Source organism: Humitalea rosea (genome assembly GCF_003253705.1).
Lineage (GTDB): Bacteria > Pseudomonadota > Alphaproteobacteria > Acetobacterales > Acetobacteraceae > Humitalea > Humitalea rosea.
In genome coordinates this window covers 1-56,241 of sequence record NZ_QKYU01000030.1, presented here as the reverse complement: position 1 = coordinate 56,241, position 56,241 = coordinate 1, and the positions used below count along the sequence as shown (strand labels likewise).

General features: G+C 69.2%; 48 protein-coding genes and 2 pseudogenes. 16 read left to right on the top strand and 34 right to left on the bottom strand.

From position 1 onward, the window contains the following. Positions 1-179 precede the first annotated feature (179 nt). The 11 genes and pseudogenes from C8P66_RS20435 to C8P66_RS20385 form a co-directional block, all read right to left on the bottom strand. A complete protein-coding gene (locus C8P66_RS20435) occupies positions 180-854 on the bottom strand; it encodes a response regulator (RefSeq protein ID WP_245903705.1) in 675 nt (224 codons plus the stop codon). 11 nt (positions 855-865) lie between these two features. Further along, positions 866-3,514 carry a sensor histidine kinase gene (locus C8P66_RS20430; RefSeq protein WP_158537330.1) on the bottom strand — a complete coding sequence of 883 codons (2,649 nt, stop codon included), beginning with the start codon at positions 3,512-3,514 and terminating at the stop codon, positions 866-868. A 70-nt stretch (positions 3,515-3,584) separates the two neighbouring features. After that, complete coding sequence (gene kdpC, locus C8P66_RS20425) at positions 3,585-4,124, bottom strand: potassium-transporting ATPase subunit KdpC (RefSeq protein WP_111400138.1); 540 nt, start codon at positions 4,122-4,124, stop codon at positions 3,585-3,587. A gap of 3 nt (positions 4,125-4,127) precedes the next feature. Then, complete coding sequence (kdpB, locus tag C8P66_RS20420; RefSeq protein ID WP_111400137.1) at positions 4,128-6,155, bottom strand: potassium-transporting ATPase subunit KdpB; 2,028 nt, start codon at positions 6,153-6,155, stop codon at positions 4,128-4,130. An 11-nt stretch (positions 6,156-6,166) separates the two neighbouring features. Further along, on the bottom strand, positions 6,167-7,864 hold the full coding sequence (gene kdpA, locus C8P66_RS20415) for a potassium-transporting ATPase subunit KdpA (RefSeq protein WP_111400136.1): 1,698 nt from the start codon (positions 7,862-7,864) through the stop codon (positions 6,167-6,169). Between the two features lies 1 nt (position 7,865). Continuing rightward, positions 7,866-7,955 (bottom strand): K(+)-transporting ATPase subunit F, encoded by a 90-nt coding sequence (gene kdpF, locus C8P66_RS20410; protein WP_111400135.1) that lies wholly within the window; start codon positions 7,953-7,955, stop codon positions 7,866-7,868. A 242-nt stretch (positions 7,956-8,197) separates the two neighbouring features. Then, positions 8,198-8,509: pseudogene (locus C8P66_RS20405) on the bottom strand (transposase); the annotation flags it as partial. 126 nt (positions 8,510-8,635) lie between these two features. Then, complete coding sequence (locus tag C8P66_RS20400) at positions 8,636-9,808, bottom strand: CaiB/BaiF CoA transferase family protein (protein WP_111400134.1); 1,173 nt, start codon at positions 9,806-9,808, stop codon at positions 8,636-8,638. Continuing rightward, the gene (locus tag C8P66_RS20395; RefSeq protein WP_111400133.1) at positions 9,805-10,278 is read right to left on the bottom strand and encodes a Zn-ribbon domain-containing OB-fold protein; all 474 of its coding nucleotides are present in this window, start codon (positions 10,276-10,278) and stop codon (positions 9,805-9,807) included. The genes C8P66_RS20400 and C8P66_RS20395 overlap by 4 nt, the downstream gene beginning before the upstream one ends. Next, positions 10,275-11,492 (bottom strand): thiolase family protein, encoded by a 1,218-nt coding sequence (locus tag C8P66_RS20390; protein WP_146422991.1) that lies wholly within the window; start codon positions 11,490-11,492, stop codon positions 10,275-10,277. The genes C8P66_RS20395 and C8P66_RS20390 overlap by 4 nt, the downstream gene beginning before the upstream one ends. Positions 11,493-11,499: 7 nt before the next feature. Next, complete coding sequence (locus C8P66_RS20385; RefSeq protein ID WP_111400131.1) at positions 11,500-12,477, bottom strand: Bug family tripartite tricarboxylate transporter substrate binding protein; 978 nt, start codon at positions 12,475-12,477, stop codon at positions 11,500-11,502. Between the two features lie 74 nt (positions 12,478-12,551). On the opposite strand from C8P66_RS20385, the gene C8P66_RS20380 reads away from it, so the two are divergent. After that, positions 12,552-13,367, top strand: a complete 816-nt coding sequence (locus tag C8P66_RS20380) for an IclR family transcriptional regulator domain-containing protein (RefSeq protein ID WP_111400130.1) — start codon at positions 12,552-12,554, stop codon at positions 13,365-13,367. Here the strand turns inward: C8P66_RS20380 and C8P66_RS20375 are convergent. Continuing rightward, positions 13,344-13,583, bottom strand: a complete 240-nt coding sequence (locus C8P66_RS20375) for a hypothetical protein (protein WP_111400129.1) — start codon at positions 13,581-13,583, stop codon at positions 13,344-13,346. The genes C8P66_RS20380 and C8P66_RS20375 overlap by 24 nt on opposite strands. Before the next feature lie 137 nt (positions 13,584-13,720). Here C8P66_RS20375 and C8P66_RS20370 point away from each other — a divergent pair. Further along, positions 13,721-14,272, top strand: a pseudogene (locus tag C8P66_RS20370) (IS701 family transposase); the annotation flags it as partial. Positions 14,273-14,398: 126 nt separating this feature from the next. Here C8P66_RS20370 and C8P66_RS20365 read toward each other — a convergent pair. Beyond that, positions 14,399-15,208 carry an N-acyl homoserine lactonase family protein gene (locus C8P66_RS20365; protein ID WP_111400128.1) on the bottom strand — a complete coding sequence of 270 codons (810 nt, stop codon included), beginning with the start codon at positions 15,206-15,208 and terminating at the stop codon, positions 14,399-14,401. 253 nt (positions 15,209-15,461) lie between these two features. Here C8P66_RS20365 and C8P66_RS20360 point away from each other — a divergent pair, with 253 nt between their 5' ends. After that, positions 15,462-15,788: an NIPSNAP family protein gene (locus C8P66_RS20360; RefSeq protein ID WP_111400127.1), complete on the top strand. Its 327-nt coding sequence runs from the start codon at positions 15,462-15,464 to the stop codon at positions 15,786-15,788. 10 nt (positions 15,789-15,798) lie between these two features. Here C8P66_RS20360 and C8P66_RS20355 read toward each other — a convergent pair whose 3' ends face one another. Further along, positions 15,799-16,509: a GntR family transcriptional regulator gene (locus C8P66_RS20355; RefSeq protein ID WP_111400126.1), complete on the bottom strand. Its 711-nt coding sequence runs from the start codon at positions 16,507-16,509 to the stop codon at positions 15,799-15,801. A 139-nt stretch (positions 16,510-16,648) separates the two neighbouring features. Here C8P66_RS20355 and C8P66_RS20350 point away from each other — a divergent pair, with 139 nt between their 5' ends. The 3 genes from C8P66_RS20350 (at position 16,649) to C8P66_RS20340 (ending at position 19,006) form a co-directional block, all read left to right on the top strand. Beyond that, positions 16,649-17,059: a carboxymuconolactone decarboxylase family protein gene (locus tag C8P66_RS20350; protein WP_111400125.1), complete on the top strand. Its 411-nt coding sequence runs from the start codon at positions 16,649-16,651 to the stop codon at positions 17,057-17,059. Continuing rightward, a complete protein-coding gene (locus C8P66_RS20345) occupies positions 17,056-17,985 on the top strand; it encodes an NAD(P)-dependent oxidoreductase (RefSeq protein ID WP_111400124.1) in 930 nt (309 codons plus the stop codon). The genes C8P66_RS20350 and C8P66_RS20345 overlap by 4 nt, the downstream gene beginning before the upstream one ends. Positions 17,986-18,121: 136 nt before the next feature. Beyond that, positions 18,122-19,006 (top strand): pirin family protein, encoded by an 885-nt coding sequence (locus C8P66_RS20340; RefSeq protein WP_111400123.1) that lies wholly within the window; start codon positions 18,122-18,124, stop codon positions 19,004-19,006. A gap of 137 nt (positions 19,007-19,143) precedes the next feature. On the opposite strand, the gene C8P66_RS20335 is transcribed toward C8P66_RS20340, so the two are convergent. The 10 genes from C8P66_RS20335 to C8P66_RS20290 form a co-directional block, all read right to left on the bottom strand. Next, positions 19,144-19,518: a putative quinol monooxygenase gene (locus C8P66_RS20335; RefSeq protein WP_111400122.1), complete on the bottom strand. Its 375-nt coding sequence runs from the start codon at positions 19,516-19,518 to the stop codon at positions 19,144-19,146. A 57-nt stretch (positions 19,519-19,575) separates the two neighbouring features. Then, entirely contained in the window at positions 19,576-20,637 is a 1,062-nt protein-coding gene (locus C8P66_RS20330) for an amidohydrolase family protein (protein ID WP_111400121.1), read from the bottom strand. A 62-nt stretch (positions 20,638-20,699) separates the two neighbouring features. Beyond that, on the bottom strand, positions 20,700-22,340 hold the full coding sequence (locus C8P66_RS20325; protein WP_111400120.1) for a peptide ABC transporter substrate-binding protein: 1,641 nt from the start codon (positions 22,338-22,340) through the stop codon (positions 20,700-20,702). 16 nt (positions 22,341-22,356) lie between these two features. Further along, positions 22,357-23,232: an ABC transporter permease gene (locus C8P66_RS20320; protein ID WP_111400119.1), complete on the bottom strand. Its 876-nt coding sequence runs from the start codon at positions 23,230-23,232 to the stop codon at positions 22,357-22,359. Next, positions 23,229-24,182: an ABC transporter permease gene (locus C8P66_RS20315; protein ID WP_111400118.1), complete on the bottom strand. Its 954-nt coding sequence runs from the start codon at positions 24,180-24,182 to the stop codon at positions 23,229-23,231. Before C8P66_RS20315 ends, C8P66_RS20320 begins: the two co-directional genes overlap by 4 nt. 10 nt (positions 24,183-24,192) lie before the next feature. Beyond that, the gene (locus C8P66_RS20310; RefSeq protein ID WP_111400117.1) at positions 24,193-25,095 is read right to left on the bottom strand and encodes an ABC transporter ATP-binding protein; all 903 of its coding nucleotides are present in this window, start codon (positions 25,093-25,095) and stop codon (positions 24,193-24,195) included. After that, positions 25,088-26,113, bottom strand: a complete 1,026-nt coding sequence (locus C8P66_RS20305) for an ABC transporter ATP-binding protein (RefSeq protein ID WP_245903704.1) — start codon at positions 26,111-26,113, stop codon at positions 25,088-25,090. The genes C8P66_RS20310 and C8P66_RS20305 overlap by 8 nt, the downstream gene beginning before the upstream one ends. A 4-nt stretch (positions 26,114-26,117) precedes the next feature. Next, the gene (locus tag C8P66_RS20300) at positions 26,118-27,245 is read right to left on the bottom strand and encodes an NAD(P)/FAD-dependent oxidoreductase (protein ID WP_111400115.1); all 1,128 of its coding nucleotides are present in this window, start codon (positions 27,243-27,245) and stop codon (positions 26,118-26,120) included. Next, positions 27,242-28,444, bottom strand: coding sequence for an NAD(P)/FAD-dependent oxidoreductase (locus C8P66_RS20295; RefSeq protein WP_111400114.1), 1,203 nt, complete (start codon positions 28,442-28,444; stop codon positions 27,242-27,244). The genes C8P66_RS20300 and C8P66_RS20295 overlap by 4 nt, the downstream gene beginning before the upstream one ends. Continuing rightward, entirely contained in the window at positions 28,444-30,006 is a 1,563-nt protein-coding gene (locus tag C8P66_RS20290) for an FAD-dependent oxidoreductase (RefSeq protein ID WP_111400113.1), read from the bottom strand. Before C8P66_RS20290 ends, C8P66_RS20295 begins: the two co-directional genes overlap by 1 nt. Before the next feature lie 424 nt (positions 30,007-30,430). Between C8P66_RS20290 and C8P66_RS20285 the strand changes: the two genes are divergently transcribed. After that, entirely contained in the window at positions 30,431-32,023 is a 1,593-nt protein-coding gene (locus C8P66_RS20285; RefSeq protein ID WP_111400112.1) for an ABC transporter substrate-binding protein, read from the top strand. 22 nt (positions 32,024-32,045) lie between these two features. Then, positions 32,046-33,644: a M20/M25/M40 family metallo-hydrolase gene (locus C8P66_RS20280; RefSeq protein ID WP_111400111.1), complete on the top strand. Its 1,599-nt coding sequence runs from the start codon at positions 32,046-32,048 to the stop codon at positions 33,642-33,644. 17 nt (positions 33,645-33,661) lie between these two features. Here C8P66_RS20280 and C8P66_RS20275 read toward each other — a convergent pair whose 3' ends face one another. After that, a complete protein-coding gene (locus tag C8P66_RS20275) occupies positions 33,662-34,579 on the bottom strand; it encodes a LysR substrate-binding domain-containing protein (RefSeq protein WP_111400110.1) in 918 nt (305 codons plus the stop codon). A gap of 84 nt (positions 34,580-34,663) precedes the next feature. On the opposite strand from C8P66_RS20275, the gene C8P66_RS20270 reads away from it, so the two are divergent. Further along, entirely contained in the window at positions 34,664-38,242 is a 3,579-nt protein-coding gene (locus C8P66_RS20270; protein ID WP_245903703.1) for an ABC transporter ATP-binding protein, read from the top strand. A gap of 6 nt (positions 38,243-38,248) precedes the next feature. Here C8P66_RS20270 and C8P66_RS20265 read toward each other — a convergent pair whose 3' ends face one another. The 4 genes from C8P66_RS20265 to C8P66_RS20250 form a co-directional block, all read right to left on the bottom strand. Beyond that, positions 38,249-39,031 (bottom strand): SDR family NAD(P)-dependent oxidoreductase, encoded by a 783-nt coding sequence (locus tag C8P66_RS20265; protein WP_111400108.1) that lies wholly within the window; start codon positions 39,029-39,031, stop codon positions 38,249-38,251. Next, the gene (locus C8P66_RS20260; protein WP_111400107.1) at positions 39,028-39,702 is read right to left on the bottom strand and encodes a cyclase family protein; all 675 of its coding nucleotides are present in this window, start codon (positions 39,700-39,702) and stop codon (positions 39,028-39,030) included. The genes C8P66_RS20265 and C8P66_RS20260 overlap by 4 nt, the downstream gene beginning before the upstream one ends. 12 nt (positions 39,703-39,714) lie before the next feature. Then, entirely contained in the window at positions 39,715-40,707 is a 993-nt protein-coding gene (locus tag C8P66_RS20255; RefSeq protein WP_158537329.1) for a tripartite tricarboxylate transporter substrate binding protein, read from the bottom strand. Positions 40,708-40,849: 142 nt separating this feature from the next. Beyond that, positions 40,850-41,530, bottom strand: coding sequence for a GntR family transcriptional regulator (locus C8P66_RS20250; protein WP_111400105.1), 681 nt, complete (start codon positions 41,528-41,530; stop codon positions 40,850-40,852). Between the two features lie 144 nt (positions 41,531-41,674). Between C8P66_RS20250 and C8P66_RS20245 the strand changes: the two genes are divergently transcribed. From C8P66_RS20245 to C8P66_RS20225, 5 genes are read left to right on the top strand one after another with little or no spacing between them, the layout of a single operon-like run. Then, positions 41,675-42,790 carry an ABC transporter substrate-binding protein gene (locus C8P66_RS20245; protein ID WP_111400104.1) on the top strand — a complete coding sequence of 372 codons (1,116 nt, stop codon included), beginning with the start codon at positions 41,675-41,677 and terminating at the stop codon, positions 42,788-42,790. A 3-nt stretch (positions 42,791-42,793) separates the two neighbouring features. Next, a complete protein-coding gene (locus tag C8P66_RS20240) occupies positions 42,794-44,512 on the top strand; it encodes an ABC transporter permease (protein WP_111400103.1) in 1,719 nt (572 codons plus the stop codon). Next, positions 44,505-45,599, top strand: a complete 1,095-nt coding sequence (locus C8P66_RS20235) for an ABC transporter ATP-binding protein (RefSeq protein WP_111400102.1) — start codon at positions 44,505-44,507, stop codon at positions 45,597-45,599. Before C8P66_RS20240 ends, C8P66_RS20235 begins: the two co-directional genes overlap by 8 nt. Next, positions 45,586-46,827 carry a CaiB/BaiF CoA transferase family protein gene (locus tag C8P66_RS20230; protein ID WP_245903702.1) on the top strand — a complete coding sequence of 414 codons (1,242 nt, stop codon included), beginning with the start codon at positions 45,586-45,588 and terminating at the stop codon, positions 46,825-46,827. The genes C8P66_RS20235 and C8P66_RS20230 overlap by 14 nt, the downstream gene beginning before the upstream one ends. After that, complete coding sequence (locus C8P66_RS20225) at positions 46,824-47,711, top strand: HpcH/HpaI aldolase/citrate lyase family protein (RefSeq protein ID WP_111400100.1); 888 nt, start codon at positions 46,824-46,826, stop codon at positions 47,709-47,711. The genes C8P66_RS20230 and C8P66_RS20225 overlap by 4 nt, the downstream gene beginning before the upstream one ends. A gap of 4 nt (positions 47,712-47,715) precedes the next feature. On the opposite strand, the gene C8P66_RS20220 is transcribed toward C8P66_RS20225, so the two are convergent. After that, the gene (locus tag C8P66_RS20220) at positions 47,716-49,308 is read right to left on the bottom strand and encodes a regulator (protein ID WP_111400142.1); all 1,593 of its coding nucleotides are present in this window, start codon (positions 49,306-49,308) and stop codon (positions 47,716-47,718) included. Positions 49,309-49,313: 5 nt separating this feature from the next. After that, complete coding sequence (locus C8P66_RS20215; RefSeq protein WP_245903701.1) at positions 49,314-49,997, bottom strand: cysteine hydrolase family protein; 684 nt, start codon at positions 49,995-49,997, stop codon at positions 49,314-49,316. Positions 49,998-50,218: 221 nt separating this feature from the next. Here C8P66_RS20215 and C8P66_RS20210 point away from each other — a divergent pair, with 221 nt between their 5' ends. Next, complete coding sequence (locus tag C8P66_RS20210; RefSeq protein WP_111400098.1) at positions 50,219-51,727, top strand: DASS family sodium-coupled anion symporter; 1,509 nt, start codon at positions 50,219-50,221, stop codon at positions 51,725-51,727. On the opposite strand, the gene C8P66_RS20205 is transcribed toward C8P66_RS20210, so the two are convergent. Further along, positions 51,664-52,626: an AraC family transcriptional regulator gene (locus C8P66_RS20205; RefSeq protein WP_111400141.1), complete on the bottom strand. Its 963-nt coding sequence runs from the start codon at positions 52,624-52,626 to the stop codon at positions 51,664-51,666. The two genes, C8P66_RS20210 and C8P66_RS20205, sit on opposite strands and share 64 nt — an antisense overlap. A 67-nt stretch (positions 52,627-52,693) precedes the next feature. Between C8P66_RS20205 and C8P66_RS20200 the strand changes: the two genes are divergently transcribed. Further along, a complete protein-coding gene (locus C8P66_RS20200; RefSeq protein WP_245903700.1) occupies positions 52,694-53,458 on the top strand; it encodes an SDR family oxidoreductase in 765 nt (254 codons plus the stop codon). A 37-nt stretch (positions 53,459-53,495) separates the two neighbouring features. Here C8P66_RS20200 and C8P66_RS20195 read toward each other — a convergent pair whose 3' ends face one another. Then, positions 53,496-55,085: a DHA2 family efflux MFS transporter permease subunit gene (locus tag C8P66_RS20195; RefSeq protein WP_111400096.1), complete on the bottom strand. Its 1,590-nt coding sequence runs from the start codon at positions 55,083-55,085 to the stop codon at positions 53,496-53,498. A 22-nt stretch (positions 55,086-55,107) separates the two neighbouring features. Next, positions 55,108-56,115, bottom strand: a complete 1,008-nt coding sequence (locus C8P66_RS20190) for an HlyD family secretion protein (protein ID WP_245903699.1) — start codon at positions 56,113-56,115, stop codon at positions 55,108-55,110. Positions 56,116-56,241: the final 126 nt, after the last annotated feature.

The window sequence follows — 56,241 nt, the reverse complement described above, 5'->3', positions numbered from 1 at the left end:
AGGGATTTCTCAATCGTGTAGAGCGTGATTCAAGGCTACCTTTCGGGAAGCAGCCTTGAATCATGCTTCCATCGGTTCGGGACTCCCTAGTGTCCACACGCCTAAGGGTGAAGCAGCGGTGGGACTCGGGAATCGGCCTTCTCTGGGCGCCGGAGTGGTACGACCAGCTCCGGCGCCAATCACCTGCTCTCCTCCAGCAGCCGATACCCCACCCCGGGCTCCGTCCTCAACAATCGTGCCGCCTCACCCAGCTTCGCGCGCAACTGCCCGACGTAAACCCGCAGATACTGGCTGTCCTCGACATGGGCCGGGCCCCACACTTCGGTCAGCAAACGCCGCTGCGTCACCACTCGGCCGAGAACGCGGGCGAGTGCCGCCAGCAGTTCCCATTCACGCGGCGTGAGGGCGAGTTCCACCCCCTCCACGCGCGCCAACCGCCGCTCCAGATCAATCTCCAGGGGCCCTGACGTGATCACGGGTGAAGGTGTTTCCATGAGCAGGGCCCGCCGTGTCGCGGCACGAAGCCGCGCCAGCAATTCCGCCAGACCGAATGGCTTCTCGACGTAATCATCGGCACCCGCATCCAGCGCCGCGACCTTCTCCGCCTCCCGGTCGCGCGCGCTGATGATGATGACCGGCACGCTGCTGAAGGCGCGCAGTCGGGCCAGCGCCTCCTTGCCATCCATGTCCGGCAGGCCGAGGTCGAGCAGCACGCAGGCTGGGCCGCGCGAAGCCGCCAGGCGCAGTCCCTCGCGCGCGGTCTCGGCCCGCAGGGGCATGTAGCCCGCGGCTTCCAGCGCGGGACCAAGGAAGCGGTGGATCTGCGGCTCGTCGTCAATGACGAGGATCGACAATGGCGCTGCCGTCATTGCGGAAAGCGCAGCGTGATGCGCGTCCCTTGCCCCGCCGCAATCGGGCTTTCGGCCGCGATGCGCCCCCCCATCGCCGATACCAGGCCACGGCAGATTGACAGGCCCAGGCCCGAGCCGGCGGCAATGCTGTCCGTGCGGGCGGCGCGGAAGAAGGCGTCGAAGACGCGTGGCAGGTCGTCGGGCGGTATGCCGGGCCCGTCATCTTCCACGATCAGCAGGACGTCCGCCCCCTCGCGCCGCGTCGCCACGCGCACGATGCCGTGGGGTGCGGAATACTTCAGCGCATTGTCCATCACGTTCTCCAGCACCCGGTCGAGCAGCGCCGGATCGAGCCGCGGTCGAGGCAGGCCGGTGGGAAGGTCCCGCAGGATACGGCGGCCCGGATGCGCCTGCTGTATATGCATGGCCGCCTCCTCCAGCGCCTGGGCCACATCCACCGGCTCGCGCCGCGGCACGACCTGGCCAGTCTCCAGCCGCACGATGTCGAGGATCGCGGACATCCAGCGGGCGAGGCGCGTCGCTTCCTCCTCGATGGTGGTCAGCAGGTCGGCGCGGGTCGCTTCGGGCAGCGCGGCGCCGGCGGTGCGTAGCGTCTCGGCCGCGCCGCGGATGGCGGTAAGCGGCGTGCGAAGGTCATGGCCCAGGCTGGTCAGCAGCGCCGTCCGCAGCGCCTCCGTCTGGCTGCGGGCTCGTGCATTCGCGGCGGTGTCCGCGAGGCGTGCACGTTCCAGCGCGACCGCCGCCTGGTCCAGCAGCGCTTCGACGGCGCGATCGGCCTCAGGGTCGGGGGCCTCGTCCTTCGGGCACAAACCGAGCAGGCCGAAGGCGACCGTCTCACCGTTACGCACCGCATTCAGCGGGACGAAGCGCCAGGCGCTGGTCGGCAAGGTTGCGGTGCCGCGCCCGGCCGCACGCCCATTCGCCAGTGCCCAGCGTGCGGCCGCCATGGCGCCGTCATCCGGCACGGCATCGGCCGGGCTGGCGGCGCGCAGAACAGGCTCGGCCGGGAGCATCGCATCCCGCGTGAACTGGCCCGGCAACGTCATTGCCAGCGCTTCGTCGAGCGGCAGCAACAGGCACGACGGACCGCCGATGATGCGTGCCGCCTCCTCGACCACAGCCATCTGCAATTCGGCCACCGACGCTTCGGCATTGAGCCGCCGTGAGAGGGTCGTGAGACGGCGCAGCGCCGCCAGCCGCACCGCCGCCGCGCGCACGTTGCGCCCGAGCCGCCCCGTCGTGCCGGCCAGCAACGCCGCCACCACGCCAAAGACGACTGCGCCGAGGACGTCCTGCGCGGAGGCGACGGTCAGCGTGTAGCGTGGCGGCAGGAACAGGAAATTCCAGGCGAGAAAGGCGAGCATCGCGCCCCCCCCCGCATGCAGCGGTCCGGCGACGGCGGCGATGGCGACGACGGCCGCGAGATAGACCATCCCGAAGGCGGCATCGGGCACCATGCCATCGAGCATGACGCAGACCAGCGTGGCCGCGGCGACCAAAAGCGGCACCACGAGCCAGGCGGTCCAGCCCGGCAGATGACGCGGCGGCGCGGCGACGCGTGCCGCCGCAGGGCTCGGCACCACATGCAGGGTGAATTCCGTCGCCCGTCGGGCCAGGGCAGAGATGAGGGTCCGCCCCAGCACGCGGCGCCACCAGGGCGGGTCACCGCGTCCGAGGAAGATATGCGTCGCGCGGCGCGCGCGGGCATGGGCCAGGATCGCGGTGGTCAGGTCGGTCGCCGTGGTCACCTCGGTCTCGGCGCCCAGCTGTTGCGCCAGGGCGATGCCGGGCCCCGGGTCGGCCTGCTGGCCCGGCCGCTCGACATGCAGGGCCAGCAGCGGCGCATGCAGCGCGTCGGCGAGGCGGCGGGCCTGCTGCAACACCGGCTCGGCCGCCCCCCCTCCCGGGATCAGCGCCAGCACGCGGTCGCCCACCGGCCAGGGACCGGCCACGGCGTTACGCCGCATCCAGGAGGTGACGTCGGCATCCACTCGATCGGCGGTGCGGCGCAGGGCCAGTTCGCGCAGCGCCGCCAGCGCACCCTCCTTGAAGAAGCCGCGCAGCGCGCGCTCGGCCTGTTCGGGGGGGTAGATCTTGCCGGCGCGCATCCGGTCGAGCAATTCGGCCGGCGGGATGTCCACAAGCTCCACCGCATCGGCGCCCTTCAGCATCGCATCGGGGACGGTTTCGGCGACCCGCACGCCGGTGACGCGCGCCACCGCCTCGGCGCTGCTCTCCAGATGCTGGACGTTCATCGTGGTCCAGACCTCGATGCCGGCGTCGCGCAGCTCCTCCACATCCTGCCAGCGCTTGCTGTGTCGGCTCCCCGGCGCGTTGCTGTGCGCCAGCTCGTCCAGGAGCAGGATGGCAGGGCGGCGAACCAGGGCGGCGTCGAGGTCGAATTCGTGCAGCACCTGGCCGCGATAGGCGATGGCGCGAAGCGGCAGCGTGGAGAGGGTGCCGATTGCAGCTTCGGTCTCGGCCCTTCCATGCGTCTCGACCAGGCCGATCAGGACGTCGCTGCCGGCGGCGTGAAGGCGTCGCGCCTCGGCCAGCATCTCGACCGTCTTGCCGACGCCTGGGGCGGCGCCCAGAAACACCTTCAGGCGGCCACGCCCCTCCCGGGCCGCGAGTTCGGCCAAGGCATCAGGGTCGGGACGGGTTGGTCCGGTGGCGGGCATGCGTGTGCAGTATAGCCGCTTCGTCCCGCCCTTAGCGAAACGCCTCCAGCGCGAGGTTGATGCGCAGTACGTTCACGCGCGGCTCCCCCAGCAGGCCCAACTCGCGCGCTTCGATGTTCTGTTCGACCAGGGTGGCGAGGCGTTGAACCGGGAGGTTCCGCGCTGCCGCAATGCGCGCGATTTGGCGGCGCGCACTCTCGGGGCTGATATGCGGATCGAGGCCCGAGCCGCTGGCCGTGGCGGCATCGGCCGGCACCTCACGCGCGCCACTCACACGTTCCGTAACCGCCGCGAGCAGCGCCGCACTCGTGGGCCCAAGCTGCGACGCGGCCGAGGAGCTGGCGTCGTAGGGGGCTGCGGAGGTCGCCGAGGGCCGGCCGCGGAACCAGCGGTCGCCCTCGAAATTCTGGCCAATCAGGGCGGAGCCGATCACCTGGCCCTCGCGCCGGATCAGGCTACCGCCCGCGCGCTCCGGCATGGTGAGGCCTGCGATGGCGGTGACGCCGAGCGGCACGGCGACGCCCAGCAGCAAGGTGGAGCCGAGCAGCAGGGAGAGAAGCGGACGCAACATGGTTCAGGCCACTCCGATGAGGGTGAGCAACACGTCGATGATCTTGATACCGATGAAGGGCGCGACGAGGCCGCCCAGCCCGTAGATCAGCAGGTTCCGCCGCAGCAGCGCCGCCGCGCCGAGGGAGGCATAGGCGACGCCCCTTAGCGCCAGCGGCACCAGCGCCACGATGATCAGCGCATTGAAGATGACGGCGGACAGGATGGCGCTTTGCGGGCTGGTCAGCCCCATCACGTTGAGCGCCGCGAGACCGGGATATTGCGTGACGAAGATCGCCGGCAGGATGGCGAAATACTTGGCCACGTCATTGGCGATGGAGAAGGTCGTCAGCGCACCGCGGGTGATGAGAAGCTGTTTGCCGATCTCCACCACCTCGATCAGCTTGGTTGGGTCGCTGTCCAGATCCACCATGTTGCCGGCCTCGCGCGCCGCCTGGGTGCCGGTCTGCATGGCGAGCCCGACATCGGCCTGCGCGAGGGCGGGCGCGTCATTGGTGCCGTCGCCGGCCATGGCGACGAGGCGCCCACCGGCCTGCTGCGCGCGGATGTAATCCAGCTTCTCTTGCGGGTTTGCCTCGGCGAGGAAGTCATCCACGCCGGCCTCCGCTGCAATCGCCGCGGCCGTCAGGCGGTTGTCGCCGGTCACCATCACCGTGCGGATGCCCATGCGGCGCAGCTCCGCGAAACGTTCGCGCATGCCGGGCTTCACGATGTCCTTCAACTCGATGGCGCCGAGGATGCGGCCATCCTTCGCGACGGCAAGCGGCGTGGCGCCGGTGCGCGCGATGCGGTCGATGCCGGCCGAAAGCGCCGCCGGCACGGCCTGGTTCAGCGTCGCTGCCAAGCTGTCCACCGCACCCTTCCGGTACGAACCGCTCGGCAGGTCCATCCCCGACATGCGGGTCTGCGCGGTGAAGGGCACCGGTCGCGCCTCGGGCGTCATGGCGGGGAGCGTGATCCCATAGCGCTCGCGCGCGAAGGCCAAAATGCTGCGGCCCTCGGGCGTCTCGTCTGCCAGGCTGGCGAGCACCGCCGCCTCGGCGATCTCGGTCTCGCTCACGCCTGGTGCGGCGATGAAGGCGGCGGCCTGCCGGTTACCGAAGGTGATGGTGCCCGTCTTGTCCAGCAGCAGCACATCGACATCGCCCGCCGCCTCCACCGCGCGGCCGGAGGTGGCCAGCACGTTGAACCGCACCAGCCGGTCCATGCCCGCGATGCCGATCGCCGAGAGCAACCCGCCAATGGTGGTCGGGATCAGCGTGACCAGAAGTGCTGCCAGCACCACGACCGAGGGGGCGGCGCCGCTGTAGGAGGCGAAGCCGACCAGCGTGACCACAGCGATCAGGAAGATGATCGTCATGCCGGCGAGCAGGATGTCGAGTGCAATCTCGTTCGGCGTCTTCTGTCGTGACGCGCCCTCGACCATCGCGATCATGCGGTCGAGGAAGGTGCCGCCGGCCTCGGCGGTGATGCGCACCAGGATGCGGTCGCTGACCACCAGCGTGCCGCCGGTGACGGCACTGCGATCGCCCCCGGCCTCGCGGATCACCGGCGCGCTTTCGCCGGTCACGGCGCTTTCGTTGACGCTGGCGATGCCCTGCACGATCTCGCCATCCGAGGGGATGATCTCGCCGGCCTCGACCAGCACATGGTCGCCGCGGCGCAATTCGCCGGCGGCGCGCGGAATGGTCTGGGTGGTGTCCTCCGGCAGCGGCACGAAGCGGGCCATGGTGTCGCCGCGCGCGGCACGCAGGCTGGCGGCGCGCGCCTTGCCGCGGCCTTCGGCGACAGCCTCGGCGAAGGTCGCGAACAGCACGGTCAGCCACAGCCATGCGGCGACGCCGGCCTGGAAGCCCCAGGGGATTCCGGCTGCCGCATCGCGTGCCGCGAGCAGGGTGACGAGGATGGAGACCACCTCGGTCACGAAGATGACCGGGTTGCGGACCAGATGGCCTGGGTTGAGTTTTCGCACCGCATCGATGGCGGCCTGGCGGATGATGGCGCTGTCGAACAGCGCTGGAGCGGATTGCATGGGAGGGGCCTTCAGAAGGTTTGGCCGGCGAGCATCGCGAAATGCTCCGCGATCGGGCCGAGGGCGAGGGATGGCAGGTATTGCAGCCCGCCCAGGATGAGGATGACGCCGGCCAGCAGCCCGATGAACAGCGGCCCATGCGTCGGCAGCGTGCCCGGGCCTTCTGGTGCGCGTGGCTTGGCGGCCAGGCTGCCGGCGATGGCGAGCACGGGGATCACGAAGGCGAAGCGGCCGAGCAGCATGGACAGGCCGAGCGTCGTGTTGAGCCAGGGCGTATCGGCGGTCAGCCCACCGAAGGCCGACCCATTGTTCCCCGCCGCGGAGGAATAGGCGTAGAGCATCTCCGTCAGCCCATGCGGTCCGGCATCCTGCAATGAGGCGAGCCCCATCGGCAGCACCAGCGCCGCCGCGGTGAAGCCGAGGATGACGGCGGGCAGCACCAGCACCGCCAGCATCGCCAGCTTGACCTCCCGCGCCTGCACCTTCTTGCCGAGATATTCCGGCGTGCGCCCCACCATCAGCCCGGCGATGAAGACGGCGAGCAGGGCGAAGACCAGCATGCCGTACAGGCCGGAGCCGACACCGCCCGGCAGAACCTCACCAAGCTGGATAAGAAACAGCGGCACCAAGCCACCGAGCGGGGTGAAGCTGTCGATCATCGCATTCACCGCACCGCAGCTGGCGCCCGTGGTGGTGGCGGTGAACAGCGCGGCCAGAGCAAGGCCGAAGCGCACATCCTTGCCCTCCATATTGCCCTGGATCGGCGAGACGCCGGCGGCGATGTGCAGCGGGTTGCCGGCCGCCTCGGCGGCGTAGATCGACAGAGTCGCGACCAGCACGAAGCCGACCATCACCGCCAGCAAGGCCCGCCCCTGGCGCGCATCACCGACGATGCGGCCGAAAGCCAGGCACAGCCCGAAGGGAAGGACGACCTGCAGCACGATCTGCAGGCTGGTGGCGAGTGCCGAGGGACCCTCGAAGGGGTGCAGCGAATTCACGCCGAAGAAGCCACCGCCATTGGTGCCGAGATGCTTGATGGCGAGCTGGAAGGCGACCGGGCCGAGCGCGATGGTCTGCTCGCCGCCGGACGGGGTCGCCGCGATGACGCTTGCCGCCAGGGTCTGTGGTACGCCCATGGCGATGAAGGCGAAGGCCGCGAGCAAGGTGCCCGGCAGCAGCAGCCACAGCGTGATGCGTGTCAGATCCGCCCAGAAATTGCCAAGCTGCGTTACGCCGCCGGTGGCGAAGGCGCGCATCACCGCGAAGGCGAGCGCGATACCGGTCGCGGCCGACAGGAAATTCTGCACCGCGAGGCCCATCATCTGGCTCAGATGCGACATCGCCGCCTCGCCCGAATAGGCCTGCCAATTGGTGTTGGTGACGAAGGAGATAGCGGTGTTGAAGGCCAGGTACGGCGGGATGCTCGCAAAACCTTGCGGGTTCAGCGGTAGCACGCCCTGCAGGCGCAGGATGGCATAAAGCAGCGCGAAGCCCGCCGCGTTGAAGGCCAACATGGCGAGCAGGAAGCCCTGCCAGCTCTGGCCCCGGGATGCGTCCACACCGGCGGCGCGCAGCACCGCGGCGTCGAGGCGCGCCAGACCGCCCAGCCGGCCTTCCGCCAGGGCCGCTAACCACCGCCCGACCGGGACCGCCAGAAGCAGCGCGCAGCCGAGCACGAGCGCAATCTGCGCCCAACCTATCAGTGTCATGTCAGAGGCTTTCAGGCCGCAGCAGCGCCCAGAGGAGGTAGCCCAGCAGGCCGAGCGCCACCGCGCCGCCGAGCCAGAGTTCGAGTGCCATGGTCAGACCTGCCCGCATGCGCGCACGTAGAGAGCCAACAAGGCGAAGCCACCCAGGCCGGCAGCCAACAGAACAAGATCAAGCATCGGAACCCCCATGATGTGAGGGAATTGTGGGAGGGAGCCGCGTCATGGCGCGATGTGGAAGCGGGGCCCGCGGCGTAAGGAAATCGCAAAGGCGGGTAGGGCGAGCCGAGCCTCGGCCAGCGCATCGATGCGGACCCGTCCGTCAGTAACGGACCCCCTGGCGCGATTGCGAACAGCGTGTGCTCGGGTCAGGCTTTCGAACACCCCGCCATCGCGCAGCCGGGCGAACCAGCGATAGATGGTCCGCCACGGCGGGAAGCTGTCGGGCAGAAGGCGCCAGGCACAGCCCGCGCGCAGCACGTAGAAAATCGCGTTGATGATCTCGCGCTGCGGCCAGGCCCACCGTCGCCCCTGCCGACGGGGCCGCGGCAGCAGCGGTTCCAGCAAACGCCACTCGGCATCGGTCAGGTCACTCGCGTAGCGCAAGCCCGCGCGGCTATGCTGCCGCCGGGTGGTCGGGGTCCACATCGAAAATTCCATCACAGGTGTCGCAACCCGTTGGAATCACGATTGCCTCCGGCCATCCACCCCAATGCCAGTCATACCGAAAACGTTTCGAAACAGGCTTTGAGAATTAGGAACAAATTAAGAGCTTCATTCCTCGGGACCCCCCACCACCGCCCCGAGCCCTGCCATCACCTCCGCCGTGTGCTGCCCGAGCGTCGGCGGTGGGCGCACGGGTCCTTCCCGCGCCACATCCCGCCAAGGCATCCCCGCGGTGCGGATGTGGTTGCCGGAACCAGGCGGATATTCAAAATCCAGCAGCATGCCGCGGCCAGTCACCTGCGGGTGCTGCGCCACTTCGGCCAGGGTGTTCACCGCCTCGGCCGGGATGCCCGCGGCATCCAGCAGTGTCAGCCAATCGGCGGCGCTGCGCCGGGGGAAGATTTCCGTAAGGGCTGCGATCAACGCCTCCCGCGCGCGGTTGCGCGCGGGCTGGTCGCCGAAGCGCGGATCGTCCCGCAGTGCCGCGAAATCCGGGATCGTCACCAGGCTGGCCCATGATTTGTCGTTGGTGACGGCGATGACCAGGTCGCGGTCCGCCGCCCGGAAGCTTTCATAGGGCGCCATCAGCGGATGGGCATTGCCCCAGCGCCGCGGCGCCGCACCGCCCATCCCCCAGGCGGCGATGGATTGCCCCATCAGCGCCACCAGCCCATCCAGCATCGAGATGTCGAGGAAGCGGCCCTGGCCGGTGGTCCGCCGCTCCATCAACGCCCCCATGATCGCGATGGCGCCCGAGAGCCCGGCCATGGTGTCGGCAACGGGCGCTGCCGCCTTCATCGGCCGCCCGTCGGGCTCCCCGGTCTGGGCCATCAGCCCGCCAAAGGCCTGCACCATCAGATCGACGGCGGGCCGCTGCGCGATCGGCCCGGTCTGGCCATAGCCGGAGATCGAGCAATAGATCACATCCGGCCGCACCTTGCGGATGGCGTCGTAATCCAGCCCGAAGCGCCGCACCGTGCCGGGGCGGAAATTCTCGACGAAGATGTCGCTGTCCCGCGCCAGCGCGAGGCAGGCGGCGCGGCCTTCATCGGTACGTAGGTCCAGCGTGACCGAACGCTTGTTGCGGTTGTAGCCGATCAGGGTCGGCCCTGCGTCACCGGCGAAGGGAGGACCCCAGTAGCGCGTCTCATCGCCGACGCCCGGCACCTCGACCTTGATGACATCGGCACCAAGATCGCCTAGCACCATGGTCGCGAGCGGCCCCGCCAGCGCGCGCGTCGTGTCCAGCACACGAATGCCGGCAAGCGGACCGCCGCTCATGCCGCGGCCCCGACCAAAAAGACCGGCAGCAGCACGCCGCCTTCGAGCACCCGGAAATCCACCGTCACAGGGGCGCCGATCGCGATGGGGCCGGGGTTGGCGATCAGCCGGGTGAAGAGATGCACGCCTTCCTCCAGCGCCACGATCCCGACCGTGTAGGGCACCGATGCCGCAAAGGCCGGGCTGGGCGCGCGATGCACTTCGCTGAAGGAGTAGATGGTGCCGCGACCGCTGGCGCGCCGCCATTCCAGCGCATCCGACCCGGTCTCGGTGCAGACGATCCGCTTGGGGTGGTAGTAGCGGCCGGCGGCGGGGGAGTATTTCAGTACCAGCTCGCGCCGCGTCAATGCCTCCCAATATCCCACCGTTTCCGGGGAGGGCTGGTAGAGGCCGATGAACCAGTCACCGGCCATGAGCGGGACGCCGCGGGACCAGTCGCCCGGGAAGTCGGGGGGGGCGGGCGCGGTCATGCCACCGGCTCCTTGCTGAGGATGACGACGGAATGGCAGGCGAGTGGCCCACCGTGCATATGCACGATGCCGGCCTTGGCATCGGGGATCTGCCGCCCTTCGGCGCGGCCGTGGAGTTGGTCCACGACTTCCTGCAGGTTGTAGAGCCCCTGCGCGACCTGGCCAAAGGAGAGGTAGCCGCCGATAGTGTTGAAGGGCAGCCCGCCGTCATAGGCGATGCCGCCGCCGGCAGCGAAATTACCGCCCTCGCCCCGCGGGCAGAAGCCCAGCTCCTCCAGCATCATCAGGTTGACGTAGGAGAAGGGTGCCGAGCTTTCCGCCAAATCGATGTCGGCGGGCGTCAGCCCTGCCATCGCATAGGCCTGCTTGGCGGCGACGCCGGCGCCGGTCTGCACGAGGTCCGGCCCGTCCTCGAAGGGTGCATAACCCCAGCCGCCCATGCGTTCGCCGACCCATTCATGCGTGTTGCACTGGCCAAACCCTGCGAGCCAGGTCGTCTCGCCATGCCGTGCCCGGGCCAGATCGGCGCGCGTCAGAACCACCGCGGTCGCGATGCCACCGGGATACCAGACCGCGCAATCCAGCAGTCGCAGCGGTGTGGCGACCAGACGCGAAGTCACCACCTGTTCGATGGTGATCGGCCCCTTGTGCCGCATCACCGCATGCGGGTGGTCGAGCGCCCAGCGGCGGTTCTCCACCGCGACATGCGCCGCCATTTCCGGCGTGATCCCGTATTCATGCATGTAGCGGCAGATGGATTGCGCATAGATCGAGGGTGTCGAGGGGCCATAAGGCGCCTCGAATTGCAGATCGCCCTCCCAGGCGGCGTTGGAGCCGACCTGGTCCATCCAGATGCCGCTGGCTTCGTTGGTGACGCAGAGCGCGTAATCGATCACCCCCGCCTGCAAGGCGGTCGCCGCCAGTTGCAAGGTGCCGAGCGCGCCGCCGCCATGCGAGGTCATCTCGCTGCTGAAGGTCGGGCCGATCTTCAGCTCGTTCAGCAGCGACTGGTTGTATTGCAGCACCATGTAGGATTGCGGCGTGCGCCCGGTGAACAGCGCCCCCACCTCATGCCGCCCGATGCCGGCCGCGGCCATGGCCTGGCGTGCGGCGACGGCGCCGAGTTGCAGCGGGGTTTTTGGGTCGCCCTCGCCCTTCATCGCCATCGCCCGGCCCATGCCGACGATGGCGGTCGCACTTCCCATTGCTGACATCAGGGCGTCACTCCACTTTGGCCCCGGAATCCGCGACGACCTTGGCGTAGCGTTGAATTTCCGAGGCGATGAAGGTTTTGAATTCGGCTGGCGGCGCATAAAGCGCGTCGGTGCCGGAGACCGTGAAGGCCGCCAGGATCTCTGGATCGGCGACCGCGCGGCGGATGGCGTCTGAGACGGTTTCGACCCGCGCCGCCGCCATGCCGGCCGGACCGAAGACGCCGAACCAGGCGGTCAGCACGAAATCGGGGAAGCCCGCCTCCACCATCGTCGGTACGTTCGCGAGCCAGGCCGGGCGGGTCGCGCCGGTGCTTGCCAGCACGCGCAGCTTGCCTGCCTCCACATGCGGCCGCAGCGCCTGGTAGGGGTAAAACATCATCGAGGTCGCGCCGCTCAGCAGATCGGTGAAGAGCTGACCGCCGCCGCTGTAGGGGACATGCACGATGTCGATCCCAGCCTGCGAGCGCAGCGTCGAACCGCTGAGATGCGCCGAGGTACCGATGCCCGAGGAGGCGTAGTTGAGCTGGCCCGGCCGTGCCTTGGCCAGGGCGATCAGCTCGGCGACGGAATGCGCGGGGACATTGGGGTGCACCACCAGCACCAGCGGCTGGCTCGCGACCCGGGCGATCGGCGTGAAATCGGCGACCGGGTCATAGGGCAGGCGCTGGTAGAGGTTGATGTTGATCGCATGCGTCTGGCTGCCTGCGAACAGCATCGTATAGCCATCCGGCGGGCCATGGGCGACGAATTCCGCGCCCACGATGCCGCCGGCACCCGCCCGGTTCTCCACCACGGGCCGCTGGCCGAGCAGATCACCGACCTTGCCTGCAAGCTGCCGCGCGATGAGGTCGGTGGCGCTGCCCGCCCCGTAGGGGACGACCAGGCGCGGCGGATGGTCGGGGTAATGTTCCTGCGCCAGCACCGGCCTTGTGGCCAGGGTCAGACCGCTGGCCAGGGCAGCAAGCCCGCTTCTGCGTGTGATCATGATGCTTCCTCCATTGTCTTCCGCTATGCGGAATGTTATTCGTTATGCGGAAGATTAAGGAAGATCGATTATCCATGTCAACGGGTTCTGGGCCGCGCTATGGCGCCGTCGCACGGGACGAGGTGCAGTCGATCGCCAAGGGGCTTGCCGTCATCGAGGCCTTCGGGCCCGCCCGCCCGGCGATGACCCTGAGCGAAGTGGCCCGCCAGACCGGGATGAGCCCCGGCTCCGCCCAGCGCGTGCTGCGAACCTTGGTCAGCCTTGGCTATGTCGGCGTGGAGGGGACACGCTTCTCGCTCCGTCCACGCACGCTGCAACTCGGCTACGCCTATCTGTCCTCGCTGCCGTTGGCCGCGATCACGCAGCCTCTGCTCTCGGCGTTGATGGCTCAGACGGAGGAAACCTGCTCGCTGGCCGTGCTGGATGGCGATGCGGTGGTCTATGTCGCTCGTGCGCCGGCGCGTCGCCTGGTACGGGACTACATGTCAGTAGGCACGCGGATGCCGGCGCATGCGACCTCGGTCGGCAAGGTGCTGTTGGCAGCCCTGCCGGAGGCAGCACTGGAGGCTGTGCTGGACGGGCTCTCGCCGGACCCGCTGACGCTCAACACGCTGACGGGGCGGGAGGCAATCCGCGACGCGGTGGCGCGGGCGCGGCGTGATGGGTTCGCGGTGAACGACCAGGAAACGATCATGGGACTGCGCTCTATCGCCGTGCCGGTTGTCGCGGAGGGTAAGGTTGTCGCGGCATTGGGGCTGAGCGCGGAGGTGACGCGCGTTACCCTGGCAGCGCTGCAGGAACGGCTGTTGCCGCCGCTGCTGCAGACCGCCGGTGTGGTGGCTGCCGCGCTGCTGACGCGCGAGCAGTCAGGCTTCGCACCCTGGTCGTGATCGGAAGAGGGTCATATCGGCCGCCTCGGTCGGTGAGGGATGCCGCGCGCCGGTGTCGTCCAGCGAAATCCAGCGCGCCGTCTCCAGTCCGGCGCGCAGCACGTCACGGGCCTCATCCACGAAACCATCCTGGCTGGCGATCAGCAGCCGCATCAGCTGGCGCTTGGAGATGTCGATGCCGCGCAGCAGCGGCAGCAACTGGCCCGCCTGGTGCATCGGGCGGCGCCTTGGTGCGCTCCTCCACGCCGCTCGGCTTGATGTCGGGGCGTCCCTTGAGGCCTTTCAGCCGCGCAATCTCGGCATGGCGAGGATGGCGGTCAGCGGATGCCACGCACGGAGTTCGCGCGGCATGGCGCGCGCGAGCGGGCTCCCGCGTCGGGCGCAGCGCAGAGCACAAGCCTGTCTCCGCCAAGGAACTGGCTGCCGGGCTGCCCAAGAGCGTCTGGCGCCGGGTAACCTGGCGCCAGGGCACGAATGCACCGCTCACCTCCCGCTTTGCCGCCCTGCGCGTGCGCCCCGCCCATCGCGACTACAAGGCCGCCACGCCACGACCCGAGGAATGGTGCCTGATCGAATGGCCGCCCGGTGAAGCCGAGCCCACCAAGTTCTGGCTCTCCACGCTGCCCGCCACCACCAGCCGCTCCGCGCTGGTCCGCCATGCCATGCTGCGCTGGCGGATCGAGCGCGACTATCAGGAGCTGAAGCAGGAGATCGGCCTCGGCCACTACGAAGGCCGCGGCTGGCGAGGCTTCCACCATCACGCCACCCTCTGCATCGCAGCCTACGGCTTCCTGGTCGCCGAAAGGGCGGCGATTCCCCCCTCAGCAGAACCAAAGGCCCCACTCATCCAAGCGCCTGCGGTTCCCAACTCCTACCGACGACGCGGAGCCGCCGATCCGACCTGAACGGCATGTCGCCAACTCCACCACCAGCATGCGAATACGCATCGCGCGCGAACTCGCCCGCACTATGCCGCGATGTCCGTGCTGCCAGCGTCTCAAACAGAGCCAGCATCTTATGGCACAGTAGTATTAGTATCCGACCGGATCGGCATCCAGCCGCACGGCAATCCCCTCCAGCCCCGGTCCAGAGGACGGATAGCGCGCCAGTACCAGCGGGTCATGCCCCGGCACGATATGATGGCGCGAACTCGCGAGCCGGTGCAGCGCGGCGTAGCCCTCCAGGGTCTGGGGCACGTCGGCGACGATGGGGAAAGGCCTCCCTTGCTCGAAATTCGCATAGAAATGCGAGGCATCGGAGGCAAGGACCACCCACCCCCGCCGCGTCCGTACCCGCATCACCTGCAGCCCCAGCGAATGTCCGCCCACATGATGGAGGCTGACGCCAGGCGCGATCTCGGCTGCGCCATCATGGAAACTGGCCCGGCCCTCGAACACCCGGCCGACCATGGCCGTCACATCCGCGGCCTCGAACGGGTGGCGCAAGGCGAGGTGGCACATGCAGCGCCCGGTGCAATAGGCCATCTCCCGGTCCTGGAGATGGTAGCGGGCCGCGGGAAACATCGTGTGATTGCCGGCATGGTCGTAATGCATGTGCGACAGGACGACGTCGGCCACTGTCGCCGCATCTACCCCGACCATTTTCAACCCCTCCGCAGGCGTACGGAGGAGGGAACGCCCGCGCTTGGCGCCGACCTCGGCATCGAAGCCGGTATCGAGCACGAAGCTGCGGGTTTTCCCCACGATCGCCCAGACAAAATAATCCAGTGGCATCGACGCATTGTCGTGCGGGTCGCCATCAAGGAAGTTCTTGTAGGCCGGCCTGTCATTCTCCGCGTATTTGACCGCATGGATCTCGTAGATATCGTCGTCCTGAACCACGTCCTATCTTCCCTATCCCAGTTGCGCGGCCGTTGATGCGGCCTCGTCCCATCCTCCGCGGCGGAGGTCTTGCGCCCTTTCAGATGATCCCGTCCCGCGTCGCGGGGCAAGCCGGGGGGGGGCTCCCAGCCTCGCCCCTCGTTCCGGTGGGCGGCTAGCCGATGGCGCGGAAACCAGCCCATGATGGCCGGCAACAGCGCTGTGCTGGAAATCTCGCGATGGCCGGCGGGCCCGCGATCGGGAGCAGAAACGCATGATCCACGAACTTCGCATCTACCACTGCGTGCCGGGCCGCTTGCCGAACCTGCTGCGGCGCTTTGAGACGATCACGCTCGATATTTGGAAGAAGCATGGCATTCGCCAGGCGGGCTTCTGGACCGTCGCCATCGGCGACTCCAACCAGGATCTTCACTATCTGGTCGAATGGGAATCGCTGGCCGAGCGCGACCAGAAGTGGGGGGCCTTCCAGGCCGATCCCGAATGGATCGCCAAACGCGCCGAAACCGAGCGAGACGGACCGATTGTCGCGAGCATCACCAACATGATCCTCCAGCCGACGGCATTCTCGGCCGTGCGCTGAGGGCAGTTCGTCAGTCGAGCGCAACCTCCAGGCCCTGCGCCGCCTCGTCGCGGGCCTGCTGGTTCAGGATGCGTAGCGCGACCTGTGCTGCCTGGTGCACATGCTCACGGCATGCCGCCCAGGCAGCGCCAGGGTCGCGCCGTTCGATGGCTTCGACGATCCGCCGGATCTCGGCGATGGTCTGGGGCAGGCGCTTCGGGTCCGACAATGTGGTGGCCCGGAGCTGCGAGTTGCGGTTGAGCAGCTGGTCAAGCATCCGCGCGACATAGGCATTGCGGCAGCCACGCAGCATGACCCCGTAGAAGCGCCGCTTCAGGTTCAACAGCACCATCCGGTCGGTCCCGGGCCTGGTCGCCGCCAGTTCCTCGAAGACCTCGCGCAACTCGGCAATCTCCTCGGTCGAGGCACGCTCGGCGAAGCCCTGGCCTGCCAGCGCTTCGAGCACCGCGCGGACTTCGTAGACCTGGGTTGCCTCGGCGGCCGAAAGGAAGGCGACGAAGGGGCCGCGATTGGGCACGACCTTGATCAGCCCTTCGGCTTCCAGCAGCCGCACCGCCTCGCGGATCACGCCGCGGCTGACGCCAAACACATCGCCGAGCATCCGGTCCGACAGATGCTCGCCAGGCATGAACCGGCTGGTGATGATCGCCTCGCGCAGGCGCTCCTCGACCTGGCGCCGTACCGGTTGCGGGGTGACCCGCATCGAATGATCGTCCGGCATTCCTCTCCGCGTCCCGGTGGCACTGGTCAATGTGACGCCCAGGCATTCGAGCGTCCAGCATCGTGGCAGGCATCTCGTCATATTGACAGACAATCTGACAAATCCCTAGGGTCGCTGCATCGGTTAGGGAGGCAGGGAAATGTCTGACGACACGCTGTTCGAGAAGGGGCTCGAAACACGCCGGGCGGTGCTTGGCGCCGAATACGTCGATGGGGGTCTCGCCAAGGCGGATGACTTCATGATGGCCTTCCAGCGCATCACCACGGAGTGGTGCTGGGGCTATGCCTGGAACCGCCCGGGTCTCGATCGCCGCACGCGCAGCATGCTGAACCTCGCGATGCTGACCGCGCTCGGCAAGCCGGCCGAACTTCGGCTGCATGTGAAGGGCGCGCTCGCCAACGGCGTGACGGTCGAGGAGATCAAGGAGATCCTTCTCCATGCCACCGTCTATTGCGGCATCCCCGCGGGGCTCGATGCCTTCAAATCCGCGCATGAGGTCCTGGTCAAGGAAGGCGCGCTGACCGGCGAGCCTGTGCGGCCGGCCGAATGAGCCCCGCCGACGCCGCCGGCCCGCTGCGCCGGATCGGATTTATCGGCATCGGCAACATGGGCTGGCCGATGGCGGCCCGGCTGGTTGGCGCCGGCTTTGACGTGGTGGTGTGCGACGCCGTGCCGGATCGCGCCGATCGCTTCGTCAGCGAGGTCGGTGGCGAGGCAGCCGCCGATGCGGCGGAGGCCGCGCGCGGCGCCGATGCGGTCATCACCATCCTGCCGACCTCCAAGCATGTCGGGCAGGCGCTCGAAGCGATGGGCGATGCGCTCGCGCCCGGCGCGATGCTGATCGAGATGACGTCCGGCGTCCCGACAGCGACGCGTGGGTTCGCCGATGTGCTGGCGGCGCGTGGCGTTGCCATGATCGATGCGCCGGTCTCTGGCGGCGTGCCACGCGCCCGGACGGGTGAACTCGCGATCATGACTGGCGGTGAGGCGGAGGCGCTGCAACGCGCCGATCCGGTCTTGCGCGCCATGGGCACGACCCTCACGCATGTGGGCGGTGTCGGCGCCGGGCAGGCGATGAAGGCGCTGAACAATCTGGTCAGCGCCGGCGGCTTCCTGATCGGGATCGAAGCCTTGTTGATCGGCCAGCGCTTTGGCCTCGACCCGGCCTTGATGGTGGATGTGCTGAATGCCTCCACCGGCATGAACAACAGCACGCAGAAGAAGTTCAAGCAGTTCGTGCTGTCGCGCCGCTTCGACGCCGGCTTTGGGCTGGAACTGATGGTGAAGGATGTGTCGGTGGCGTTGGAGGTCGGGCGCGACACGGCGACCCCGACCCCCTTCGCGGCGCTCTGCCGCGAGATGTGGGCCAGTGCCCTGGGCGTGCTTGGCCCCGGCCATGACCACACCGCGGTCGCGCAACTGTCGGAGCGACTGGTCGGCGAGACGCTGGGTGGCGGCAACCGGCCCGGCGACTGAACCGGCCCCGGTTGAGCCAGCACGGAGATGGCGGCTGTCGCGGCGCATCTTGCATGCCGCGACAGCATGCAAATATGCGTGGCTGAACGCATGATACGGCCCGCTTCGACGCGTTGGCCTTCAGGAAGCCAATGCTATGAGCCCTCGCACCGTCGCGGCCCAATATCCCGCCTATCGTGATGACATCGGCGATCTGACGACCCGCCGCCCGCTTCCCGGGCCGGACGTGCCGCAGATCGACCCCTTTCTTTTCCTGAACCATCACGGCCCGCAAACCTATGCGCCCGGCAACCAGGGCCTGCCCTTCGGGCCGCATCCGCATCGCGGATTCGAGACGGTGACATTCATCCTCGACGGCAACCTGGCCCACCATGACACCGGCGGCCATGAGAGCGTGATCGAGGCCGGCGGGGTCCAGTGGATGACCGCTGGGTCGGGCCTCGTCCATGCCGAGGTCTCGCCTCCGGCGTTCAAGAAGCAGGGTGGATCGCTGGAGATCCTGCAACTTTGGGTGAACCTGCCGTCGCGGTTGAAGATGGTCCACCCACGCTATACCGGCGTGCAACGGGCAGCGATCCCGGTGGTCCCGATCGCCGATGGGCAGGGGGAACTGAGCCTGATCTCCGGCACATTCGGCGGCATGTCGGGACCGGTCGAATCCCTGACCGGTGTCTTCATGTCGACCGTCCGGCTTTCAGCCGGGGCCCGCGTGGAGCTTCCGGCGCCAAAGGGGCGCAGCGTGTTCCTCTACAGTGTCAGCGGCGACATCACCGTTTCTGAAACCCCGGTCGGGCCGTGGCAACTGGTTGGGATGAACGACGATGGCGATGCCATCTCGATTTCGGCACAGAGCGACGCGGTGCTGCTCTACGGTCACGCCGATCCGATCGGTGAACCGGTGGTGGCCCATGGCCCGTTCGTGATGAATACCGCCGAGGAGATCCAGGAGGCGATCCGGGACTATCGGGCAGGCAAATTCGATGCTGCCGGAGCCGCGATGGGCACCGACAGTGGCGCGTGATGGCGCCCTTGGCGCAAGCTGAACGCGAGCAGGTCATGGGCATGCTGCTGCGGTTGATCGATGCGAACAATGACGTCTTGCCTGCGGTCCCTGGTCCTGGCCGCATCGACCGCGCTGCGTAATCTGGGGCCTCGCCGTCAGGCTTCGGCGGCCTTGTTCAGGATGTGCTCGGGGGTGGACAGCACGACCTCCACATACCGCGGCTTGAACGCCGCCGCCCCGCCTTCGATATACTGGATGAAGGCGGGTTTCATCTCCTTGAGGACAGGGAGGATCTTCGCATGTTCCTCGATGCTGGCCCATTCCGCGATCAGGAAGAAGCGCTGCGGATCCGTGGAGTCACGGCACAGCACCCCATCCTTCCGCTGCGCCGGCGATTTATGCATGGGGTTGTCGTCGCCGTAGTCGAATGCCTCGAACAGCCGGACGAATTCATCCTCAAAGCCAGGCTTCACCCGAAAGTCGTAGATGTGGAGAAAATTGCCACGCTGGGCGAGTGGTTCCTGTGCCATGTCGGCTCCCTGGACATGAGGGCAGAAGATGCAAGGGTATGCTGAGGAGTACCCCCCCTACAACGGCCTCGCATTCTGCAGGCGATAGACGCGCGTGGCAGTGCCGTGGAACAGCGCCGCCGTCTCGGCCTCGCCGGCGCCCGCGGCCAGCCGCTTGAAGGCATTCCACAGCACGGCATAGCTGCACATGCCCTTGTCCACCGGGAAGTTGCTCTCGAACATGCAGCGGCCGGCACCAAACATCTCGATGCAGGCTTCGACATAGGGGCGCCAGGCCGCAGCCAATGCCAGGGAGTCGGGAGGCTCTGGCTGGCGGTGGAAATCGAAGCCGATCACCTCCATCGCCAGCCCGCCGAGCTTGACGACGACATTGGGGCAGGAGGCCAGGGCTGCCATGGCCAGGCGCCATGTCGCGAAGACCTCCGCCCGCCGCCCGGCAAAGGGGCCGATGCCCAGCGGGCCGCCGCAATGGTTCACCACGATCGTCAGCGCCGGCACGGCTCGGGCGAGCGCCAGGACCTGCGGCAGCTGCGGATGATAGGCCCAGACGTCAAGCGTGAGGCCAAGGGCCACAAGCCGCGCCGCGCCCTGGTGGAAGGCAGGGTTGGCGAGTGGCCCCGGGGGTGGGGATTCGAGGTTGCTGCGCACCTCCGGCGAGGGATCCCAGGCGGTGCGGTTGCGGACGCCACGGAAGCGCCCGCCGGCGATCGCCGCATGCGCCTCGAGCAGCGGGGTCACCCGATCACCCAGGGTGAGGTCCACCATGCCGATGATGCCGGCGCAGGCGCGGGTCGGGCTGGCCAGGTCAGCGGCGCTCGCCTGTGCGATGCTGGCGATGAAGCGGGTCTCGCCAAGCGAGCGGCGTTCCGGGGGGGCGTCCTGGTCGTATCGGGAATTGCACTGCACGAAGACAGTGGCGCGGATGTTATGGCCGGAGGCGGTGTCGCGCATCAGATCATCAAGCAGATAGCGCTCATCCGCGCGGTCCCACATGTGGTGGTGCGGGTCCACGATGGGCAGCGCCGGCTGGAGGATCGGCTCCTGGTGGCGCTCCAGCCAGGCTTCGCGAATGGCGATCTGGCGGGAGGCGTTCAGCAGCGGTTCAGGAGGGGCAGACATGGGGCTCCGGCGGGTGAGGGCCCGCCATCTTCACCGAAGGCCGCCCCCCTGCGAAGCCCCGGCTAGGCCCAGCCCCAGTCCTGCACGTTCCAGGTGATGTCCGTGACATAGGAGTTCGGCTTGACTCCCTGGAGCGGCTTCTTTTTCAGATGCGCCTGGCGCGTCGCGCCTTGCGGGGCAAAGGGCACCTCCTGCAACAGGATTTCCTGCACCTTGGCATAGGTCGCCTTGCGGTCGGCCGTGGCGGTCTGCGTGACACCGAGTTCCAGTAGCCGGTCAACCTCGGGGTTGGCGTATTGCGTGTAGTTGGAGCCGACGCCGGTCTGTACCGGGATCTGCTTGGAATGCGCCCGAGCCGTATAATCGGGATCGAGGCCGACGGTCGGATCCCATGCCACCAGCAGCGTGTCGAACTGGCTGCGCGTGGTGTATTCGCCCCAGACCACGCTGGCCGGCATGTTGCGAATTTCCATCTCGACGCCGATGCGCTTCCAGTTCTGTTGGAACAGCGCCTCGGTCGCCTGGCGGGATGGGTTGCCGGCGGTGGTGGACATGGTGAAGTGCAGCTTCTCGCCGTTCTTCATCCGCACATTGTCGGGCCCCATGGTCCAACCCGCCTCGTCCAGCAGGCGCGAGGCCAGCTCGGGGTTCGGCGTCTCATCGACCAGGGCGGCGTTGTAGGCCCAGTGCGCCGGCGACAGATAGGAGAGCGTCCGCTGATAGGTCCCGAAATAGACGTCGTCGATAGACTTCTGCATCTCGCAGGCGATGTAGAGCGCGCGCCGCACCTTGGGATCGGCGAACATCGGCTTGCCGCAGTTGAAGTAGATGAACTGCACATTCGGGCTGTTCAGGATCAGCATGTCGCGGTCGGCGATCTTGCCGGCCTCGTCCCAGCGGTCATTGGGCACGCCGGCCAGCGCCATGTAATCGACCTCGCCGGTCCGCGCCTGGCCATACAGCACGAGCTGGTCGGGCACGACCTTGTGGATGAACTGCCGCACCTTGGACGGGCCGCGATGGTAGTTGGGGTTGCGCTCGTAGATCGTGTGGCTGCCGGCGGTGCGGCTGCGCAGCATGAAGGGGCCGGTGCCGACGGGTCGGGTGTTGAAGGGGGCGGTGTTGATATTCGCCTCGCCGGCCAGCAGATGCTTCGGCACGATATGCATGTTCTGCCAAGCCCAGAGGAAGGGCACGAAGGCGCGGGACAGCTCGATTTCGATGTTGAGGTCATCGACGACCTTGAAGGTCTTGATCAGGTCGAAGCCGCCACGGCTGCGCACCGCGACCCCGGGGTTCATGATGGTCTGGTACGTGAATTCGACATCATGCGCGGTGAAGGCATGGCCGTCGCTCCATTTCACCCCCGGCTTCAGCGCGATCTTCCAGATCAGCCCGCCGCTGGAGATCCCGCCATTCTCCCCGCTCGGCACCGCCGCCGCGAGGTTGGGGATGAAGGTGCCGGTGTCGTCGATGTCCCAGAGCGCATCGAACATGCAGGCCTCCGGCACGTTCTCGGTGCCAGAGTTGACGTAGAGCAGCGGGTTGAACTGCACCGGCTCCTGCGTCATGCCGAGGATGATGCGGTCGGTGTTCTGCTGCGCCAGCGCGGGTGTGGCGAGCCCCGCCGGCAGGAGCAGCCCGCCGGCGCCGGCGATCACGCCGCGGCGCGACCAGCCAGGAGAATGCATCGTCTCTGTCATGGCAGGAGATCCTTCTTCATCGGTTGAGGGTGAGGCGTGGATCGAGCGCGTCCCGCAGGCCGTCGCCGAGAAAATTGAACCCCATGACGGTGAGCGTAATCAGCACGCCCGGCAGCACCGCGAGCCAGGGCACGGTGTCGAAATACCCCTGGGCATTGGTCAGCATGTTGCCCCAGCTTGCCAGCGGCGGCTGCACGCCATAGCCGAGGTAGGAGATATAGCTTTCCATCAATACCGCCGAGGCGACCTTCAAGGTCGCCGCGACCAGGATCGGGGCGGCGGCATTGGGCAGCAGTTCGCGGAACATGATCCGCCCGCTGCTGGCGCCGAGCGCCCGGGCAGCCAGGATGAAATCCTGCTCGCGCAGATGCAGCACCTCGGAGCGCACGATCCGTGACACCTCCATCCAGGAGGTCAGCCCGATGATCAGCGACATGGACAGCAGGGTCGGCGGGATGAAGGCCGCGATGACCAGCAGCAGGAACACCTGCGGGAAGCACAGCATGGTATCGACGAAGCGCATCAGCAGCGCATCGACCCAGCCGCCCAGATAGCCCGCGAGCACGCCGATGCTGGCCCCCGTCAGCACCGTCGTCAGCATCGCCACCAGCCCGACCGTCAGCGACACCCGCCCGCCGTAGAGCAGCCGGCTCAGCGTGTCGCGGCCGATCTCATCGGTGCCGAGGGGATGGGTCGCCGACTGGAATGGGGCCATGAAGCGCAGGCTGGTATCCAGCTCCACCGGATCATGTGGCGCGATCAGCGGCGCGAACAGCGCCGCGGCGCAGAGCAGCACCACCACCACCGCCCCGAACAGCGCCAGCCGATGCCCGGCGAAGCGCCGCGCGAGCCGCCGCCCCGCGCCGAAATTCACGGCGACCGTGGCTGTCATGCGAGCCGCACCCGCGGATCGATGGCCGCGATCGCGACATCGGCGAGCAGATTGCCGACAATGACGAACAGCGCGGTGAAGACGATCATGCCCATCAGGATCGGGTATTCCTTCATCGAGAGCGCATCCACGAAGAGCCGCCCCATGCCCGGCCAGCCGAAGATCGTCTCGGCCACCAGCGCGCCCGAGAAGAGGAAGGGCAGCTCCACACCCAGCAGCGCGATCAGCGGCTTGACCGCATTGGGGAAGGCATGGCGCAGCAGCCGCTGGTGGAAGCGCAGCCCCTTGGCCCGCGCCGTCCGCATGTAATCCTGTTGCAGCACCTCAAGGAAGGCGGATCGCGCATAGCGGCTCCAGCTCGCGGTGATGACGAGGCCGAGCACCGCGGTCGGCAGCACCAGATGCCGCAGCAGGTCGATGATATTGTCTTCCTCGCCCAGCTCGAACATGCCCCCGCTCGGCAGCCAGCGCAGCCGGACGGCGAAGACGTAGATCGCCATCAGCCCGAACCAGAAGGTCGGGAAGGACAGCGCGAAAAGCGCGCCGCTGGTGGCCAGGTAGTCGAAGATGGAATGCCGCTTCACCGCGCCGAGGATGCCGATGGCCAGCCCCAGCACGATGGCGACGGCCAGCGCCGAGCCCATCAGCAGCATCGTTGCCGGCACGCGTTCCAGGATGACATCGAGCACCGGGCGCCCGCCGAAGAAGGTATTGCCCCAGTCGCCGCGCAGCATGCCGGTCGCCCATTTCACGTATTGGATGTGGATGGGCTGGTCGAGGCCGAAGATGATCCGGATGCGCTCGATGTCCTGCGCATTGATGCTGGGGTTCAGCGTATAGACCGCGAGCGGCCCGCCCGGGGCCAGATGCATCAGCGCGAAGCCGATCAGGGACACGCCGATCACCAGAGGGATGGATTGCAGCAGCCGGGTGGCGATGAAGCGGAGCATGCTGCCTCCTCTATCCGGGGCTGTCGTGGTCGGCGACGAAATGGCCGGGCGCCACCTCGCGCAACAGGGCGCTCTCACCCGCCGTCCAGGCCTCGGTCGATACCGTTCGGCGTGGCGCGTCGGGAACCGGCTGCGGCACGGCGGCCAGCAGCATGCGCGTATAGGGATGGCGCGCATCGAAGAAGAGCGCCTCGCGCGGCGCCAGCTCCACCACGCGGCCGCGGTACATCACCGCGACCCGGTCGCAGATCTGGCTGATGACGCCAAGGTTGTGCGAGATGAAGACATAGGTCAGCCCCAGCTCCGCCCGAAGCCGCTGCAACAGGTTGATGATCTGCGCCTGGATCGAGACATCCAGCGCCGAGACCGGCTCATCCGCCACGATCAGCCGGGGCCGCAAGGCCAGGGCGCGGGCGATGCCGATGCGCTGGCGCTGGCCGCCCGAGAATTCATGCGGGTGGCGCTGCGCCGCCTCGGGCGGCAGCCCCACCATGCGCAGCAGCGCCGCCACGCGTTCGGCCAGTTCGGCGCCCCGGGCGATGCCATGGATCTCGAAGGGGGCGGAGAGGATGCTGCCGATCGAATGCCGCGGGTTCAACGAGCCATTGGGGTCCTGGAAGATGATCTGCATCTGCCGGCGCAGCGGCAGCATGCGCTGGCGGGACCAGCGGGTGATGTCCTCGCCCATGAAGCGGATGCTGCCGCCGGTCGGTTCGGTCAGCTTGAGGATGGTCTTGCCGGTGGTGCTCTTGCCGCAGCCGCTTTCGCCGACCAGCCCCAGCACCTCGCCGTGCTGGACGGACAGGCTGATGCCATCCACCGCCTTCACCGGCGCGCCCGCCCGGCGCAGCAGCCCGTGGCGGGTCGGGTAGTGCTTCTGCAGGTCGCGCAGTTCGAGCAGGGGCTCAGACATGCTGGTGCCGCCAGCAGGCCACGGCCTGTTCCGGGCCGATCCGTTCCAGCGCCGGGCGCTCTGCCACGCAATGCGCCGTTGCCAGTTCGCAGCGCGCGGCGAAGGCGCAGCCTTCGGGCAGCGCCAGCAGCCCGGGCACGGTGCCGGGGATTTCGGCCAGGGCAGCGGGGCGTTCGCGGGCGATGCGCGGGATGGAGCGCAACAGCCCGCGCGTATAGGGATGCCGCGGGCGGCGGAACAGCGCGCCCACCGGCGCGGTTTCCACCACGCGCCCGGCATACATCACCGCCACCCGATGCGCCGTCTCCGCGACCACGCCGAGATCATGGGTGATGAGCAGCATCGCCATGCCCATCTCGGCCTGCAGATCGCGCAGCAGGCCGAGGATCTGCGCCTGCACGGTCACATCCAGCGCCGTGGTCGGCTCGTCGGCCACCAGCACATCCGGGCGGCAGGCGATGGCGATGGCGATGGTCACGCGCTGGCGCATGCCGCCCGAGAGTTCATGCGGATGGCAGCGCGCGATGCGCGCCGCGTCGCGGATGCCGACCTGGTCGAGCAGCGCCACCGCCGCGTCGCGCGCGGCGCGGCGCCCGGTGCCGAGATGGCGGCGCAGCGGCTCCTCGATCTGCCGCCCGATGCTGATCACCGGGTTCAGCGCGGTCATCGGCTCCTGGAAGATCATCGAGATGCGGCGGCCGCGCAGATCCTCCATTGCTCGTTCCGGCAGGCCCAGCAGATCGACGCCATCGAGCGCGACCTGGCCCCGGTCGATCTCGATCGCCGAGGTTTCCACCAGGCGCATCAGCGCCAGCGCGGTCAGCGTCTTGCCGCTGCCGCTTTCCCCGACCAGCCCCAGCGTCTCGGCCCGCCGCAGGCTGAAGCCGACGTCATCCAGCGCCCGCAGCGCGTGCCGGCCGGTGCGGATACGGACGCCGAGGCCCTCGACCCGCAGCACCGGCGCCCCGGCCGCCTGGGCCGGGGCTGCCCGCGCAACGGCGTCGGCCAGCAGGCTCAAGACGTCATGCCTCGGCCGGTTCCGGCACCGTCTCCCCGGCGGCCCAGGCAGAGATGTCCTCGCCCGGGCGCTCGCCGGCGATGGCCGCGGCAACGCCATCGCCGATCAGGGAGCCGAGCTTGAAGCCATGGCCGGAACAGGCGCTGATCACCCAGCCCGCGGCCCCGGTCGGCTTGACCAGGAAGCGTTCATCCTCGGTGACGGTGTAGTAGCAGGCCTTGGGTTCCAGCACCGCGTAGCGGTCCATGCCGAGGAAAGCGTTGCGCAGCGTGGGCCAGAGCCGCGCCAGATCCTCCTCGGTCGCGGTGCGGTCGGCATCGGCGTCGCCGCGGCGGGAGAAGACGTGATCACCAACCTTCAGCCGGGTGCCGCGGCGCGGCGGCAGGATGTAGATGCCGCCGCCCGCCGCCTGGTCCAGCAGCACCGGCGCCGCGGCCCAGGCCGCCGCGAGATCGGTCGGCGGCGAAAGATACAGCACGGCCTGGCGCGAGGGCACGCTGATGCCCTTGATCGAGGGCTCCAGCCGATCCGCCCAGGCGCCGGCCGCCACCACCACCACATCGCCGGACCAGGTCTTGCCATCGGCGACCAGCGTGCCGCGATCGGGATCGACCTCCGTGACCTTGGTGCAGGCATGCAGCCCCACGCCGAGCCTTCCCAGCAGCACCACCATGTCGGTCATGATACGGATGGGAAACAGCATCCCCGCACCCGATGTCTCCACCACCCGCTCCACGCCCACCGGGTTGAGCATCGGAAACCGCGTCGAAAGATCGGACAGCGGCAGGTCGCGATAGCCGATGCCGAGTTCGTTCAGCGAGGCGACGGTCGCGTCATACCAGCCATTGTCGTGGCGCAGCACATAGACGGCCCCGGTCGGCTCGTAATGCGAGGTGCCGATATCGGCCCAGAGCCGGTCCCAGGTGCGGAACGCCTCAGGCATCAGCCGGGCATAGCCGGACATTTTGCCATAGGCGTGACGGGTGATGCGATGCTCGTCGTAGGAGGAGGCCTTGGGGTTCGGCAGCGGGCCCTGCTCGAACAGCTCCACCTCCCACCCGCGCTTGCGCAAGCCCCAGGCGCAGGAGAGCCCGGCGATGCCGCCACCAACAACCAAAGCCTTACCGGTCATGCAAACTCTCCCATGTGCTGTGCGGTCTCGCCGGCATCCGGCGGCACGGGCGGCACCCAGCCGCGCCGCTCCCGCCAATCCAGCGGCACATTCTTGAAACGGTCCAGACGCAGGCTGCTCAGATCGGCAAATTGGCAGCTGCCATGCAGCGCCAGATCGGCGATGGCGCGGCCCGAGGCCGGCGAGAGGCCGAAGCCGACGCTGGACATGGTGGCCGCGACCACATTCGGCGGGTCCTCCAGCACATCCAGCACCGGGCGCCCATCGGGCGTGTTCTCGATCACCCCCGCCCAGCTGCGGATCACCCTTGCATGGGCGGCGCGGGGGAACAGCGTCGCGACGCGATGGGCGAGGTTGCGCAGCAGCGGCGTCCCGGGCCGGTCGGGCGGCGGCTCCTCGGCCAGCCATTCATGCGGCCCGCCGCCATAGGCGAGGTTGCCGCGCAGGGTCTGCCGCCCGTAGAGCCCGTTGCCGTCCACGCCCCCGTGCCGCATCGGCGGCAGCGGCTCGGTCACGATCATCTCCGCCCGCGCCGGCGCCATCGGCAGATGCGCCCCCAATCGGCCGAGCAGCGGCCCCGTCCCCGGCCCCGCCGCGACCACCAGCGTGTCGCAGCCGAAGACGCCGCGATCGGTCTCCACCGCCGTGACCTTGCCGCCCCTGCGCTGGAACCCGGTGAGGGTGGTGTGCTGGAGGATGCGACCGCCGAGATCCTCCAGCGCCCAGGCATAGGCCTGCACCGTCCGCTGCGGATTGGCATGGCCGCCGAAGTCGAAGAAGACCCCGCCCGCCGCGGCCTCGGTGACCAGCGGTGCCGCCTCGCGCAGCGCCTTCGGGTCCAGCATGGTGGCGGAAAAGCCATCCTCGGCGGCGATCTCGGCCATGCGGCGGAAACGCTTCAGCCCCATCTCGTCCATCGCCACACCGATACGGTAGGGGCGGTGCTCGGTCGGGTAGCCGAGCAGCGCATCCATCTGCGGCCAGAGATGCTGTTCCTCGCGGAACAGCGGGCTCGCGTAATGGGTGCAGCCGCCGCCATTGCGGCCCGAGGCCTCCCAGCCGACGATGCCGCGTTCCAGCACCAGCACCGCCACACCCTGCCGCGCCAGCCACCAGGCGGCGCTGAGGCCGGTGACGCCGCCGCCGATCACGATCACGGCGGCGCCCGTGGCCTCGGTATCCTGGACCGGGGCGCGCATCACAGATGCCCCGGATCGACGGGCTCGCCGTAGCGGTCGAGGTGTTCCCGCGGCGTGCCGATGTCGCGCCAGGGCACCCATTGGCCCTGGATGCCGAACCAGACCTCCCAATGCGCCGCCATCTCGGCCAATTCTTCGGTATCGGCGAGCAGGCCGAGCGGCAGCGGCCGCACCGGGGCGCGGTAGCTGGCCAGCGGGATTGTCTCCAGCGGCGTATCGGTCGCGAGCGCCAGCAGCATCGCCACCTGCTCGCGGCAGCGGCGGCCCTGGCAGGGTCCCATGCCGGCGCGGGTCAGGCGCTTGACCTGGTCGGGATGCACCGGCCCGCCGTTGCCGAGGCTCGCGACCGGGCGTGGGGGCGGGGCGTCCAGATAGCGCGGTGGGCGCAACTCCAACAGATCGCCACGCGAGACCTCCTCGCATTGGCACACCAGCGTGCCGGCGCCGCCGGTTGCGATCAGCCCGCGCATCCAGTCCATCCGATAGGCGATGGCGTCGGCAGGGGCGGGCAGGCGAGGCGGGGCCGCCTCCGCCACAGCGAGACCCAGGCTGCGTGCCGCGGCCAGCGCGGCGCGGCGGCCGGCCGCCGCGGCGTCATCCCCGAGCCCGGCGCCATCGCCGGCGATGAAGACCATGGACAGGCTGGTGGCGCCATCGGCATCCAGCACCGGCACCCAGCCGCCGCGCAGGGCGTCGAAGGCCAAGGCGCAGCCCAGGACCTGCGCCAGTTCGACATTCGGCACGGTGCCGACCGCCAGGACTACGGTATCGGCCTCCAGCAGCGGGCCGGGGCTGCCATCCGTGGCCACGAGGCGCAGCGCGGTCACCCCATCCGGCCCACCAATGGCTTCACCCGGGAGCATGCCGCAGAGCACCGGCACGCCGCGCCCATCCAGCGCATCGGTCGGCGCCTGCGGCACGTCGCGCGCCTCGATGACGGCGGCGACCGCGATGCCCCGCTCGAGCAGCAACAGCGCCGTCTCGATCCCCAACGTGCCCGAGCCCAGCACCACCGCCCTGCGCCCGGCAAAGGCGTCGTAGCGCCCGAGCAGCGCCGCGACCGCCTGGGCGCCCACCACGCCAGGCTGGTCGGAGCCGGGAAACCCCAGCACCAAATCGCGCGCCCCGGGCGCCAGGAGCAGCCGCTGCGCGCCGCAAAGCCAGGAGCGTTCGGCATCGGCCAGCCCCAGCAGCAGCCCGGGCAGCGCCTGCCGGTTCGGGCCATTGGCGAAGGCGCCCCAGCAGGCGGTGCCGAGCCGCACATCCACACCAAGGTCGAAGGCCTCGGCGAAGCCTGGATCGCTCGCGATCACCTGCTCCAGCATGCGGGCGGGGCGCCCAGTGGCGGCGGTGGCGCGGCCGCCATAGAGCAGCGGCACGTCGAGGCCCATCTGCGCGCTCTCGACCGGGTTCTCGTCGATCAGCAGCACGCGCAGCCCGGCCTCCGCCGCGGCGATGGCGGCGGCGAGCCCGGCCGGGCCGGCGCCGACCACCGCAAGCTGGAAGGTCTCGGCGGGCGGCGGGAACTTGCCGGTGACGCTCCTGGGATCGGTCGCGGTCATGCCCGTCCCGATGCGTTCGGGCAGGTCACGGCAAGGGCTCCCGCTGGCAGCAGCCAGGACGGCGGAACATGGCACATCGCATGCGACAACAACCGGACCAGCAGGGCATCCCCACCTCATCTGTCCGCGACCAGCATTTTCTTCCCGCCGGCATGATCGGGGCAAGTGCCGGACCGGCCAAGCGAAATCTACGGCCGGCGCGGGTCAGCCCGACGCCCCGTGGCTGCCCGCCGGAGAGGCGGGGCCCGGGCGGTTGGGATGGACCTGCCTCCCCTGCGGGCAACACCGCGTCCAGGGCGGCAGCCGTGGCGCCACGCAGGGCTTGAACCCCCCGTGCTCGCGCCCGCAGTCTGGACCCGCACCCGCCGGGCGGCGCTCGCCCCCGGGGGCGAGCGGCCACATCGCGCTCAAGGAGACCCCGCCCATGCAACGTCGCAGCCTGATGAGCGCCGCCGGCGCCGGACTGGTCACCTCCCTGGCGGGGCCCGCGCCGCTGCGGGCGCAGACCGCCAGCACCCTGCGCTTCACGCCGCAGCAGGATCTGGTGACGCTCGATCCGGTCACCACCACGGCCTATATCAGCCGCAATCATGGCTACATGGTCTTCGACACGCTTTACGGGATGGATGGCGATTTCCAGGCCACGCCGCAGATGGTGGATGGGCACAGCATCGAGGATGACGGCAAGCTCTGGACCCTGACGCTGCGCGAGGGCCTGTCCTGGCACGATGGCGAAAAGGTCCTGGCGCGGGATTGCGTCGCGAGCATTCGCCGCTGGGCCCGCCGCGATCCTTTCGGCGCGACGCTGATGGACGCGACCGAGGAATTGTCCGCCCTCACCGACCGCATCATCCGGTTTCGCCTGAAATACCCCTTCCCCCTGCTGCCGATCGCCTTGGGCAAGGCCTCGGTGCCGGTCTGCGCGATGATGCCGGAACGGCTGGCGATGACCGACCCCTTCCGCCAGGTGCCGGAGATGATCGGCAGCGGCCCCTTCCGCTTCAAGGCGGATGAGCGGGTGCCCGGCTCGCTGAATGTCTATACCAAGTTCGATGGCTACGTGCCGCGCAAGGACGGGCCGCTGGCCTGGACCTCGGGGCCGAAGATCGTGCATTTCGATCGCGTCGAATGGCGCTCGATGCCCGATCCGTCCACCGCCACCTCGGCCATCGTGGCCGGTGAGGCGGATTGGATGGAATATGCCTACCACGACCAGCTGCCGCTGCTGCGCCGCGCGCGCAATGTGGAGGTGCGCGTGCTGGACCGCACCGGCTTCGTCGCCATGCTGCGGATGAACCATTTGCAGGCCCCCTTCAACAACCCCGCGATCCGCCAGGCGCTATGGGGGGCGATCGACCAGACCGCCTTCATGCAGGCGCTGGTCGGCTCGAACGAGCCGAGCCTGTACCACGTGCCGCTCGGCTTCTTCTGCCCCGGCACGCCCATGGCGACGGACGCCGGGCTGGCCCCGCTGAGCGGCCCGCGCGACTATGGCAAGGTTCGCGAGGCGCTGCATGCCGCGGGCTATCGCGGCGAGACGGTGCTGCTGATGGTGCCGTCGAACTCCGCGGTGCTTTTGGCCCAGGGCGCGGTGATGGAGGACATGCTGAAGCAATGCGGCATGGCCGTCGAAGTCTATGCCGTCGAGTTCAACGCCATGCTGCAGCGCCGCAACCGCAAGGGGCCGGTCGCCGATGGCGGCTGGAGCGCCTTCGTCACCAACTGGTCCGGCGCCGACTGGCTGAACCCCGCGGGCCACATCGCGCTGCGCGGCAATGGCGAGGCGGGCTATGCCGGCTGGGCCAGCATGCCGCGCATCGAGGAACTGCGCACCGCCTGGTTCCGCGCCCCGGACGAGGCCGCGCAGCAGGCGATCTGCCGCGACATCCAGATCGAGGCGATGCGCGAGGTGCCCTATTATCCGCTCGGCCAGTACAAGCAGCCGACGGCCTATCGCCACGACATCACCGGCGTGCTGGACGGCTTCCCCACCTTCTGGAATGTTCGCCGGACGTAGTCCGGGGGCGGAACAGGTGGGGATGCAGGACAACGACACGGCGCGCGCCACGGCGCGGGGCTGGATCGCGGAGAACCGGGAGCGGCTCTCCGCCTTCAACGCGCGGATCTGGGCCCATGCGGAGCCGGCCTGGCGCGAATACCGCTCCGCCACCGATTACGTGGAGTTGCTCCGGGCCGAGGGGTTCGCGGTCGAGGCAGGCTCCGGCGGCATGCCCACGGCCTTTGCCGCGAGCTGGGGCGAAGGCGGGCCGGTGCTCGCGAGTTTTTCCGAATACGATGCGGTGCCGGGCAATTCACAGCAGGTGGTGCCGTACCAGGCCCCGCGCGCGGGGCTGCACCCCTATGCCGCGGGGCATACCGATCCACATTCGGTGCTGGGCACCGCGGCGCTGGCCGCCGTGCTGGGGGCCAAGGCCGCGATGCAGGCGCATGGCATCCCCGGCACGCTGAAGCTCTTCGGGGAACCTGCGGAAAAGGTCTGCGGCTCCAAGCCCATCCACGCCGCCAAGGGCTACTACGACGGGCTGGATGCGGTGGTGGTCTGGCATCCCTGGCCCTCCAACACCGTGACCGGGGAGACGCAGTTCGGCGCCTATTGGAGTGCCATCATCACCTTCGAGGCGGAGGCCCCGGAGCAGTGGATCGATCCCTCGCTGATGCCGATCGAGGGCGCGCATGCCGCCGCCCGCTGCCCCGGTGCGCTGGATGCGCTGTGCCTGATGTACACGACGACGAAATACACCAAGGAGGCGATGTTTCCGCACGCCGGCTCCTGGACGCTCAATGAATTCGTGCTGGGCGATGGGGGCGCGACCTCGGATAATCTGACCCCGCGGTTCGCGCAGATCCAATATTCCTGGCGCTCCTCCGCGCTGGGCATCCAGGAACAGATTTGGCGGGTGCTGGCGAATAATGCGCGCCATGTCGCCGGCATCACCGGCTGCCGCGCCTTTGTCCGCTGGGTCACCAAGACGCGCGTCGGGCTGCCGAACACGGTGATGACCGATCTCACCTGGAAGAACCTGCAAGCGGTGGGCGCCCCCAGCTATGCCGAGGAGGCGCTGGAATTCGGCCGCGCGATGCAGCGCAGCCTCGGCCTGGAGCCGATGGCCGATCCCTTCATCGCCGATGTCAGCCGCCTGACGCCGCCTGAGGCGAATGAGGCGAAGGTGCGCGCCGGGCTGCCCTCCTGGCAGAAGCATCTGAGTGCCGACGACTATGTGGAGTTCTGCTGGCACGCGCCCACCGTGCGCCTGCTCGCGGCCCGTCCGCGTCTGCGGCCGCCGTCGCCGGGCTACGCCTATCCGATCTGGGCCTATAACGCGCTGGGCGGGCTGCCCGCGGCGGTGGACCCCGGCCTGTTCGTGGCGGCGGAGACGATGGCCCTGACCCTCGTTGACCTCGCGACGCAACCGACTGTGCTGGCGGCGGCCCAGGCCGAGTTCCGTGAGCGCACCGGTGGCGGCATCGGCGGCGCAGGCTGGGTCGGGCCTTTGCTGCCGGCCGATTTCAGCCCGCCGGTCGATCTGCGCTGGCCGGAATACGTCACCACCGCGCGGGGCGAGGAATGGTGCATCCCCACCCCGCAGGACGGCACCGGGGCCGGCGAGGCACTCTGACCACGGGCGCCTGCTCGCTACCGGGAAGGCGCGCCTCGCGCCGAATCCAGCAGGAAGCCGCGCAGCTGCGCGACATGGGGATCCCGCGCCGCCCCCGGCCGGGCCCGCAGGACGAAGACATAGGAGCCGGGCATCGCCAGCGGCGCGAACAGCCGCACGAGGCGCCCCGCCGCCAGCTCCGCATCGACCATCGGGCTGCGCCCGAGGGCGATGCCAGCCCCCGCGATGGCCGCCCCGATCGCATGGTTGAAGTTGCTGAACCGGATAATGGTGCCGCGCGCCCCCGGCAGGCCCAGCGCCGCCAGCCAGCTTTGCCAGCCCTTTTCCAGGCTGCCGGCGTGCTCCTCCTCCAACAGCCCATGCCGCAGCAGTTCGGCGGGCAGACCCTGCAGGCCGAGCGCAGGGCTGCAGACCGGAAACACCGTCTCGGCGAACAGCAGCTCGTCCGGCGGCTGGACCTGCCCCGCGCGGACCCGGCCGATGGCCAAGTCTAGCCCTTCCCGCCGCAGGTCGGGCTCCTCCTCAATCGCCCGCATGTGCCAGGCAACACTCGGGTGCCGTGCCGCGAAGGCGGCCAGGCGTGGTGCCAGCCAGAGCGAACCCAGCGAGCCATTGGCCGAGATCGTCAGCAGGGGCCGCGCCTCGGCCGCCAGGCCCCGCACCGCGGCGCAGCTCGCCCCAAGCTGGGCGAAGGCCGCCTCCACCCCCTCCAGCAGCAGCAGGCCGGCGGGGGTGGGCGCGGTGCGGGTGGCGCCGGCGCCATTGGTGGCGCGGGTCAGCAGCGGCGTGCCGAGCGCGGCCTCCACGCCGCGGATCTGATGGCTCACGGCACTGGTGCTGACGTGCAGCGCCTCGGCCGCACGGGAAAAGCTGCCGTGCCGGGCGACGGCGGCGAAGGCCCGTAGCGCGGCCAGCGGGGGGATCCGGTCGTTCATCGCCGTTTAAAGTGGCTCAACAGCAGGTGAAAAACCAGCGTTTGCGCGACTCCCTCGCAACGCCACACCTTGCCGCCACGAGACGTGGAGACTGCGATGTATTTCGACCTGACCCTGTGGCGCATGACGCAGGGGCTGCGTGGGCTGATGGGGCTCGGCGTGCTGCTCGGGCTGCTGGCCCTCGGGGTCGGGATTGCGCGCTTCGCCTTCCTCGGCCTCGCTTTGGCCGAGGTATTCCGCGGCGCGCCCTTTCCGCAGGTCGCCTGGCCGCTGGCCGCGGCGGCCGGCGCCGTGCTGCTGCGCGCGGGGCTCGACCTCGCGCGGGAGGCGATCGCGCACCGCACCGCCGCCGAGGTCCAGGGCCATCTGCGCGGCGCCTTGTTCGACCGCGTCGCCGCCCTCGGCCCGGCCTGGTTCGCCGGCGAGCGCACGGGCGGGGTGATGCTTTCCATGGTCGATGGGGTCGAGCAGTTGCAGACCTTCTTCGGCCAGTATCTGCCGCAGCTTGCGATCGCCGCCTGCGCGCCCATCGCGATCTTCGCCTTCATCGCGTGGTGGGACGTGCCGGTCGCGAGCGTCCTGCTGGCCGCCTCGCTGCTGACCCTGGTGCTGCCGGTGCTGGTGCATCGCTGGGATCGCCGCGCCTCGATCGCGCGCCAGCGGGCGTTCAAGGCCTTCGGCGCCGAGTTCCTGGATGCGGTGCAGGGGCTGCCGACCTTGCAGGCCTTCGGCCAGAGCCGCCCCTGGCGCGACCGCCTGGCCGAGCGCGCCCGCGCCCTCTACCGCAGCACCTTCTGGGTGCTGGCGCTCAGCGTCATCACCCGCGGCATCACCGATTGCGGCATGGCCCTCGGTGCCGCGCTCGCACTGCTGCTCGGCGCGCAGCGGGTCATGGCGGGCGAGATGAGCCTGGATGCGCTGCTGGTCGTGCTGATGGCCGGCACCGAGATCTTCCGCCCCCTGCGCGACCTGCGTTCGGTGCTGCACCAGGGCATGATCGGCCAGTCCGCCGCCAGCGGGATCACCGATCTGCTCGCGGCGCGGCCGGACGTCCCGGCCGGTGGCGCCGCGCTGCCGGAAGGTGGCGCGCCCGGCATCGCCTTCGAGCAGGTGCGTTTCGCCTATCCGGGCGGGCGGGCGGCGGCGCATGCGGGGCTGGAGTTCCGCATCGCCCCGGGCGAGCGCGTCGGCATCGTGGGGCCGAGCGGGGCGGGCAAATCCTCGATCCTGCGGCTGCTGCTGCGGCAATACGATCCGCAAGGAGGGCGCGTCAGCATCGGTGGGCATGATCTGCGCGGCCTCGACCCCGACAGCATCCGCGCCCAGATCGCCATCGTCGCGCAGGACAGCGTGCTGTTCCACGGCACCGTGGCGGAGAACCTGCGCCTTGGCCGGCCCGAGGCGAGCGATGCCGAGGTCGAGGCTGCGGCCCGTGCCGCCCATGCGCATGACTTCATCCAGGCCCTGCCCGGCGGCTATGGCGCGATGATCGGCGAACGCGGGGTGATGCTCTCGGGCGGGCAGCGCCAGCGCCTCGCCATCGCCCGCGCGCTGCTGCGCGACGCGCCGATCCTGGTGCTGGACGAGGCGCTTTCGGCCGTAGATGCGGAGAATGAGGCGCTGATCCAGCAGGCGCTGGACCGGCTGATGCAGGGCCGCACCACGCTGATCCTGGCGCATCGCCTCTCCAGCGTGATCGGCGCCGACCGCATCCTGGTGCTGGACCAGGGCCGGGTGGTGGAAACCGGCACGCATGGGGCGCTGATGCGCCTGGGCGGCATCTACCGCCAGCTCATGGGCGACCAGGCGGGCGGCGCCGACGCCGGCGCGACGGCGCTGGACGATGCCATCGCGCCCATGGCCGAGGCCGCGGGGGAGGCGGGGGTGGTGCCGCGCGACCTCGATGCCGAGGCCGCGGCGATCGGCTGGCGGGAGACGCTGGCGAGCCTCGCCCGCTACATCCGCCCCTGGCGGTTCCGGCTGGCCCTGACCGTGCTGCTGGGCATCGGCCAGGTCGCGGCCTTTATCGGCGTCGGCGCGCTCGGCGCGCTGCTGATCGCGGCCGTCCGCGCCGGGGAGGATATGACGGCGCTCTCCGTGGCGCTGCTGGTGGTCGCACCGCTGGCGGGGCTGCTGCACTGGCTGGAATCCTGGCTCGCGCATGACATCGCCTACCGGCTGCTGGCCGAGATGCGGATCGACCTGTTCGACCGGCTGGACACCCTTGGCCCCGCCTATCTGCTGCGGCGCCGGGCGGGCGATCTGGTCGCGCTGGCGACGCAGGATGTCGAGACCGTCGAGTATTTCTACGCCCATACCGTCGCCCCCGCCGCCGTCGCGCTGCTGGTGCCGGCGACGGTGATGGGCGTGCTGGCGGTGGTCGCCTGGCCGCTGGCGCTGGTGCTGCTGCCCTTCCTCGCGCATGCGGCGCTGTCGCCGCTATGGGGCCGGGCGCGGGTGGACCGGCTGGGCTCGGAGGCACGGGCGCGGCTGGGCCAGCTCGGGGCGCAGGTGACCGAGACCATCCAGGGCCTGGCCGATCTGCAGGCGTTCCGCGCGGTCGGGCGGCGGCGGGCGGGCTTCATGGCGCTGGTCGCCGCCTACCGGGAGCGCCGGCTGGCGCTGCTGCGCGACCTGTCGCGCGGTGCGGCGGGGCTGGAGGTCGCGACCGGGCTCGGCGGTCTCGCGGTCGCGGCGGTGGGGGCGATGATGGTCGCGGAGGGGCAGCTGGATGCGGGGCTGCTGCCGCTGCTGATCCTGCTTTCGGTCGCGGCCTTCCTGCCGGTGTCGGAGATCGCACAGGTTGGGCGGCAGCTCGCCGATACCATCGCCTCGACGCGGCGGCTGCGGCTGGTGGAGCGCGAGGTGCCGGGCGTGACCGGCGGCAGCCTGGAGCCCCACCGCCCGCCCGGCGGCTCCGCGATCGCCTTCCAGGGGGTGCGCTTCACCTATCCTGGCCGGGTCCGCCCGGCGCTGGACGGGGTGGATATCGCCGTGCCGGCGGGGGCGACGGTGGCGCTGGTCGGCCCCTCCGGCGCCGGCAAATCGACCATCGCCAACCTGCTGCTGCGCTTCTGGGACCCGGACGCGGGCAGCGTGCGCCTCGACGGCGTGGCGCTGCCGGCGCTGACCCTGGCGGGGCTGCGCCGGCATGTCGCCCTGGTCGCGCAGGACACCTATCTGTTCAACGACACGCTGGAGGCGAACATCCGCCTCGCGCGGCCGGAGGCGAGTGCCGCGGCGCTGGACCAGGCGATCGGCCGCGCGGCCCTGGCCGGCTTCGTCGCGACCCTGCCGGAGGGGCTGGCGACACGGGTCGGCGAACGCGGCGCGCAGCTTTCGGGCGGGCAGCGCCAGCGCATCGCCATCGCCCGCGCCTTCCTCAAGGACGCGCCGGTGCTGGTGCTGGACGAGGCGACCTCGCATCTCGACACCATCAGCGAGGCGCAGGTGCGTGGCGCGCTGGACGTGCTGATGCGGGACCGCACCACCCTGGTGATCGCGCACCGGCTTTCCACCGTGCGCGACGCCGATCTGATCCTGGTGATGCAGGCGGGGCGGGTGGTGGAGGCGGGCGACCACGCGGGGCTGCTCGCGCGGGGCGGCGCCTATGCGCGGCTGGTGCGGCGGCAGATGCGGGGCATGCCGGATGCGGCGGAATAGGCGCCCTCAGGCGCCCTCGGCCGGATCGTACATCACGCCGGCGGTGGCAAAGCCGCCATCCACGTTGAGGATATGGCCCGCAACGAACCCGCAGTCGTCGCCGCAGAGGAAGGCGACGGCGCCGGCGATATCGGCCGGCGTCGCGTAGCGTTTCACCGCCATGCGGTCGAGGAAGGCCATGCGCTGCCGCGGCCCATGCGCGGTGCGGGCGATCTGCGTCGGGCCCGGCGCCACGCCATTGACCAGGATGCCATAGGGCGCGAGCTCGACCGCGAGCACCTTGGTCAGCGTCTCGATCCCGCCCTTGCTCGCGCCATAGGCCGCGCGCCCGGTGCCGCCGAACTGGCCGGACACGGAGGAGATGGTGACGATCCGCCCGCCGCGCGTCTCCGCATCGCCCGCCGCCATGGCGCGCCCCGCCGCCTGCGCGGTGACGAAGCAGCCGAACAGGTTGGTCCTGACGATGCGCTCGAACTTCGCCAGCGACATCTCCAGCACCGGGCTGCGGTCGGTGATGCCGGCGTTGCAGACCGCGATCCGCAGCCGCCCGAACTGCGCCTCGGCTTCGCGCACGGCAGCGGCGGCATCGGCCTCGGAGGCCACATCCATCCGGAAGGGCAGGGCCTGCCCGCCCGCCGCGCGGATCGCCTCCGCCACGCGCGTCGCGGCTTCGAGGTTGAGGTCGGCCACCAGCACCGGCGCGCCGTCGCGGGCCAGCCGTGCGGCGATCTCCGCCCCGATGCCGGAGCCGCCGCCGGTCACCAGCGCGGCGCGCCCGGCGAGACTCACGCGCCCTCCTCCATGACGATGACGCGCGCGGGCGCGCCGTCGCTGTCGGGCAGGCGCAGCGGCAGGCCGACCACCTGGTTTCGCGCGGCTTTCAGGGCGCCCATGTTGCACAGATATTCGAACATGATCACGCCGCGGGCGAGCAGGTGGAAATGCGTGACATGCTCCGGCAGCGGCGGGCGTGGCGCGCCGGTCAGGAAGTTGCGGATGCAGTGGTCCTGCGGGAAGTCGAAGCCGACCGCCTTGATCCCGCGTTCGCGCAGCCAGATCGAGCCCTCCGCCGTCATCCATGGCGCCTCCAGCCAGAAGGCCGGCGTGTCGATGCTGGCCCGCTCATCCCAGCGGGTGCGGATCAGCGCGAAATCGCCGGGCCGAAGATGCGCCCCCGCAGCGGCGAGGCGCTCCACATCGATCGCGGTATTGGTGGCGACATCGGAGACATCCACCACCGCCCCCGGCCCGACCGTCATCTCCAGGCTGATCGCATCGGTGGTGAAGCCCTCGGGATCGACGTGGCGCGGGCTGTCCATATGGGTGAAGGCATGGACGTTCCAGCCCGCCCAGGTCGCCTGGCCCGCACCGGTGTCATGGCTCTTGGCGAGGCGGCGCTCCACCTCCCAGCGGAAATGGCCGGTCTTGATGGGGGTGGAGAGGTCGATCAGGCGCGGCATCGGTGTCGTCTCCTAAACATCCCGCCAGGGCCCGTGCTGCCAGACGTCGCGCAGCGCCTCGGCCTCACGCAGCACCAGGTCGCGGGTTTGTTCGGCGTTGAGGTAGTGCAGCGGCACGAACAGCCGCTCGGCCTCGGCGATCCACAGCGGGTCGCGCATGGTGTTGGCGATCACCTCCTCCAGCCGCCGCTGGATCTCGCGCGGGGTGCCGCCGGGTGCGACGAGGCTGCGCACGACGCGGGTGTCCAGCGGATAGCCGGCCTCGCGGAAGGTCGGCACATCCGGCGTCATCGCGAAGCGCGCGGCGCCGGCCGAGGCGAGCGGGCGCACCCGGTTCTCGCGGATCAGCGCGACGCTTTCGCCCATGTTCATCGAGGCGACCTGGATATGCTCGCCGATCAGCGCGATCACCGTCGGCGCCTGGCCGGCGAAGGGGATGTGGTTCAGCTTGATGCCGGCGGCACGCTCCAGCCCGATCATCAGCAGATGGTCGTCCGAACCCACCCCGGCGGTGCCGACGGCGATGGCGCCGGGGTTGGCCTTGGCCGCGGCGACGAGGTCCGCGACCGTGCGGATCGGGCTGTTGGGCGAGACATGGAAGCCGCTCGGATCCTCGACGATGGTGGCGAGGTAGGCGAAGTCCATCAGCGTGTAGCGCGGCGTGCGCTCGATGGTGATGGTCTGCAGGCTGGGGGTGATGATGGTCCCGATGGTGTAGCCATCCGGCGGCGCCTGGAAGGCCGCGGTATAGCCGATCTCGGCGCCCGCGCCGGGCCGGTTGATGACGACGAAGTTCGACCCCGGCAGATGTCGCTGGAAGTGGCTCGTCATGGCGCGGATGTTGACGTCGGTGCCGCCGCCGGGCGGGAAGGGGACGATGACCTGGATCGGCCGTTCGCTTGGCCAGCCGGTTTGCGCCCTTGCCACATGGGGGGCCGCGAGGATGGGGCCGCCGAGGGTGGTGCCGATGCCCGCCGCGAAGAGGCAGCGCCGTGACGTCTCCATTGGATTGATCCTCCAAGTTCGTTCTTGGGCCAAGGGGACTCGGCGGCCTTGCCGGCAGCAACACGCGGGTTGGGGGCGCGCGTGACGTTGCGCGATCGAGGCTATGCAGCGCGATCCCATCTTGCAAGGCGCGTCCTGGTGGTTACCCGCGCTGGCTTGCGGGCGCCTCGCCCTCGTCGTCCGGCGCGTCCAGCGCCGGATCATTCGCGGCCGAGCCCAGGATATGCGCCCGCACGCTGGCGGCCACCTCCGCCGGATCACGGGTGCGCAGCGCCGCCAGGATCGCGCGATGCCCCTCGGCGCTGCGCCGTTGCGCGCGCGCCGAGGGCCAGAGCCCCATCGGCCACATGCGGGCGCGGTCCCGCGTCTCGATGATCAGCTCCGCCAGCGCCCGGTTCGGCGCGAAGCCATAGAGCGTGTCGTGAAAATCGACGTTGGTGGCGCTCTGGCTGGTCATGTCGCCCTCGGCCACCGCATGGTCGAAGGCATCGGCCTTGGCGTCGAGCAGGCGCAGCGCCGCATCGTCGATGGCGGGCAGGGCGGCGAGGGCGGCCTCGACCTCCAGCAGCACGCGGATCGCCAGCATGTCGCGCAGCCGGCGCCGGTCGGGCGTGGCGACGCGGAAGCCGCGGTTGGGCACATGCTCCACCGTCTGCCGCAGGACCAGCTCCGCCAGGGCGGCACGGATGTCGAAGCGGGTGGCGGCGAAATGCTCCTCCAGATCCACCTGGCGCAGCCATTCGCCGGCGCGAAAGGCGCCGGAGCGTATGGCGACGGCGATCTCCGCGGCGAGCGGGCGCTTGGCGGCCGGGGTTCGGGCCACGCCGGGTCAGCCCTCGGTCGCGAGGAGGGGTTGCACGCGGGAAAAAGCTGAGCTTATCATAATGGCGCCAATAATTGCGCCAAATGGCGCAGCGGGTCGAGCCTCGGTTTGGAGGGACGTCCCGCCCTGGGAAGGAAGCACACCATGATCCGTCTCGGTCGTCGTACCACCCTCGCACTCCCCGCGCTGCTGCTTGCCAACAAGGCCCATGCCCAAGGCGCGCCCGCCTCCTATCCGCAAGGATACCAGGATATCGTGGCGGGCGCCGAGCGAGAGGGCGCGCTGCTGATCTACTCGATCATGTCGCCCGAGAATTGGCGCCCGGTGCTGGAGGGCTTCAACCGCCGCTACCCCAAGGTGCGGGTGGAAACCCTCGACCTGCCGAATTCCCGCGAGGTCTTCGAGCGCTACCTCGCCGAACGCGGCACCAACAGCCGCAGCGCCGATCTGCTCGCCACCGCCGATCCCGGCGGCTGGATCGAGTTCCAGGGCCGGGGCGAGGTGATGCCCTATGAGTCGCCCGAAAGCGCCGCCTGGCCCGCCTGGTCGAAGCCCTGGCCTGGCGTCTACACCATCTCCTCCGATCCGCTGGTCTTCATCTTCAACAAGATGCTGGTGCCCGAGCCGCAGCAGCCCAAGAGCTTCGCCCAGTTCGTCGCCACGGCGGTCGAGAACCAGGGCCGCTGGCGCAACAAGATCACGAGCTATGGCGCGCATAACGGCGGCTTCGGCTATTCCTCCAACTTCGGCTTCGTGCAGAAGCATGGCGAGCAGGCCTGGGACTGGTTCAAGCAACTCGCTCCGGTGCGGCCGCGCTGGGAACGCTCCGGCGGCCCGATGACGGAGAAGGTGACCTCGGGCGAATATGCCGCGGGCTGGTTCGTCTCCGCCATCACCTTCTGGCCGCGGCTGAACGACCCGGCGCGGGCGCGTGTGCTCGGCTGGAACTTCATCGCCGACGGGCAGCCGGTCATCCTGCGCGGCATGGCCGCGACCAAGGGCGCGCGCAATCCCAATGCCGCCAAGCTGATGATCGACTACATCGCCTCGGCCGAGGGCCAGACGGCGTTCGGGCGCGGCGGGCTGACTCCGGCGCGGCCGGATGTGCAGCCGGGTGAGGGCATCCGCCATACCTACAGCTCCATCGTGCAGGCGGTGGGCGGCGAGCAGAACATCGCCTTCATCGACTACAATCAGAAGATGCTGGACGACTACCAGCCCTTCATCGATCGTTGGAAGCAAGCCTACGGCGTGAGCTGACCCATGCGGACCAGCGTGGCGGAGGCCCCGCCCACTCCTTCGGCCTTCCCGCGCGAGATCCCGATCCAGTACGGCACCGCCATCCTGGTGCTTGTGCTGGTGGTGGCGCCGCTGTTGCCAGTGCTGCTGCAATCGCTGCTGGACGGGGCGCTCTACGAGGACAGCTACACCTTCACTCTTGGGAACTTCGCCAAGCTCGCGCGGACCGATGGTTTCGGGCAGGTGCTGATCAACTCGGTGGTGCTGGCGGGGCTGACGACGCTGGTGGCGCAGGGGATCGGCACGCTGGCCGCCATCCTGTTCGGCCGCACCGATCTGCCGCTGGCACGGCTGATGGGCGAGCTGTTCCTTTGGCCGTTGTATCTTTCCGCGCTGGTGCTCTCCTTCGGCTGGTATGCGGTCTATGGCCCGGCCGGCTACTTCACGCAGATCTGGGATTCGCTGCTGGGGGAGGCGCCTTGGACGCTCTATTCCCTCGGCGGCATGGCGGTGATCGCGGGCGTCTCGCAGGCGCCGCTCGCCTATATCTACTGCCTGTCCTCGGCCACGATCACCGATCCGTCGCTGGAGGAAGCGGCGCGCGTCTCCGGCTCCGGCACCTTCCGTACCCTGTGGCGCATCACCTTGCCGCTGATGAAGCCGGCCATCGCCTATAGCGCGGTGCTGAACTTCACTGTGGGGCTCGAGCTTCTTTCGATCCCGCTGATCTTCGGCGACCCGGCCGGGATCACCGTGCTGACGACCTTCCTGTTCAACAACGGCATCTCCTCGCCGCGGCCGGACCATGGGCTGGTCGCGACCGCCGCCGCGCTGATGCTGGTCGTCGTGTGCTTCCTGGTCTGGTTGCAAGGCCGCATGCTCGGCAATACGCGGCGCTTCATCACCCTTGGCGGCAAGGCCTCGCGGCCGCGGCCGTTCCGGCTCGGCGTGCTGCGCTGGCCATTGTTCATCCTGGCCGCGCTCTACATCCTCGCGGCCGTTATCGCGCCCTTGGCGGTGCTGGTGCTGCGCGCCTTCACGAGCTTCCTGTCGCCGATGATCCCCTTGGGCGAGGTGCTGACGCTGGCGAATTTCGTCACCATCTTCGACTATCCGGTCTATGCCCGCTCGGTCTGGAATTCGCTGATCGTGAGCATCGTGGGCGGCGCGCTGGCGACGGCCTTGGTCGGCCTCATCGCCGTGATCGTGCACCGGTCGGAGTTCCGCTTCAGGGGCGCGCTGAGCTACCTCGCCTTGTTCCCGCGCGCGGTGCCCGGGGTGGTGGCGGGCATCGGCTTCTTCTACGCCTTCGCGCTCGTGCCGGGGCTCGGCAGCCTGCGCAACTCGATCTGGATCCTGGTGATCGCTTTCACGATGCGCTTCATCCCCGCCGGCATCGGCGCGGTGGCGCCCATGCTGCTGCAGGTCAGTCACGATCTGGATCGCGCGGCACGGGTGCAGGGGGCCGATTGGTGGACCACCAGCCGGAGCATCATGTTGCCGCTGATGCGGCCCGCGCTGGTCGGCTGCTTCACCATCCTCTTCATTTCCTTCTTCAAGGAATACGCGACCGCCATCTTCCTCTTCGCGCCGGGCAGCGAGGTCATCGGCACCACGCTGTTGCAGCTCTGGGTGCAGGGCGAGGTCGGGCTGGTCGCCGCATTGGCGACGATCCAGGTGGCGGTGATCGCCCTGTGCATCGCTGCGGTGCGCGGCATCTTCGGGGTGAAATTGCATGGCTGAGCTGGTGATCGAGGGGCTGACCAAACGGTTCGGTGGCGTCACCGCCGTCGATGACGTCAGCCTGCATGTCGCGGATGGCGAGTTCGTCACGCTGCTCGGCCCTTCGGGCTGTGGCAAGTCCACGACACTGGCGGCCGTCGCGGGGCTGGATCGCGCCGATGGCGGCCGCATCACCGTGGGCGACCGCGTCTATTTCGACGCGGCGCGCGGCATCTATCTGCCGCCCGAGGCGCGTAGCTGCGGCCTCGTGTTCCAGAGCTATGCGCTCTGGCCGCATATGACCGTGTTCGACAATGTCGTATTCCCGTTGACCTTGCGAAAGGTCTCGGCCGCCGATCGCCGCCGCCGGGTGATGGAGGTGCTGGAACTGGTGGAGATGGCGCCCTATGCCGCACGCTATCCGCATGAACTCTCGGGCGGGCAGCAGCAGCGCGTCGCACTGGCCCGCACGCTGGTCTATCACCCGGCGATCCTGCTGCTGGACGAGCCGCTGTCCAATCTCGACGCCAAGTTGCGGGACCGCGCGCGCGCCTGGCTCGCGGAACTGCGGACGCGGCTGCATTTGACGACCATCTATGTGACGCATGATCAGATCGAGGCGCTGTCGCTGTCCGATCGCATCGTGGTGATGAACGGCGGCCGCATCGCGCAGATCGGCACGCCGCAGGACATCTACGAACGCCCTGCCGATCCCTTTGTCGCGGATTTCATCGGCACGACCAATTTTCTTCCCGCGCGAGTCGCCGGGGCCTCTGCGGGTCGTGCGCAGCTTGAGCTGGATGATGGCCAGCGGCTGGAGGTTGTGGCCGCGCGCCCCGCCGAGGTCGGCAGCCGCGTGACCATCGCCTTCCGTCCCGAGCAGATGCATGTGGCGCCGCCGGGCCCCGCGGATGCGGCCGGGTCGGTGCTGAATACCCGCGTGACCAGCCGCTCCTATGTCGGCGGCAATTGGCAGGTCGGGCTCGACCTTGCCGGGGCGGTGCTGCGGCTGGAAACACGCCAGCCGCCGCCTGAGGATGTGCTGCGCCTATGGCTGCCCCATGCGGGCGGCATCCTGTTTCGTGGAGTCGCCGATGCCGCCGCTTGAGGAGACGGGCCTGCCCCGGGCCGATTACACGCCGGGCGTGCGCGGGCCGCTGGAAGGCGTGCGCGTGCTCGACCTCTCCCGCCTCGTTGCCGGGAACACGGTGACGCAGCATTTGGCCGATTTCGGTGCCATCGTGGACAAGGTGGAGCCGCGCGACGGTGACACCTTGCGCGGCTGGCGGGTGAAGGGCGTCGAGACCGCCTGGAAGGTCCATGGCCGCGGCAAGCGCAGCCTGTGCATCGACTTCCGGCACAAGGAGGCGGTGCCCCTGATCCGCCGCCTCGTCCCCGGCGCCGCCATCCTGGTGGAAAGCTTCCGGCCTGGCACGATGGAAGCCATGGGCCTCTCGCCCGAGGTCCTGCTGGAGCTTGAGCCACGGCTGATCATCCTGCGGATTTCCGGCTGGGGGCAGGATGGGCCCTATAGCCGCCGCCCGGGCTTCGGCACCTTGATCGAGGGCTTCGCGGGGTTCGCCGACATGAACGGCTTCCCCGATCGCGAGCCGGTGCTGCCGCCGATGTATTTGGCCGACACCATCGCCGGGCTGACCGGCGCCTTCGCCGCCATGGCGGCCTTGCGCGAAGTGGAGGTGAATGGCGGGCAGGGGCAGGTGATCGACCTGCCGTTGCTGGACCCGCTGTTCACGGCACTCGGCCCGCAGGCGGCGAACTACCGGCTGACCGGCCGGGTCAAGCAGCGCACCGGCAGCCGCTCCACCGGGGCCGCGCCGCGCAATGTCTATCGCACCAGCGACGACGGCTGGGTCTGCCTCTCCGCCTCCACCCAGGGCATGGCCGAGCGCGTGATGCGCTCGATCGGTCGGGGCGATCTGGTCGATGATCCGCGCTTCCGCACCAATGAGGCGCGGGTCGCGAATGGCGAAATGCTCGATGGCATCATCGGTGCCTTCGTAGGAACCCGTACATTGGAGGAAAACGTGGCCTTCTTCGAAGCCGCCGAGGTCACCATCGGCCCGGTCAACAACATCGTCCGCTTCATGCACGACCGGCATGTGCAGGCGCGTGCCCTTGTCGCCGACTACCCCGACGCGGACATGGGCAGCTTCCCGATGCATGCGGTCTCCTCCCGCCTCTCCGGCACGCCCGGGGCGATCCGCAGCCCGGCGCCGCGCCTTGGCGAGCACAGCCGCCAGATCCTTGCCGGGCAGGGGTTCGATACCGCCGAGATCGAGGCCGCCGTCACCTCCGGCCTGGTGGCCGCGGCATGAGCGCGCATCCGGTTTGGCGCTCCGGCCTGTTCGTGCCGGTGAATGTGGAGCGCTTCCTGGCCAAGGCCAGTTCCCGCGGCGCCGATACCATCCAGCTCGACCTGGAGGACAGCATCGCCCCCGGCGACAAGCCCGATGCCCGCCGCAAGGTCGAGGCCGCCGTCGCCCGCATCCGCGCCGAGGGCCGCTCGGATGTGCTGGTCCGCATCAACCAGCCGCTGGAGGATGCGGTGCGGGACCTCGAGGTCGCGGTCATCCCCGGCGTCGATGCCATCATGGTCACCAAGGTCGAGGGGCCGGACCATCTGCGGCTGCTGGACGAGCTGGTTTCCCGCCTCGAACAGAAGCGCGAGATGCCGGCGGGCGGCATCCGCTTCCTGGCGTTGATCGAGGCGCCGGGGCCGTTGGCACAGGCCCATGCCATCGCCCGCTCCACGCCGCGCCTGCTGGGGATGTCGCTGGGGGCCGAGGATTACGCGACCGCGATCGGCGGCGAGCCGACCGAGGATGTGCTGCTGATGCCCAAGCAGCAGATCCTGCAGGCCGCGACGGCCGCGGGTTTGATGCCGATGGGCACCATCGGCACCGTCGCCGACTACTCGGATATCGCGGCCTATCTGCGCGTGGTGCGGCGTTCGGCGAGCTTCGGCTTCGTCGGTGCCTCGGCGATCCATCCGGCGCAGGTGCCGGCGCTGAACGAGGGCTTCAGCCCCAGCGCCGAGGCGGTGGCCAAGGCGGAGAAGATCGTGGCCATGGACCGCGAGGCGGCGGCGGAGGGGCGCGGCTCCTTCGCGCTGGACGGCAAGATGATCGACATCCCGATCGTCCAGCGCGCCCAGGCCTTGCTGGTGCGGGCGCGCGCCATCGCGGCGCGCGCGCGCTGAGGCCCTACTCGGCCGGTGCGGCACTTGCCGCGGGACCAGGGCCGGCCGGGCTCGCCGCCCCCACCCTTGCGGTGGCGAAAAGCGCGCCGGCCACGATCAGATAGGCCAGGGTCACGCCCGGCGTGACCCCGAGCCCATTGCCGACCCCCACCGTCGCGCCATGCATGAAGCCGAAGTAGGTCAGCACCGCGCCCGCGAGCGCGAAGGCCGAGGCCTTGATGAAATTCTTCTCGATCACGCAGACGGCGACCGCGGCCAGGATCAGCCCGGTCAGGATCGCGCCCTCGCCCAACACCTCCAGTCCCGGGTAGAGCACGCCGAGCCCGGCCATCTTGTCGAAGCCGACCGCCGCCGCATTGGTGCCGGCCGCCCCCAGCGCGCCATCGATCAGCGTCTTGGCCCAGGCCGCCAGATGCGGGGTGAAGGCGAGGACGATCGCCGGCGCGTGGCTATGCGGCGTCTCCTGGAAGGCCTGCGCCCCGATCAGCATGCCGATGTAGAGCAGGATGGGTGAGATCGCGACGATCGGGATCAGATCCAGCAGCACCGAGGTGATGCCGAGCCAGGTCAGCACCAGCACCGTGAGCCCGGTCGCGGCGGAATAGCCGATGCGTCCGCCCATCGCCTTCCAGCCCGGGTGGCCGATGTAGACCGCGTTGATGAAGGGGTTGCCCATCATGCAGCCGATGAAGCTGACGACGCCATCGGCGGTCAGCACCCGGGTGGTGGGGAAGGCGTCGCCCGCGACCTCCGCGCTCTCGACATTGTCCATGGCCTCGACGAGGTCGTAGATGCCGAAGGGAATGGCGGTGACCAGGATCACCCCGATGAACTCGAAGCCCGAGAAGACATGGTCGAAGGCCGGGATCGGCACCGAGAAGCCGAGGTTGGAAAAGGCCGCGAGGAACCGCGCCCCGGACAGCCCGCCGATGCTGGCGCCGAAGGCCGCCGAGCCCCAGGCGATCACCGAGCCGATCAGGATCGCGACCAGCCCCGCCGGCATCCCGCGCGGAAACCGCACCGCCCCGAACCAGCCGAGCAGGATCACCGCGAAGCAGGTGATGCCGATGACCGGGGTCATGTACATCTCCAGCGCCGGGCGCATCGCGATGAAGGTGACCGAGACGCCGGCCAGCGTGCCGAGCAGGGCCGCGCGCGGCGTGATCTTGCGGATCACCGGGGCGACAAAGCCGCCGATCATCAGGATGATGCTCTGCACGAAGACCCAGGCGAGCCCGGCCTCCCAGGCTTTTATGGGGTCCTGGGTGCGGCCGAGGATCGGCAGCATCACCACCAGCACTACGATGAACATATGCGGCACGCTGATGCCGGAGGGCAGCGCGCAAACATCGCTGCGCCCGGTGCGGAGTGCCAGGCGGTAGGCGAGCCAAGCGTAATACGCCGTGCTGAGGAACATCATCAGCCCCGCCGCGGGCAGGATGCGTCCGAAGACGATCGCATCCGGCATTTGCAGCACGAAGCGCAGCAGCCCGGTCAGCACGATGACATTGACCAGGATATTGGTGCCGAAGCCGAAGAAGGCGTTCCAGTCCCCCGGCACCCAAAGCACCGGCCTGTCCGTTCGCGTCGCCTGCATGGTCGTCACCTTTCGTTTGGGAGCACCTCATCGAGGGCCTGTGCCACCGCGGCCACGGTGGCGACCCAGCCGAAGATCCCGCCTTGCGCCGCGATCATCGCCAGTGCCGTCGCGTGGAAATCCGGGAAGTAGGAGGCGCAGCAGTCGCCCACGACGATGCAGCGCAGGCCCCGGTCATTGGCCTCGCGGACCGAGGTATGGACGCAGACCTCTGTGGTGACGCCGGCGACCAGCAGCGTGTCCACGCCGCGGTTGCGCAGCACGAGGTCGAGGTCGGTCTGGTAGAAGGCGCCCTTGCCGGGCTTGTCGATCACCGGCTCGCCGGGTTCGGGGGCGAGTGCGGGGATGATCTCATGCCCCGGCTCGCCCCGGATCAGGATGCGGCCCATTGGGCCGGGGTCGCCGATCCGCAGGCCGGGGGGGCCGCGCTCGACCTTGGCCGGCGGCGCGTCCGAGAGGTCGGGGCGATGCCCTTCCCGGGTATGGATGATGGTCAGCCCCGCGGCGCGGGCCGCGGCCAGCAGCATGCGGCACGGCTCCACCGCGGCGCCGAGCAGCGAGACGTCATTGCCGAGTGCGGCGCCGAAGCCTCCCGGCTCCAGGAAGTCGCGCTGCATGTCGATGACCAGCAGCGCCGTGTGGCGCGGGTCGAGTGCGATCGGGGCAGGCTGGGCATCGACCAGGACCAAGACAATGCGCTCCGGCAAGCCTGATGCCGATGAAGCAACAATTGTGCCGTCCCGTTTCTCGGAGGATGGCCCCTGCCGACAGCGGGATGGCCTGCTGGCGATGATGCGTTGGGCAGCGGCTGCCTGCCGGATATGCAGTCGCCCCGCTTGATCCGCCGCAATCCGCGGCGGCGCCCCAGGGTCTAGACACGCTCCCGCCAGAAGACAGGAAGAGCAGCGAGATGAGCGCGACCACGGCCGCCCCGCCCACGCCAGCGCCGGGGCCATCGCGGCGCCTGCTGGGCCTCGGCCTTGCCGCCACCGTGATGTTCGGCTTCTGCCTGCTGCCGCCCTTCGACGGGCTGCCGGTGGCGGGGCAGCGGGCCATCGGCATCCTGCTGTTCGCGGTGATCCTCTGGGTGACGGAGGCGGTGGACACCACGGTCAGCGCGGTGCTGATCGTCGTGGCCATCATCCTGCTGCTCGGCTTCGCGCCGGACCTGACCGATGGCACGCGGCGGCTCGGCATCGCCCGGGCGCGCGATCTTGCCATCGCAGGCTTCGCCAACAATGCGGTCGTGCTGGTCGGCGCGGCGCTGGTCTTCGCCGCGGCGGTCAGCGTCACCGGGCTCGACCGGCGCATCGCGCTGAATGTGCTGGCCCGCGTCGGGTCAGAGACCAAGGCGATCCTGGCCGGCACGCTGCTGGTCGGCATCCTGCTGGCCTTCCTGGTGCCCTCGGCGACCGCGCGCGTCTCGGCCGTGGTGCCGATCGTGCTCGGCATCATCGCCGCCTTCGGCATCAGCCGGGATTCGCGGCTGGCGGCGCTGCTGATGATCGGCTCGGCGCAGATCTGTTCGGTGATGAATATCGGCGTGCTGACGGCGGCGGCGCAGAACATCACCATGCTGGGCTTCACCCAGCGCGCGCTCGGCCAGAGCGTGACCTGGTTCGACTGGTTCCTCGCCGCTTTGCCGTTCTGGCTGATCATGACGCCGATCCTCTACCTGATCCTGTGGCGCTTCCACCGGCCGGAGGTCGACCGGATCGAGGGGGGGGCCGCCAGCATCAAGGCGCGGCTGGCCGAGCTCGGCGCCATGACGGGGGTGGAGAAGCGTACCCTGCTGACCGCGGCGGTCCTGCTGCTGCTCTGGGCGACGGAGGGGCGGCTGCATCCCTTCGACACCGCCAGCACCACCATCATGGCGATCGCCGTGCTGCTGCTGCCGGGCATCGGCGTGATGAGCTGGAAGCAGGCGCAGACCTCGGTGCCCTGGGGCACGCTGCTGCTGTTCGGCGTCGGCGTGGCGCTCGGCATGGTGCTGGTGACGACGCGCGGCGCGCCCTGGCTCGCGGGGCTGATCGTCGATGGCTTCCATCTGCGCCAGGCGACGCCCTTCCTGATCATTGCGGTGATGTCGGCCTTCCTGATCGTGGTCCACCTGGGCTTCGCCTCGGCAACCGCGCTCTCCTCGGCCTTCATCCCCATCGTGATCTCGGTGTTGCAGGAGGTGAGCCGGGCCGGCGTGCCGGTGAACATCCTCGGCATCACCATGATCCTGCAATTCGCCGTCTCCTTCGGCTTCATGCTGGTGATGAACGCGCCGCAGAACATGGTGGCCTATGGCACCGGCACCTTCACCGGGCGCGCCTTCTCCCGCTCGGGCGTGGTGATCACGCTGGTGGGCTATGCGGTGATGCTGCTGCTGGCGGCGACCTGGTGGCGCTGGCTCGGGCTGACCACGGTCTGACCGGCCGCCGCCGGCCAGTATCGCTTCGGCGCCTTGCCGCAGACGCGCTTGAAGGCATTGCCGAACGCGCTTTCTGAGGCATAGCCGATCCTGGCGGCAATGCTCGCTACCGCTTCACCCCGGCGCAGCGCATCCCGGGCGAGCTGCATGCGCCAGCGCAGCAGATATTCGAGCGGCGGAACCCCGACGCTGTTCTTGAAGCGGAGTGCGAAGGCGGAGCGGGACATGCCGACGGCGCTGGCAAGCGCCTCGACCGTCCAGCGATGGGCGACCTCGCCATGCATGAGGTTCAGGGCGATCCCCATCTGCGGGTCCGCCAGCGCGCCGATCCAGCCGGCGCCATTGTCGCCTTGCATGGCGACATAGGCGCGGAGCGCCTGGACGAGAAGGACCTCGGCGAGACGGTGCGTCACCAGCGAGGCCCCCATCTGCGTGCTGCGGATTTCGCGATCGAGGATCTCGAGCGTGCCGCGCAGGACCGCCGAAGCCTTCTCCGCCGCGGGAATGAGCATGAACGGCGGCAGGACATCGAGCAGAAGCCTGGCATGCGTGAGTTCGAACACGAAGCTTCCCGCCAGCAGCACGGTCTCGGCGCCACCATGATGGGCGGTGTCGGCATGGTCCCAGTCGAAGAGCGCGATCCCGTCGCCGGGCGTCATCTCCTGGTCATTCGCCAGGATATAGGGCGGGGCGTTGGCCAGGAGGAAGGTGTCGCCCGCGGCAAGCCGATGCGGCGCCGTCCCGGGAAGCGTGATCCAGCACTCTCCGCGCAGGATGGTGGCGAACTTCAGCGCCGGCTTGGCCGGGAAGCGAAGGGCCCAGGCGCCGCCTGCCTCGAAACGGGTGCAACGTGCGCTCCGGATATCGAGCAGGGTGAAAACGTCGGTAAGAGAATCCATGCCGGTCCAAGACTGCCGCGCCGATAATTTGGAGCATGGCGCATAGATCGTCCAGAGATCCTCGGCGATGATCCGTGCAGCAAAAGAGGAGCCGGTCATGTCAGGCATAAAGGGCAAGGTCGTCGCAATCACCGGCGCCAGCAGCGGCATTGGCGAGGCCACGGCGATTCACCTGGCCGAGCGCGGCGCCAGGCTTGTGCTCGGTGCGCGGCGGGACGATCGCCTGGAGGCCTTGGCAGGCCGCATCACCGCTGCGGGCGGCGAGGCCGTTTGGGCGCGGACGGATGTGAAGCGGCGCGAGGACCTCGTCGATCTCGTGGCACTGGGATGCGAGCGATACGGCAGGCTCGACGTCCTCATCAACAACGCGGGCGTCGCACCCATCTCCCTCCTCGACGAACTCCGGGTCGAGGACTGGGAGGAGATGATCGATGTGAACATCAAAGGCGTCCTTTACGGCATCGCGGCGGCGCTGCCGGTGTTTCGCCGGCAGGGCTTCGGGCATGTCGTCAACACGCTCTCCACGGCGGGCATCAAGATCGTCCCGACCATGGCCGTCTATGCCGGCTCGAAGAATGCCGTCCGGGCGATCTCCGAGGGGCTGCGGCAGGAGGCGGGCGCCAGGCTGCGCGTCACCGTGGTTTCGCCAGGCATTGTCAGCACCGAGCTCGCCTCATCGATGACGAACCTCGAGAACCAGGCGCAAACCCGCGCCGCAATGGCCATGGCCATCTCGCCATCCGCAGTCGCGCGCGCCATCGCCTTCGCCATCGAGCAGCCAGCCGATGTTGATGTGGGCGAGATCGTCGTGCGTCCTACCGCGCAGGGCTAGCTCGGCCCGCCACGTCTTCCACCGTGGCGGCGGCCAGCTAATGCCCGCCGCCACCTCCGCCCGGACGCGGCGTCTTCAGCAGCAGCACCAGCGGCGCCGCGGCGAAGAACAGGCCGGCCATCAGGATGAGCACGTCGTTGTAGGACAGGATCAGCGCCTGCTGCGTCACCACATCCGACAGCTTGCGCAGCGCCGCGCTCTCGGCCTGCACCGACCCGAGGCGCGGGGTCAGCGCGCTGGTCATCGTGTCCAGCCAATGCGTGGCGCCTGACCGCGCCCAGCCGGCCGATTCGGCCAAATGCTGGCGATGCCCCGCGCTGCGGTCGATCACCAGCGTGTTGATCAGCGCAAGCCCCACCGCGCCGCCGAGGTTGCGCATCAGGTTGAACAGCCCCGAGGCATTCTTCAGCATCTGCGGCGGCAAGGTGCCCAGCGCCACCTGGTTGACCGGCACCATGATGGTGAGTGTGGCGACCCCGCGCAGCCCCAGCGGTATCCACAGCTCGGTGAAGGAGGATTGCGTCGTCAGCTGCGCCGTCATCCAGATCGCCAGCCCGTTGGCCAGCAGCCCGACCGCCATGATCAGCCGCAGATCGACGCTGCGGGCAAGCCTGCCGACGATGGGTGCGGCCATGAACATGCCGACGCCGGTGATGAACATGGTCTCACCGATCTGCAGGCTGTTGTAGCCGCGGATGCGCCCGAGATAGAGCGGAATCAGATAGACCGAGCCATAGAGCCCGACGCCCACGAGGAAGGCGAAGAGGGCCCCAATCGCGAAGTTCCTGTTGCCATAGGCCCGCAGCTCGACGATCGGCTCGTTGCGGGTGAAGGCGCGGTGAAAGAACAGCGCCCCGCTGATCATGCAGATGACGGCCAGCGAGAGCACCGTGCTGTCCTGCAGCCAGTCCCAGCGCGGGCCCTCCTCCATCACGTATTCCAGGCAGCCGAGGAAGGTCGCCATCAGCCCGAGCCCGATCCAGTCGAAGCGGGCGAAGAGCCGGCTGTCGCCCTGGTCGATATCGACATTGGTCCAGACCGACCAGGCGATGAACAGCCCGACCGGCACGTTGATCAGGAACAGCCAGTGCCAGGAGAAGGTCTCCGTCAGCAGCCCGCCGAGGGTCGGTCCGATGGTGGGCGCAAGCGTCGCGGTCAGCCCGATCAGCACGCTCATCCGGGTGCGCTGGTCGCCTTTGAACATGAGGAAGGCGCTGGCGAAGACGGTTGGGATCATCGCCCCGCCCAAAAAGCCCTGCAGGGCGCGGAAGACGATCATCTCCGGCAGGCTGGTCGCCATGGCGCAGGCAAAGGAGAAGATGGTGAAGCCGAGCGCCGAGATGGTGAAGAGCAACCGCGTGGACAGCAGCCGGGACAGGAACCCCGACAGCGGGATCATGACGATCTCGGCGATCAGGTAGGAGGTCTGCACCCAGGAGGCTTCGTCGGGGCTGGCCGCGAGCCCCGCCTGGATGTCGGAGATGCTGGCCGAGACGATCTGGATGTCCAGGATCGCCATGAACATGCCGAGCACCATCGACATGAAGCCGAAGAAGTGGCGCCGGGGCACGCCCAACACCAGGGGCCCGGCGGGTGCGGCGGCGGCGGGCATCGTGGTCGCGGACATGGGATGTATCCCGGCTCGTGGCTCAGCGGCCGCTCAACACGGCGGCTGCGGCACCGAAGACGCCACGCGGCGCGGTCGGGTCGGCGCGGGTATCCACCTCGGCCTCGACCGACAGGCCGGGGCGCAGGATGGAGGGGTCCTGGCCCGCGTCCAGCGCGATGCGCACCGGCACCCGCTGCACGATCTTGGTGAAGTTGCCGGTCGCGTTCTCGGGCGGCAGCAGGCTGAACTGCGAGCCGGTGGCCGGCGCCAGGCTGTCCACATGCCCATGCAGGGCGGCGGCGCCATGGGCATCGACCGAGAGCGTCACCGGCTGGCCGGGATGCATCCGCGCGACCTGGGTCTCCTTGAAATTGGCCACGACCCACTGCCGGTCGGGCGGCGGGGCCACCGCGATCAGGTTCTGCCCCACCCGCACATGCGCGCCGATCTGCGCCGCGCGATTGCCGACGATGCCGTCGAAGGGCGCGCGGATCACGGTGTTGGCGAGGTCGCTTTCCGCCAGCACCAGCTGGGCGGCGGCAGTATCCCGCCGCGCGCGGGCGGCGCGGGCCTGGGATTCGATCACCGGCAAGGTCGCCTGCGCCGCCTGGATATTGGCCTGCGCCGCCAGGACGTTGGCATCGGCCTTGCGCCGGTCGGCCAGGGTGCGCTCGGCATTCTCGCGGCTGCCATAGCCGCTGGTGGCGAGGCTGCCGTAACGGCTGGCATCGGCGGCGGCGCGGGCCTGCTCGGCCTGGGCGGTGCCGAGCTGCGCCTCGGCCGCCGCGATCTGGGCGCGCTGCTGGTCGATCTGGGCGGCATAGGTGCCGATCGCGGCCTCGGCCTCGGCCAGCCCCGCGGCGGCGGCGTCGCGCCGGGCGCGCCAGTCGCGGTCCTCCAGCCGGATCAACGGCTGGCCGGCTGTCACGCGCTGATTGTCGGCGACGTCGATGGCAATCACATCGCCCTCGATCCGTGGCCCGAGCACGACGATATCGCCCTGCACATAGGCGTTGTCGGTGCTTTCCAGGAAGCTGCCGACCCGCACCCACCAGGTGGCGCCGAGCGCCGCCCCGATCAGCCCGGATTATTCACCAAGGTTAGCGGACATGGCGCAACGCCTTGATCGGCCATAGGATTCGGTTGCGACACTCACATCCAGCCGATTTCGGAC

What these genes read in the sequence shown, in the direction of transcription:
- kdpC (WP_111400138.1), bottom strand. Translation starts at nt 4,124, where the DNA reads ATGTTGCGTCCGCTTCTCTCCCTGCTGCTCGGCTCCACCTTGCTGCTG.
- kdpB (WP_111400137.1), bottom strand. Translation starts at nt 6,155, where the DNA reads ATGCAATCCGCTCCAGCGCTGTTCGACAGCGCCATCATCCGCCAGGCC.
- kdpA (WP_111400136.1), bottom strand. Translation starts at nt 7,864, where the DNA reads ATGACACTGATAGGTTGGGCGCAGATTGCGCTCGTGCTCGGCTGCGCG.
- kdpF (WP_111400135.1), bottom strand. Translation starts at nt 7,955, where the DNA reads ATGGCACTCGAACTCTGGCTCGGCGGCGCGGTGGCGCTCGGCCTGCTG.
- C8P66_RS20400 (WP_111400134.1), bottom strand. Translation starts at nt 9,808, where the DNA reads ATGAGCGGCGGTCCGCTTGCCGGCATTCGTGTGCTGGACACGACGCGC.
- C8P66_RS20395 (WP_111400133.1), bottom strand. Translation starts at nt 10,278, where the DNA reads ATGACCGCGCCCGCCCCCCCCGACTTCCCGGGCGACTGGTCCCGCGGC.
- C8P66_RS20390 (WP_146422991.1), bottom strand. Translation starts at nt 11,492, where the DNA reads ATGTCAGCAATGGGAAGTGCGACCGCCATCGTCGGCATGGGCCGGGCG.
- C8P66_RS20385 (WP_111400131.1), bottom strand. Translation starts at nt 12,477, where the DNA reads ATGATCACACGCAGAAGCGGGCTTGCTGCCCTGGCCAGCGGTCTGACC.
- C8P66_RS20380 (WP_111400130.1), top strand. Translation starts at nt 12,552, where the DNA reads ATGTCAACGGGTTCTGGGCCGCGCTATGGCGCCGTCGCACGGGACGAG.
- C8P66_RS20375 (WP_111400129.1), bottom strand. Translation starts at nt 13,583, where the DNA reads ATGCACCAGGCGGGCCAGTTGCTGCCGCTGCTGCGCGGCATCGACATC.
- C8P66_RS20360 (WP_111400127.1), top strand. Translation starts at nt 15,462, where the DNA reads ATGATCCACGAACTTCGCATCTACCACTGCGTGCCGGGCCGCTTGCCG.
- C8P66_RS20355 (WP_111400126.1), bottom strand. Translation starts at nt 16,509, where the DNA reads ATGCCGGACGATCATTCGATGCGGGTCACCCCGCAACCGGTACGGCGC.
- C8P66_RS20350 (WP_111400125.1), top strand. Translation starts at nt 16,649, where the DNA reads ATGTCTGACGACACGCTGTTCGAGAAGGGGCTCGAAACACGCCGGGCG.
- C8P66_RS20345 (WP_111400124.1), top strand. Translation starts at nt 17,056, where the DNA reads ATGAGCCCCGCCGACGCCGCCGGCCCGCTGCGCCGGATCGGATTTATC.
- C8P66_RS20340 (WP_111400123.1), top strand. Translation starts at nt 18,122, where the DNA reads ATGAGCCCTCGCACCGTCGCGGCCCAATATCCCGCCTATCGTGATGAC.
- C8P66_RS20335 (WP_111400122.1), bottom strand. Translation starts at nt 19,518, where the DNA reads ATGGCACAGGAACCACTCGCCCAGCGTGGCAATTTTCTCCACATCTAC.
- C8P66_RS20330 (WP_111400121.1), bottom strand. Translation starts at nt 20,637, where the DNA reads ATGTCTGCCCCTCCTGAACCGCTGCTGAACGCCTCCCGCCAGATCGCC.
- C8P66_RS20325 (WP_111400120.1), bottom strand. Translation starts at nt 22,340, where the DNA reads ATGACAGAGACGATGCATTCTCCTGGCTGGTCGCGCCGCGGCGTGATC.
- C8P66_RS20320 (WP_111400119.1), bottom strand. Translation starts at nt 23,232, where the DNA reads ATGACAGCCACGGTCGCCGTGAATTTCGGCGCGGGGCGGCGGCTCGCG.
- C8P66_RS20315 (WP_111400118.1), bottom strand. Translation starts at nt 24,182, where the DNA reads ATGCTCCGCTTCATCGCCACCCGGCTGCTGCAATCCATCCCTCTGGTG.
- C8P66_RS20310 (WP_111400117.1), bottom strand. Translation starts at nt 25,095, where the DNA reads ATGTCTGAGCCCCTGCTCGAACTGCGCGACCTGCAGAAGCACTACCCG.
- C8P66_RS20300 (WP_111400115.1), bottom strand. Translation starts at nt 27,245, where the DNA reads ATGACCGGTAAGGCTTTGGTTGTTGGTGGCGGCATCGCCGGGCTCTCC.
- C8P66_RS20295 (WP_111400114.1), bottom strand. Translation starts at nt 28,444, where the DNA reads ATGCGCGCCCCGGTCCAGGATACCGAGGCCACGGGCGCCGCCGTGATC.
- C8P66_RS20290 (WP_111400113.1), bottom strand. Translation starts at nt 30,006, where the DNA reads ATGACCGCGACCGATCCCAGGAGCGTCACCGGCAAGTTCCCGCCGCCC.
- C8P66_RS20285 (WP_111400112.1), top strand. Translation starts at nt 30,431, where the DNA reads ATGCAACGTCGCAGCCTGATGAGCGCCGCCGGCGCCGGACTGGTCACC.
- C8P66_RS20280 (WP_111400111.1), top strand. Translation starts at nt 32,046, where the DNA reads ATGCAGGACAACGACACGGCGCGCGCCACGGCGCGGGGCTGGATCGCG.
- C8P66_RS20275 (WP_111400110.1), bottom strand. Translation starts at nt 34,579, where the DNA reads ATGAACGACCGGATCCCCCCGCTGGCCGCGCTACGGGCCTTCGCCGCC.
- C8P66_RS20260 (WP_111400107.1), bottom strand. Translation starts at nt 39,702, where the DNA reads ATGCCGCGCCTGATCGACCTCTCCACCCCCATCAAGACCGGCCATTTC.
- C8P66_RS20255 (WP_158537329.1), bottom strand. Translation starts at nt 40,707, where the DNA reads ATGGAGACGTCACGGCGCTGCCTCTTCGCGGCGGGCATCGGCACCACC.
- C8P66_RS20245 (WP_111400104.1), top strand. Translation starts at nt 41,675, where the DNA reads ATGATCCGTCTCGGTCGTCGTACCACCCTCGCACTCCCCGCGCTGCTG.
- C8P66_RS20240 (WP_111400103.1), top strand. Translation starts at nt 42,794, where the DNA reads ATGCGGACCAGCGTGGCGGAGGCCCCGCCCACTCCTTCGGCCTTCCCG.
- C8P66_RS20235 (WP_111400102.1), top strand. Translation starts at nt 44,505, where the DNA reads ATGGCTGAGCTGGTGATCGAGGGGCTGACCAAACGGTTCGGTGGCGTC.
- C8P66_RS20230 (WP_245903702.1), top strand. Translation starts at nt 45,586, where the DNA reads ATGCCGCCGCTTGAGGAGACGGGCCTGCCCCGGGCCGATTACACGCCG.
- C8P66_RS20225 (WP_111400100.1), top strand. Translation starts at nt 46,824, where the DNA reads ATGAGCGCGCATCCGGTTTGGCGCTCCGGCCTGTTCGTGCCGGTGAAT.
- C8P66_RS20220 (WP_111400142.1), bottom strand. Translation starts at nt 49,308, where the DNA reads ATGCAGGCGACGCGAACGGACAGGCCGGTGCTTTGGGTGCCGGGGGAC.
- C8P66_RS20210 (WP_111400098.1), top strand. Translation starts at nt 50,219, where the DNA reads ATGAGCGCGACCACGGCCGCCCCGCCCACGCCAGCGCCGGGGCCATCG.
- C8P66_RS20205 (WP_111400141.1), bottom strand. Translation starts at nt 52,626, where the DNA reads ATGGATTCTCTTACCGACGTTTTCACCCTGCTCGATATCCGGAGCGCA.
- C8P66_RS20200 (WP_245903700.1), top strand. Translation starts at nt 52,694, where the DNA reads ATGATCCGTGCAGCAAAAGAGGAGCCGGTCATGTCAGGCATAAAGGGC.
- C8P66_RS20195 (WP_111400096.1), bottom strand. Translation starts at nt 55,085, where the DNA reads ATGTCCGCGACCACGATGCCCGCCGCCGCCGCACCCGCCGGGCCCCTG.